This window comes from Alcaligenes sp. GW821-FHT11D07 (genome assembly GCF_058808495.1).
On record NZ_JBXART010000003.1, the window covers coordinates 1 to 56,270 of the forward strand.

General features: G+C 55.9%; 54 protein-coding genes and 1 other RNA gene (1 of these 55 running past the window's edge). 26 read left to right on the forward strand and 29 right to left on the reverse strand.

The annotated features are described in order from the left end of the window. From AC1RSM_RS13060 to AC1RSM_RS13080, 5 genes are all read left to right on the forward strand, one after another. Positions 1-181 (forward strand): hypothetical protein (locus AC1RSM_RS13060; protein WP_492932985.1); only part of this gene is annotated, 181 nt, incomplete at its 5' end. 1,314 nt (positions 182-1,495) lie between these two features. Beyond that, positions 1,496-2,461: a sulfurtransferase gene (locus tag AC1RSM_RS13065; protein WP_492932986.1), complete on the forward strand. Its 966-nt coding sequence runs from the start codon at positions 1,496-1,498 to the stop codon at positions 2,459-2,461. A gap of 17 nt (positions 2,462-2,478) precedes the next feature. After that, positions 2,479-3,585, forward strand: a complete 1,107-nt coding sequence (locus AC1RSM_RS13070) for a YeeE/YedE family protein (protein WP_492932987.1) — start codon at positions 2,479-2,481, stop codon at positions 3,583-3,585. A gap of 11 nt (positions 3,586-3,596) precedes the next feature. After that, positions 3,597-3,761, forward strand: coding sequence for a hypothetical protein (locus AC1RSM_RS13075; RefSeq protein ID WP_492932988.1), 165 nt, complete (start codon positions 3,597-3,599; stop codon positions 3,759-3,761). A gap of 236 nt (positions 3,762-3,997) precedes the next feature. Then, positions 3,998-4,969, forward strand: a complete 972-nt coding sequence (locus AC1RSM_RS13080; protein ID WP_492932989.1) for a hypothetical protein — start codon at positions 3,998-4,000, stop codon at positions 4,967-4,969. A 6-nt stretch (positions 4,970-4,975) separates the two neighbouring features. On the opposite strand, the gene msrA is transcribed toward AC1RSM_RS13080, so the two are convergent. Then, entirely contained in the window at positions 4,976-5,509 is a 534-nt protein-coding gene (msrA, locus tag AC1RSM_RS13085; protein WP_492932990.1) for a peptide-methionine (S)-S-oxide reductase MsrA, read from the reverse strand. Beyond that, a complete protein-coding gene (locus AC1RSM_RS13090; RefSeq protein WP_492932991.1) occupies positions 5,506-5,874 on the reverse strand; it encodes a c-type cytochrome in 369 nt (122 codons plus the stop codon). Before AC1RSM_RS13090 ends, msrA begins: the two co-directional genes overlap by 4 nt. Positions 5,875-5,958: 84 nt before the next feature. Between AC1RSM_RS13090 and lgt the strand changes: the two genes are divergently transcribed. Next, positions 5,959-6,753: a prolipoprotein diacylglyceryl transferase gene (gene lgt / locus AC1RSM_RS13095; protein ID WP_492932992.1), complete on the forward strand. Its 795-nt coding sequence runs from the start codon at positions 5,959-5,961 to the stop codon at positions 6,751-6,753. 45 nt (positions 6,754-6,798) lie between these two features. Here the strand turns inward: lgt and ssrS are convergent. From ssrS to AC1RSM_RS13110, 3 genes are all read right to left on the reverse strand, one after another. Continuing rightward, positions 6,799-6,982: non-coding RNA, 6S RNA (gene ssrS, locus AC1RSM_RS13100), on the reverse strand. 52 nt (positions 6,983-7,034) lie between these two features. After that, complete coding sequence (locus AC1RSM_RS13105; RefSeq protein ID WP_492932993.1) at positions 7,035-7,346, reverse strand: cell division protein ZapA; 312 nt, start codon at positions 7,344-7,346, stop codon at positions 7,035-7,037. Positions 7,347-7,349: 3 nt separating this feature from the next. Beyond that, positions 7,350-7,754: a hypothetical protein gene (locus AC1RSM_RS13110; RefSeq protein WP_492932994.1), complete on the reverse strand. Its 405-nt coding sequence runs from the start codon at positions 7,752-7,754 to the stop codon at positions 7,350-7,352. 343 nt (positions 7,755-8,097) lie between these two features. Between AC1RSM_RS13110 and AC1RSM_RS13115 the strand changes: the two genes are divergently transcribed. Both AC1RSM_RS13115 and AC1RSM_RS13120 read left to right on the forward strand, forming a co-directional pair. After that, entirely contained in the window at positions 8,098-8,556 is a 459-nt protein-coding gene (locus AC1RSM_RS13115) for a tripartite tricarboxylate transporter TctB family protein (RefSeq protein WP_492933687.1), read from the forward strand. Between the two features lie 16 nt (positions 8,557-8,572). Then, positions 8,573-10,078 carry a tripartite tricarboxylate transporter permease gene (locus AC1RSM_RS13120; protein ID WP_492932995.1) on the forward strand — a complete coding sequence of 502 codons (1,506 nt, stop codon included), beginning with the start codon at positions 8,573-8,575 and terminating at the stop codon, positions 10,076-10,078. A gap of 227 nt (positions 10,079-10,305) precedes the next feature. Here the strand turns inward: AC1RSM_RS13120 and AC1RSM_RS13125 are convergent, their stop codons facing one another. The 4 genes from AC1RSM_RS13125 to AC1RSM_RS13140 all read right to left on the reverse strand — a co-directional run bounded on the left by AC1RSM_RS13125 (position 10,306) and on the right by AC1RSM_RS13140 (position 15,398). Next, positions 10,306-11,337: an NAD(P)/FAD-dependent oxidoreductase gene (locus tag AC1RSM_RS13125; protein WP_492932996.1), complete on the reverse strand. Its 1,032-nt coding sequence runs from the start codon at positions 11,335-11,337 to the stop codon at positions 10,306-10,308. A 158-nt stretch (positions 11,338-11,495) separates the two neighbouring features. Next, positions 11,496-13,181: an ABC transporter permease gene (locus tag AC1RSM_RS13130; protein WP_492932997.1), complete on the reverse strand. Its 1,686-nt coding sequence runs from the start codon at positions 13,179-13,181 to the stop codon at positions 11,496-11,498. A gap of 12 nt (positions 13,182-13,193) precedes the next feature. After that, the gene (locus tag AC1RSM_RS13135) at positions 13,194-14,279 is read right to left on the reverse strand and encodes an ABC transporter ATP-binding protein (protein WP_492932998.1); all 1,086 of its coding nucleotides are present in this window, start codon (positions 14,277-14,279) and stop codon (positions 13,194-13,196) included. Positions 14,280-14,360: 81 nt separating this feature from the next. Then, positions 14,361-15,398 carry an ABC transporter substrate-binding protein gene (locus AC1RSM_RS13140; RefSeq protein ID WP_492932999.1) on the reverse strand — a complete coding sequence of 346 codons (1,038 nt, stop codon included), beginning with the start codon at positions 15,396-15,398 and terminating at the stop codon, positions 14,361-14,363. Between the two features lie 227 nt (positions 15,399-15,625). On the opposite strand from AC1RSM_RS13140, the gene AC1RSM_RS13145 reads away from it, so the two are divergent. Continuing rightward, the gene (locus AC1RSM_RS13145; RefSeq protein WP_492933000.1) at positions 15,626-16,549 is read left to right on the forward strand and encodes an NAD(P)-dependent oxidoreductase; all 924 of its coding nucleotides are present in this window, start codon (positions 15,626-15,628) and stop codon (positions 16,547-16,549) included. Here the strand turns inward: AC1RSM_RS13145 and AC1RSM_RS13150 are convergent. The 3 genes from AC1RSM_RS13150 to AC1RSM_RS13160 are packed head-to-tail and all read right to left on the reverse strand — an operon-like array spanning position 16,546 to position 19,302. Continuing rightward, positions 16,546-18,072, reverse strand: a complete 1,527-nt coding sequence (locus AC1RSM_RS13150; protein WP_492933001.1) for a sensor histidine kinase — start codon at positions 18,070-18,072, stop codon at positions 16,546-16,548. The genes AC1RSM_RS13145 and AC1RSM_RS13150 overlap by 4 nt on opposite strands. Next, a complete protein-coding gene (locus AC1RSM_RS13155) occupies positions 18,069-18,755 on the reverse strand; it encodes a response regulator (protein ID WP_022983208.1) in 687 nt (228 codons plus the stop codon). Before AC1RSM_RS13155 ends, AC1RSM_RS13150 begins: the two co-directional genes overlap by 4 nt. Beyond that, positions 18,736-19,302 carry an RNA pyrophosphohydrolase gene (locus tag AC1RSM_RS13160; protein WP_492933002.1) on the reverse strand — a complete coding sequence of 189 codons (567 nt, stop codon included), beginning with the start codon at positions 19,300-19,302 and terminating at the stop codon, positions 18,736-18,738. The genes AC1RSM_RS13155 and AC1RSM_RS13160 overlap by 20 nt, the downstream gene beginning before the upstream one ends. 64 nt (positions 19,303-19,366) lie before the next feature. Between AC1RSM_RS13160 and AC1RSM_RS13165 the strand changes: the two genes are divergently transcribed. From AC1RSM_RS13165 to AC1RSM_RS13205, 9 genes are all read left to right on the forward strand, one after another. Continuing rightward, entirely contained in the window at positions 19,367-21,103 is a 1,737-nt protein-coding gene (locus tag AC1RSM_RS13165; RefSeq protein WP_492933003.1) for a proline--tRNA ligase, read from the forward strand. A gap of 66 nt (positions 21,104-21,169) precedes the next feature. After that, positions 21,170-21,595, forward strand: a complete 426-nt coding sequence (ybgC, locus tag AC1RSM_RS13170; protein ID WP_492933004.1) for a tol-pal system-associated acyl-CoA thioesterase — start codon at positions 21,170-21,172, stop codon at positions 21,593-21,595. Between the two features lie 2 nt (positions 21,596-21,597). Beyond that, a complete protein-coding gene (gene tolQ, locus AC1RSM_RS13175) occupies positions 21,598-22,272 on the forward strand; it encodes a protein TolQ (RefSeq protein ID WP_492933005.1) in 675 nt (224 codons plus the stop codon). After that, positions 22,272-22,718 carry a protein TolR gene (gene tolR / locus AC1RSM_RS13180; RefSeq protein WP_492933006.1) on the forward strand — a complete coding sequence of 149 codons (447 nt, stop codon included), beginning with the start codon at positions 22,272-22,274 and terminating at the stop codon, positions 22,716-22,718. Before tolQ ends, tolR begins: the two co-directional genes overlap by 1 nt. A 49-nt stretch (positions 22,719-22,767) precedes the next feature. Beyond that, positions 22,768-23,892, forward strand: coding sequence for a cell envelope integrity protein TolA (gene tolA / locus AC1RSM_RS13185; protein WP_492933007.1), 1,125 nt, complete (start codon positions 22,768-22,770; stop codon positions 23,890-23,892). A 99-nt stretch (positions 23,893-23,991) separates the two neighbouring features. Beyond that, positions 23,992-25,218, forward strand: a complete 1,227-nt coding sequence (gene tolB / locus AC1RSM_RS13190; RefSeq protein WP_492933688.1) for a Tol-Pal system beta propeller repeat protein TolB — start codon at positions 23,992-23,994, stop codon at positions 25,216-25,218. Positions 25,219-25,252: 34 nt separating this feature from the next. Continuing rightward, entirely contained in the window at positions 25,253-25,756 is a 504-nt protein-coding gene (gene pal / locus AC1RSM_RS13195; protein WP_492933008.1) for a peptidoglycan-associated lipoprotein Pal, read from the forward strand. 216 nt (positions 25,757-25,972) lie between these two features. Then, on the forward strand, positions 25,973-26,659 hold the full coding sequence (gene ybgF / locus AC1RSM_RS13200; RefSeq protein WP_492933009.1) for a tol-pal system protein YbgF: 687 nt from the start codon (positions 25,973-25,975) through the stop codon (positions 26,657-26,659). A gap of 88 nt (positions 26,660-26,747) precedes the next feature. After that, positions 26,748-27,554, forward strand: coding sequence for an alpha/beta fold hydrolase (locus AC1RSM_RS13205; protein ID WP_492933010.1), 807 nt, complete (start codon positions 26,748-26,750; stop codon positions 27,552-27,554). Positions 27,555-27,618: 64 nt separating this feature from the next. Here the strand turns inward: AC1RSM_RS13205 and AC1RSM_RS13210 are convergent, their stop codons facing one another. After that, positions 27,619-28,104, reverse strand: a complete 486-nt coding sequence (locus AC1RSM_RS13210) for a copper chaperone PCu(A)C (RefSeq protein WP_492933011.1) — start codon at positions 28,102-28,104, stop codon at positions 27,619-27,621. A gap of 145 nt (positions 28,105-28,249) precedes the next feature. On the opposite strand from AC1RSM_RS13210, the gene AC1RSM_RS13215 reads away from it, so the two are divergent. Then, the gene (locus AC1RSM_RS13215) at positions 28,250-28,687 is read left to right on the forward strand and encodes a PaaI family thioesterase (RefSeq protein WP_492933012.1); all 438 of its coding nucleotides are present in this window, start codon (positions 28,250-28,252) and stop codon (positions 28,685-28,687) included. A gap of 3 nt (positions 28,688-28,690) precedes the next feature. Then, complete coding sequence (locus AC1RSM_RS13220) at positions 28,691-30,097, forward strand: MATE family efflux transporter (protein WP_492933013.1); 1,407 nt, start codon at positions 28,691-28,693, stop codon at positions 30,095-30,097. Between the two features lie 85 nt (positions 30,098-30,182). On the opposite strand, the gene AC1RSM_RS13225 is transcribed toward AC1RSM_RS13220, so the two are convergent. The 8 genes from AC1RSM_RS13225 to scpC form a co-directional block, all read right to left on the reverse strand. Continuing rightward, positions 30,183-31,262 (reverse strand): BMP family ABC transporter substrate-binding protein, encoded by a 1,080-nt coding sequence (locus tag AC1RSM_RS13225; RefSeq protein WP_492933689.1) that lies wholly within the window; start codon positions 31,260-31,262, stop codon positions 30,183-30,185. A 24-nt stretch (positions 31,263-31,286) separates the two neighbouring features. Beyond that, positions 31,287-32,204 carry an ABC transporter permease gene (locus AC1RSM_RS13230; RefSeq protein ID WP_492933014.1) on the reverse strand — a complete coding sequence of 306 codons (918 nt, stop codon included), beginning with the start codon at positions 32,202-32,204 and terminating at the stop codon, positions 31,287-31,289. After that, a complete protein-coding gene (locus AC1RSM_RS13235; RefSeq protein ID WP_492933015.1) occupies positions 32,204-33,265 on the reverse strand; it encodes an ABC transporter permease in 1,062 nt (353 codons plus the stop codon). Before AC1RSM_RS13235 ends, AC1RSM_RS13230 begins: the two co-directional genes overlap by 1 nt. Next, complete coding sequence (locus AC1RSM_RS13240) at positions 33,252-34,838, reverse strand: ABC transporter ATP-binding protein (protein WP_492933016.1); 1,587 nt, start codon at positions 34,836-34,838, stop codon at positions 33,252-33,254. Before AC1RSM_RS13240 ends, AC1RSM_RS13235 begins: the two co-directional genes overlap by 14 nt. Positions 34,839-34,927: 89 nt before the next feature. After that, positions 34,928-35,119, reverse strand: coding sequence for a YqaE/Pmp3 family membrane protein (locus tag AC1RSM_RS13245; protein WP_153230896.1), 192 nt, complete (start codon positions 35,117-35,119; stop codon positions 34,928-34,930). A gap of 149 nt (positions 35,120-35,268) precedes the next feature. Next, positions 35,269-36,255 (reverse strand): diaminopimelate dehydrogenase, encoded by a 987-nt coding sequence (locus AC1RSM_RS13250; RefSeq protein ID WP_492933017.1) that lies wholly within the window; start codon positions 36,253-36,255, stop codon positions 35,269-35,271. A gap of 63 nt (positions 36,256-36,318) precedes the next feature. Then, positions 36,319-36,954 carry a leucine efflux protein LeuE gene (gene leuE, locus AC1RSM_RS13255; protein ID WP_492933018.1) on the reverse strand — a complete coding sequence of 212 codons (636 nt, stop codon included), beginning with the start codon at positions 36,952-36,954 and terminating at the stop codon, positions 36,319-36,321. Between the two features lie 146 nt (positions 36,955-37,100). Then, positions 37,101-38,624: a succinyl-CoA:acetate CoA-transferase ScpC gene (scpC, locus tag AC1RSM_RS13260; RefSeq protein ID WP_492933019.1), complete on the reverse strand. Its 1,524-nt coding sequence runs from the start codon at positions 38,622-38,624 to the stop codon at positions 37,101-37,103. A gap of 261 nt (positions 38,625-38,885) precedes the next feature. Here scpC and AC1RSM_RS13265 point away from each other — a divergent pair, with 261 nt between their 5' ends. Beyond that, on the forward strand, positions 38,886-39,794 hold the full coding sequence (locus tag AC1RSM_RS13265) for a LysR family transcriptional regulator (RefSeq protein WP_492933020.1): 909 nt from the start codon (positions 38,886-38,888) through the stop codon (positions 39,792-39,794). 368 nt (positions 39,795-40,162) lie between these two features. Here AC1RSM_RS13265 and ahpF read toward each other — a convergent pair whose 3' ends face one another. From ahpF to AC1RSM_RS13280, 3 genes are all read right to left on the reverse strand, one after another. Next, positions 40,163-41,755, reverse strand: a complete 1,593-nt coding sequence (gene ahpF, locus AC1RSM_RS13270) for an alkyl hydroperoxide reductase subunit F (RefSeq protein WP_492933021.1) — start codon at positions 41,753-41,755, stop codon at positions 40,163-40,165. Positions 41,756-41,871: 116 nt separating this feature from the next. Next, positions 41,872-42,435, reverse strand: a complete 564-nt coding sequence (gene ahpC, locus AC1RSM_RS13275; protein WP_492933022.1) for an alkyl hydroperoxide reductase subunit C — start codon at positions 42,433-42,435, stop codon at positions 41,872-41,874. 189 nt (positions 42,436-42,624) lie between these two features. Further along, the gene (locus AC1RSM_RS13280; RefSeq protein WP_492933023.1) at positions 42,625-44,061 is read right to left on the reverse strand and encodes an aminotransferase-like domain-containing protein; all 1,437 of its coding nucleotides are present in this window, start codon (positions 44,059-44,061) and stop codon (positions 42,625-42,627) included. Positions 44,062-44,212: 151 nt separating this feature from the next. On the opposite strand from AC1RSM_RS13280, the gene AC1RSM_RS13285 reads away from it, so the two are divergent. The 4 genes from AC1RSM_RS13285 (at position 44,213) to AC1RSM_RS13300 (ending at position 48,248) form a co-directional block, all read left to right on the forward strand. Then, entirely contained in the window at positions 44,213-45,103 is an 891-nt protein-coding gene (locus tag AC1RSM_RS13285; protein WP_492933024.1) for a DMT family transporter, read from the forward strand. 185 nt (positions 45,104-45,288) lie between these two features. Continuing rightward, the gene (locus tag AC1RSM_RS13290; RefSeq protein WP_492933025.1) at positions 45,289-46,026 is read left to right on the forward strand and encodes a phosphoadenylyl-sulfate reductase; all 738 of its coding nucleotides are present in this window, start codon (positions 45,289-45,291) and stop codon (positions 46,024-46,026) included. Positions 46,027-46,035: 9 nt separating this feature from the next. Further along, complete coding sequence (gene cysD, locus AC1RSM_RS13295) at positions 46,036-46,947, forward strand: sulfate adenylyltransferase subunit CysD (RefSeq protein ID WP_492933026.1); 912 nt, start codon at positions 46,036-46,038, stop codon at positions 46,945-46,947. Then, positions 46,947-48,248: a sulfate adenylyltransferase subunit 1 gene (locus AC1RSM_RS13300; protein WP_492933027.1), complete on the forward strand. Its 1,302-nt coding sequence runs from the start codon at positions 46,947-46,949 to the stop codon at positions 48,246-48,248. Before cysD ends, AC1RSM_RS13300 begins: the two co-directional genes overlap by 1 nt. Positions 48,249-48,296: 48 nt before the next feature. Here the strand turns inward: AC1RSM_RS13300 and AC1RSM_RS13305 are convergent, their stop codons facing one another. From AC1RSM_RS13305 to hglS, 4 genes are all read right to left on the reverse strand, one after another. Beyond that, entirely contained in the window at positions 48,297-49,700 is a 1,404-nt protein-coding gene (locus AC1RSM_RS13305) for an amino acid permease (RefSeq protein ID WP_492933028.1), read from the reverse strand. 167 nt (positions 49,701-49,867) lie between these two features. Continuing rightward, positions 49,868-51,382 (reverse strand): L-piperidine-6-carboxylate dehydrogenase, encoded by a 1,515-nt coding sequence (amaB, locus tag AC1RSM_RS13310; RefSeq protein WP_492933029.1) that lies wholly within the window; start codon positions 51,380-51,382, stop codon positions 49,868-49,870. A 106-nt stretch (positions 51,383-51,488) separates the two neighbouring features. Continuing rightward, positions 51,489-52,772: an NAD(P)/FAD-dependent oxidoreductase gene (locus AC1RSM_RS13315; RefSeq protein WP_492933030.1), complete on the reverse strand. Its 1,284-nt coding sequence runs from the start codon at positions 52,770-52,772 to the stop codon at positions 51,489-51,491. Beyond that, a complete protein-coding gene (gene hglS / locus AC1RSM_RS13320; protein WP_492933031.1) occupies positions 52,769-54,157 on the reverse strand; it encodes a 2-oxoadipate dioxygenase/decarboxylase HglS in 1,389 nt (462 codons plus the stop codon). The genes AC1RSM_RS13315 and hglS overlap by 4 nt, the downstream gene beginning before the upstream one ends. A gap of 243 nt (positions 54,158-54,400) precedes the next feature. Here hglS and AC1RSM_RS13325 point away from each other — a divergent pair, with 243 nt between their 5' ends. Beyond that, positions 54,401-55,306: a LysR family transcriptional regulator gene (locus AC1RSM_RS13325; RefSeq protein ID WP_492933032.1), complete on the forward strand. Its 906-nt coding sequence runs from the start codon at positions 54,401-54,403 to the stop codon at positions 55,304-55,306. A 30-nt stretch (positions 55,307-55,336) separates the two neighbouring features. Here AC1RSM_RS13325 and AC1RSM_RS13330 read toward each other — a convergent pair whose 3' ends face one another. Continuing rightward, on the reverse strand, positions 55,337-56,270 hold the 3' portion of the coding sequence (locus AC1RSM_RS13330; RefSeq protein WP_492933033.1) for an acetate/propionate family kinase. Its footprint extends 254 nt past the window's final position; the window shows 934 of its 1,188 coding nt (coding positions 255-1,188); its start codon lies beyond the right edge, outside the window; it ends in the stop codon at positions 55,337-55,339.

Here is a 56,270-nt window from a genome sequence, read left to right on the forward strand (position 1 = left end):
ACTGCTTGCTGTAGCGCTTAGAGGGAAAACCCTGTGTGTGCTGCAGCGAGAAAAGAACTATAGCACGATGAAATTCGGATGTGCAAGCATTCTCTGTCATATTTCTCACTATTTGATGAGTGCAGACCTGGAAAAAGAACGTAGCATATTGATAGATATAAGAAATAGCCCGAAAAAATAATTTTAACTATTTTCCTAGCTACAAGAGTCTGCATCCTGAAGCATCGCTATGAAAGCGTAATGCCTTGCTCCAATCGCCGCTAACTACGTATTTGCATGCAAAGCCAGATCACTATCTCCTCTCTATATAGAGTAGCTACCGGCAAGGCTTAGACGCCGCCCTAAAAATTTCGTCGTTCAGTCCCTTGCTTGCTTGCTTGCTTGCTTGCTTGCTTGCTTGCTTGCTTGCTTGCTTGCTTGCTTGCTTGAACTCAAACTCCCCCTCCACTGAATAGAGCTTGGCCCCTTTGCTCACAAATGAACCAGTCCACTTAACCATGAATAATTTGTTATTCCGCCAAAAGCATCTCCCCCAACTGATCTAATTAAGCGAAGAAGAATAATCGCAGGTAGGTAGGTAGGTAGGTAGGTAGGTAGGTAGGTAGGTAGGTAGGTAGGTAGTCAGACGAAACCCGCTCTGGGTCCGGGTACTGAAGGCTTGGGCGAGTCAGGCTGATTGCCGCAGGCGGAGTTGCAGTCGGGGAGGCAAGCAGTCTGCTGTTTGAGCCCAACGCTTGTGCTTGGTCCGGGGGACCGAGCACTGGGCGAGTTCAGACTGCGCCCCGAATGTGACTCCGACCAGGGTACCGGCGCTTAGCGCCGGCAAGCAGTCCGCCCGAAGCCTTCGGTACCCGGGCCCAGAGTGGCGGCTTACCGAGAGAGCCTACGGCTCCCCTCCTCTTCTTATCCCCTATATAGAGAGCGCCTTCGTTCTCCTCCTATATATAGAGCGCGAACACTCTCGCCCCTATGAAGCCACCGGCTTTTACAGGAGAGCAAAAAAAATCTTATAAATATGGACCGATGCAAAACACCTTCTATATAGAGAAGCATCGCCTTTTCCAGGATCAGAACCCTGCTTATGAAGCTAACCTGAGCAAAAGCACGCTCATCGCCACCTTCCTCTATATATATAGAGAAGCCCGCCCTTTCCAGAACAAGTCCTCTGTTATATGAGTGACATGAGCCAAGGCATCCTCTGCCACTATCTATATAGAAAGCAGCTCCCCCCATACCCATACCCATACCCATACCCATACTCAGACTCAGACTCAGACTCATCCCCCCAAGCACAACAAACTCCAACTCCCCACACTCCCCCATCTAAACAACAGCACATCCTCTCCCCTTCATCGTCAGCCCCGTTTTACGCCTCTTACGCCCCCAAGAAATAAGCTAATCCCCAATTCATCGTTATTTTCTATAGCTGCGTTCATTACCATTCCTTATGCACTTAATCCTCTAAGCAGGCCACTGCTTACTACAGAGAGCAATAATGATTAAACCTATCGTCATCTCCTTGGCATTTGCATTCAGCACGGTACTGGCCCCTTCTGCCTCCGCAGAGCCAGCAAACAGCGAATCAGCAGCCAAAGCGCCCGCCTTGATCTCGGCCTCCGATCTGGCTACTAAGCTGGATCAGGCGAATCTGCGTATTCTGGATATACGCACGGATAAAGAATATGCAGCGGGCCATGTGCCGGGCGCCGTTCATACCCCTTACGGCGCCTATCGTGGCCCTGCCGAAAATGCCGGTGCGCTGCGCTCCGAAGCAGACCTGTCTGCCCTGTTCAGCAAAGCAGGCATATCCAAAGACAGCTACGTTGTAGTGACTTACGCCGGTGCTAACCCAACCGACTTTGGTGCCGCAGCACGCGTGTACTGGACATTGAAAGCCGGCGGCCTGACACAGCTGTCGATTCTGGACGGTGGTTTGCAAGCCTGGGAAGCTGAAGACAAGCCCCTCAGCAAAGACACCCCAACGGTGACGCCAAGCGAATTTACCTACCAATACCGTCAAGACATGGTCGTCAGCACCCAAGAGGTCGCGGATTACATCAAGTCTGGTCAAGCTCCAGTCCTGCTGGACGCCCGCCCACCTGCCTTTTTCAAAGGGGAGCAGCGTGTTGATGCCGCAGCCCGCTACGGCACCTTGCCCGGTGCGCGCGAACTGGACTTCAACAGCTTTTTCCGCAGCGACAAACCCGTCCTGAAAGATACGGATGAACTGGTCAAGATCGTCAAAGAGCAAGGCCTGGATGACAAACCTACCGTCTCTTTCTGCAATACCGGACACTGGGCTGCTACCAACTGGTTTGTACTCTCTGAACTGGCTGGCAACCCGAATGTGAAGCTTTACCCCGAGTCCGTTGTGGAATGGAGCCGTAGCAATCTGCCCATGGACAATCAGCCCTCCCGCTTCGAGGTCTTGAAACTCGATGCCAAGCGCGCCCTTAATTAAATCGTTGGTATCCGAACATGCTTCTTCTAACTAGACTGGGCTTTATCCTAGCCAGCGTAGCCCTGATTGTCGGGGTCGCGCTGGTAGGCGGACTGCGCCAAGGATTGCTGGCCTTGCTGGGGATTGGCTTTGGTGCTGTGCTGCAGGGCGCGCGCTTTGGTTTTACCACCGGCTGGCGTAACTATATTGAACGCCGTGACCCTCAAGGGATCTGGGCGCAGATGCTCTTGCTGGTCCTGGCAGCTGCCTTCACCCTGCCCTTGATCGCCGATAGTGGTGGCGAACTGGTCGGCGCAATTGCCCCCTTGACCATTAGCCTGGTGCTGGGCGCCTTTTTGTTCGGCGCCGCCATGCAGCTGGCCGATGGTTGCGGCTCGGGAACGCTCTATAAAGCAGGCGCTGGCGCACCGATCTCCTTTGCCGTCTTGCCTACCTTTGCCATTGGCAGCTTTTTGGGCGCTTCGCATCAACCCGGCTGGATCGCTCTGGGCGGTTTGCCCGCCGTAGATCTGAATGTCTCTTTCGGTTGGCCAATTGCCTTGCTGATCACTGTCGTCGCATGTGGTGCAGTGTCCTGGTGGGTAGGCCGAGGCGCACGACGTCACCAAAAAGCACAGAACAGCAGTCCAGCAAAATGGGAAATGCGCTGGTGGATGGGTGCCTTGTTGCTGGCCGTCTTGTACGCCATTCACATGGTGGTTGCCGGACAACCTTGGGGCATCGTTTACGGCATTGGACTGTGGGGCGCGAAAGTATTCTCGGCTCTAGGCTGGTCCCCTGTGGGTGACGCCTTCTGGGGAGTTGCTCCGCATGCCCAACGTCTGGCGGAACCTGTCTTGGCTGACGTTACCTCAGTCACCAACTTTGGTTTGATTTTGGGTGCGATGGCCGCCTCTCGCTGGAACCATCCTGCCAATTTCAAGTCGCCCAACTCACGCACCTTGTGGGTAGGCGCGATTGCCGGCTTGGTCATGGGCTACAGTGCTCGTATGGCTTTCGGATGTAATGTAGGCGCATTCCTGGGGGGCATTGCCTCGGCCAGCCTGCATGGCTGGGTCTGGTTTGCACTGGCCTTTGCCGGGTCCATCATAGGCGTGCGCATTCGCCGCCGCGTTAACCCTTGAGTGGCGCAAGCATGAGTAAAACTACTTTCCGCCTTATTACCAGTACCTTCTGGCTGGTCGTCATCGCACTGGTGGTGATGGACAGCTTGCAAGACTACCCATATCGCCCTGAACCCGCCCCCATTGCCTGGGGTAGCGGACAAGCCGCCAGCGGTGGACACTGCTCGGGTCGATAGCTAGCGACTTCAGAACCAGATGGCCCCTGATCGGGAAAGCCCATGCAGCCAGATACATTGACTACATGAGCAAGCCTTCAGGGGCTTTTTCTTGGGCGATAAGAAACAGAACGCCTTACATCGCTAGCTCTGTTCCAGCTTTCTACTCGCGCCGTCCAGTTGGGCACGCGCCACAGCATGTTGATCCCCTATTGTGCCGTGCTAGCATCAGTCAGTTTTTCAACTAAGCGGCTGTCATGCTGAACTTCCTACGCTCCACTTTTATCCGCAGCCTGCGCATGTTCTATACCGTGGCACGAATCATGATTCCCATCATGATCGTGGTACGTATTGCTGCACAGTTAGGTTTGATTGAGCAGGCCGGAAAATTGATCGGTCCGGTCATGGCTTTGGTGGGCTTACCGGCGGAGGCGGGGATTGTCTGGGCAACGACCGCTCTGGCTGGAATTTACGCCGGCATCGGGTCGATGGCAGCCCTAGGCGATAGCTTGAGCTTTACCGTGGCTCAAATCAGCGTGCTGGGCACCATGATGCTGTTCGCTCACAATATGCCGATGGAACAGGCCATCGTTCGTCGAGCAGGTGCCAGTTTCTGGTTTACCGCGACTTTGCGCATTGTTTGTGCCCTGTTATATGGCGGTTTGCTGGCCTGGGGCCTGAACAGCACTGGGCTATTGCAAGAGCCCGTTTCACTAGCCTGGCTTTACGGGCAATCCAATGCGACACAAGGCGGCTGGCAAGGCTGGATTGATTGGCTGTGGGGTACCGCCAGCTCGCTGTTCATGACTTGGCTAATTATTCTGGGTTTGTTGCTGATCCTGTCCATACTGGAAAAAATCGGCTTCACCCGTTTGCTGACCAAGCTGCTACTACCCTTGCTACGTTTTTCTGGCTTGGAAGAGCGAGTCGCCCCAACAACTACGATTGGCGTCCTGCTGGGTCTGAGCTACGGCGGCGCCCTGATTATTGATGAGTCGCGCCAACAAAACTACAGCCCTAGAACCCGCTTGCTGGCTCTGTCCTGGCTGTCCTTAAGCCATTCCTTAATTGAGGATACTGTCCTTATTCTGGCTTTGGGTGCCAACATCTGGGTGGCTCTGGTGGGCCGGCTTGCGCTGACTTTACTGATTATTGGCCTGATGGCCCGTCTGACATTACCAGGTAGCGCCTTGTATAGACGCTACCTTGCTCCTACCCAACAACCTTGAAGCTGCTTAGGGGTTTTTAACCAGCAGATCCTGAAAGCGCTGATAAAACTTTTTGAGTTTGGGCGCAATCACCATCTGACAGTAAGCCTGTTCAGGATGGAGGGCGAAATAATCGCGGTGATAGTCTTCTGCAGGCCAGAAGGTGGGGCTATCGAGCACATGCGTCACGATAGGCTCGTCAAACTGCGATTTAATTTCTTCTATGACCTCAAAGGCCTGACGGCGCTGTTCGTCATTCTGGCAAAAAATAGCAGATGCATATTGAGGCCCTTGGTCGGCACCCTGACGATCCAGCGTAGTTGGATCATGGGTCAGGAAAAATACTTCCAGCAAGTCCCGATAGGAAATGGCAGATGGATCAAACTCCACCTTGACCACCTCAATATGGCCTGTCTGCTTTCCACATACCTGCTCATAGGTGGGATGATCAACGTGGCCACCGCAATATCCGGGCACCACAGACTGCACACCCTGCAAGGCTTTGAAAATCCCTTCTGTGCACCAAAAACATCCGCCACCTAATATGGCTGTTTCCTTCATGAGATCTCCTTTGTTGACGAATTGGCTAGACTCAGCAACCAGGCTGCAATAGCTTGTGCTTGCTCGGCACTGATACGATTTTGAGCAGGCATGGGAATGGCTCCCCAATTACCCCGGCTCCCCTGTTGAATTTGTCGCTGCAAATACGCTTGAGTCTCTTTGGCCGGACCTGCTGCATAGCGTTGGGCGATCTCCTTGAAAGGAGGGCCAACCCGCTTACGGTCGATCTGATGACAAGACAAGCACTGCGCCTGCACTAGCTCCATGAGAGATACCGTATCAGCCTTTGCCGCTAGATTAAAGCTCATCAGCCCACAAAGGACTACTAATGGTAAGCGGCTGGCCCAAGAGACTGAATGCAGCATGATCCTTCCCTTACAATTTACCAAGCCCTAGCCTGGGCTCGCAGTCACGCTATTATCTGATATTCATCTCTGTAATGGGCACGCATGTTAATTCACCCGCAATTTGATCCCGTCGCCATACAACTTGGCCCCCTTGCCATCCATTGGTACGGCTTGATGTATTTGGTCGGCTTTGGCCTGGTATGGCTGGTTGGCTCGGCACGTATTCGCGCAGGCAATGCCCTGCTGACTCGTAAAGACCTGGAAGACCTGATCTTTTACTGCGTCCTGGGCGTAGTAGCGGGCGGACGTCTGGGCTACACCCTTTTTTATCAGCCCTCTTACTATCTGTCGCATCCGCTGGAGATTTTATATGTCTGGCAAGGCGGCATGTCTTTTCATGGCGGCCTGATTGGCGTGCTGGTGACGATTGCTCTCTTTGCCCGGAATCGTCAGCGCCGTTTTCTGGAAGTCAGTGATTTCCTGGCACCGCTGATTCCGCTCGGATTGGCCGTTGGCCGCCTGGGCAACTTTATCAATGGTGAATTGTGGGGCCGCCCAAGCGATGTACCTTGGGCCATGGTATTTCCGCAAGTAGACGGCATTGCACGCCACCCGTCTCAACTCTACGAGATGGCGCTGGAAGGCATTGCTCTATTCATCTTGCTGTGGTGGTTTACCCGTCGCCCTCGCGCTGTGGGACAGACCAGTGCCCTGTTCCTGATCGGCTACGGCTTTTTCCGCTTCATGGTTGAGTACACACGCGAGCCGGATGGCTATCTGGGTCTGTTGAGTGCGGGCCTGTCGATGGGCCAATGGCTGTCACTGCCCATGATTATTGGCGGACTGGCACTGTTTGCCTATGCCAGCAAACAAGCTGGCACTCGCAGTCAGGGATAAAGAAAAGAAAAAAGCCCGTCCAGATTCTGGACGGGCTTTTTTTGTAGGTGCCCCACCATTGCCGTCAAGACCGGCATCCTGGAACCGAAGGTCCAAGATCGGTTGTCATCAGGCCAGCTTCGGGTTCGCCGCGAAGGACGATCGCTCCTATTGGCCAATCCAACAACCTGTATGCCAAAAGCATTGGTTCAAGGAATGTATGGTCGTGTCACGAACACGGCAGGGACTTACTGGGATGAGGCAGCCTGTGAGGAATAACAGGTGGCTGCCTTCAAATTAGTTCAACGCGAATTACCGGAAGGCTCCAGGACTTCGTCCATCATCGCGTTCATGTCTTCAATTTTACGCTTGAAATCGCCAAATGCAACATTAGCCAGTGGACCATCAGGTGCTTTAGCAGATAAAAACTCGCTGGCGATCTGAATAGCGGCCATAACAGCGATGCGTTCACTGCCCGACACACGACCAGAAGCCTTGATGGTCTGCATGCGCTGATCAACTAGTTTAACAGCATCTAGCAAGCGAGCTTTTTCAGAGGGTGGGCACGCCAGAGAATAATCGCGGCCCAACAGGGAAATATCGACTCGTTCCATGATTTACTCCTGTACCGCACCGGGTAGACGCATCAGGATCGAACCAATCTGGTCTCGAGCCTGTCCAGCCACATCGCGCAACACGCCCATTCCGGCTCGTGCACTATCCAGCTCACGTCGCAAAGCCATTACTTGCGCTTGTTCTTGCTCAAGCAGCCTTTTCAATTCAGCCTGATCGGCCTGCGCTTGCTGTTGTACCACATCCAATTGACGCTGATGCGATGCAACACCGGTGGACAAGGACTCAAACTCGTCCTGCTGGCGCCGGTTTTGCTGGCGCAAAGAGTCCAGCTCGGCATCCTGAGTTTTCAGACGAGCTAATAATTGAGCGCGTTCAGCGTGGAGCTGACGAGATTGCTCTACCAGTTGACCAATACGGTCAGCGAGAAAGTCGAGATCTTGCAACATGGGCCTTATCGTAAACCATTGCTAGCGTTACTGGGTAGAGGAATTTCATACTAATGATAACCTTTCACCCATCTTTCCATTACCTTTCAAATTTCTTTCAAAGCCCCTCATCGACCGGCCAACACGCTCCCAAAAAACCCTAAATTTCCCGAATTACCGGGAAAACCCTTAAAAACTAGGGTCATGTCAGGGTTTCCAGTCTGCAAGTGCTCCATTACCATGCGTCACCTCTGTTCAATGCAGTCGGCACAAGCAGAGAACTGGAGCCGTGCTCCTGAATAAAGAAGCTGACACAGGAAAAAAGGAAAACTTATGCGCAAGGCAGACAAGGAGAATCCACCTTATGCAAATTAAAAACAAACAGGACTTTTGGTCCGGGATTATGTTCATGGTCATCGGGGCAGGTTTTGCGCTCGGTGCTACCAGTTACTCAATGGGCACAGCCGCCCGTATGGGCCCTGGCTACTTTCCCTTTTGGTTGGGTGTTTGCCAATGCTTATTAGGAGCTGTTGTCACATTCAGTTCGATGTCTGCCAAAGCGGAAAAAACCGAAGTAGAGAAGTTTAACTGGAAAGTGGCCCTGGTTATCATCGGTGCGGTGGTAGTCTGCGGTCTGACCCTTAACTATTTAGGTGTCTACCTCTCCATTTTCTTGCTTGTTCTGATCAGCAGCTTTGCCAGCCACGAGTTCAGCTGGCCTGTTGCCCTGGCCGCAGCCTTTTTTCTGGTGCTGTTTGTCTGGGCAGCGTTCATCAAAGGCCTGGGGCTGGTGTTCCCCTTGTGGCCAAGTTTCCTGGCCTGATTGGGAGTGAACAGAAATGGAATTATTTGACAACCTGATGCTGGGCTTCTCGGTGGCGTTTACGCCCGAGAACCTGGCCTATGCTTTGCTCGGCTGCGTGCTGGGTACCTTGATTGGCGTGCTGCCGGGTATTGGCCCCGTGCCAACCATTGCCATGCTGCTGCCCATCACCTATGTGCTGCCACCCGTGGCAGGTCTGATCATGCTGGCCGGTATTTACTACGGCGCCCAGTATGGTGGGTCTACAACGGCCATTCTGGTTGCGCTGCCGGGGGAAACGTCAGCCGTGGTGACTGTGCTGGATGGACACCAGATGGCCCGTAATGGCCGTGCCGGTGCTGCCTTGGCAATTGCCGCTCTGGGTTCTTTCTTTGCTGGTTGTGTGGCCACCGTGCTGCTGGCTGCGTTTGCGCCCCCTTTGGCGGAGGTCGCCTTCAAGTTCGGACCGGCGGAGTATTTCTCCTTAATGGTCTTAGGCTTGGTCGGTGCCGTCGTGCTGGCATCAGGTTCCCTGCCTAAAGCCATCTGCATGATCTTACTGGGCCTGTTGCTGGGTATGGTCGGTACTGACGTTAACTCGGGCGTGGCTCGTTATGACTTTGGTATTCCAGAACTGCAAGACGGTATCGACTTTGCTGTCGTCGCCATGGGTGTGTTTGGTTTCTCCGAAATCATGAACAACCTGGAGCTAGGCGACCAGCGTGTCGAGATCACCGGCAAAGTGGGTTCGCTGTATCCCAACAAGCAAGAGTTCAAAGAATCCTGGCCTGCCGTTGTGCGCGGTACCGCCATGGGTTCGGTGCTGGGCATTTTGCCTGGTGGTGGCGCGGTCTTGTCTTCCTTTGCGTCCTACACCCTGGAGAAGAAAATCTCCAAGAACCCGGAACGCTTTGGTAAAGGTCACCCCGCTGGTCTGGCTGGTCCTGAGTCGGCTAATAACGCTGCCGCACAGACCTCCTTTATCCCGCTGCTGACATTGGGTATTCCTGGTAACGCTGTGACGGCGCTGATGATTGGTGCGATGACCATCCACAACATTCAGCCCGGTCCACAAGTGATGACCAGCCACCCCGAGCTGTTCTGGGGCCTGATCGCCTCCATGTGGATTGGTAACCTGATGCTGGTCATCCTGAACCTGCCTCTGGTCGGCCTGTGGGTGAAGCTGCTCAAAGTGCCTTACCGCCTGCTGTTCCCGGCCATCCTGGTGTTCTGCACGGTCGGTGTGTACTCACTGAACTACAACGTGTTTGATATTTTGGTCACGGCTGCCTTTGGTTTTGTTGGCTACGTGTGGTCCAAGCTGCGTTGTGAAGGTGCACCTTTGCTGCTGGGTCTGGTTTTAGGACCGATGATGGAAGAAAACTTCCGTCGTGCCCTGCTGCTGTCTCGCGGTGATTACACCACCTTTGTGACGCGTCCTCTGTCCTTGTCGCTGCTGGTACTGGCCGCCTTCCTGGTGGTGGTGGTTGCCCTACCCGCCGTGAAAAAGAAACGCGAAGAAACCTTCGTGGAAGAGGAATAAGCACACGCTGACATCCACTTCCCCTGCTCTGAGCTCAGGTAGCGACATCACCGCCCTCAAGCAGGATAGTTAAGTAAAAAGGCCTGATTTCGTATCTCCACGAAATCAGGCCTTTTCTTTTGTCAGCCAGCCTTGAACCATTAACAAGACAGTTTTAGTTGCTGGTCTATCAGCAAAGGTGTGCGAACTAGTTAGGACAGCTCACTTATGTATTACTGCCCACTTCATTAAGCCAACAATGCCTGCGTGCACTGCCTACCCAACATGGGAGCCAGAATAACTCCAGGGTGCGCCACCACCGCAAACAGATTTTCCATCCCCGCCACAAAATCACAGATAGGCACTTTGCCCTCTGTCATGGGGCGATGCCCCACTTCAATAGCACATATGGAAGGGGGCAGGGCCAGCTTGAACATACCCGTCAGGGTCTGACAGGTTTGCTCTGCCAAAGCCGGCAGGCCGGCCTCGCCCTGCTCCGGATAGTCAAAAGCAGATAGCAGCCCTTGGCCTCTGGCCGGACGCAACTCCAAATCCTGGGCGCACAGCAAATGGCGGACAAGGCTTTTATCCATCTCGATGCGCATCAATACTGCGGGCAGTGAATAAATTGGCAAGGACAGCCCAACACCGCTTAGCAAATCCACGGCGCCATGACCGTTAGCCAACACCACTTTGTCAGCCAAGACAGTCTGCCCCTGCACGCGCACACCTTGCACCCGCCCACCTGCATGATGCAGGGCCTCCACCTTGCCGGTCAGCACATGGGCCCCCTGCGATTGGGCTGCCAGAATCAAGGCACGAGCCAAATCAACTGGCTCCAGTGCGAAATCGTCAGGGGCCCACGCGGCCAAGGCCGGAGGGGCCAGCAAGCTGGGTTCTATTTCCCTTAACTGCTCCCTCGACAAGCTTTCAAGCGTGGAGCCCGCAGATGCATGATCCGCAATCAAATCAGCGGTTTCCTGCTCTGTCGCCCCCCATAGCAAAGCCCCACGAACTACTAAGGGCAAACTGCCCAGCTCCTGATCCAGACGTTTGAACTCCTCTATGGCGCTCAAACGCAAGGCAAAGGCTGCCGGATCATCGGAGGGGGTACTGGCGCTGGCCCCTACCCACCCAAAGGAAGCCTCTGTGGCAGTGGGGGCAGCGGTGGGTCCTTGATCAATCAAGGTGACCCGAGCCCCGGCTTTACTCAAATGCCAGGCAACCGACGCTCCCATCACACCACCACCGACCACCAAGACTTTGCATGTATGCGTCATACGTTTTTTTGAATCAATTAAAGAGAGATGGCCTGCTGGCTGCCTTACATCCCAGCCGCGGCCCTACACAGCTGCGCCAAGATAAAGCCTGAAAGCACAAACAACAAGGGCCTGAATCCCTTTCGGTAATCAGGCCCTTGTACTAGCGACATCCTGTTTTACATCGTGCCTTGGCGGCGCTTGTAAAAGTTACCGACATACATGGCCAACAAGACCAGGACCGTAGAGATCAAAATCATGATGATCCCCAAGGCAGAGAGCTTGCCCCACAAACCGTCTTCGGCATAACCCAGCACCTGCACGGCCAAGACCTCTGTGCCCGGCCTGGACAGCACTACCGAGACAGTCAGTTCGCGGATGAACATGGTGGCCATCAAAATCCAGGCCGACACCACGCCGGGAATCAGCAAAGGAATAATGATGCGCCGCATGGTGGTCCAAGAACTTGCACCGGCCACGGAAGAAGATTCCTCCAAGTGCGCATGTACTTGCACAAATGCTGCAGACAAAGGCCGAATGCCATAAGGCAGATAGGCGGCAATATAAGCCAGCAACAAGGCCGTGAGCGTGGCGTAGAGCGGTGTTTGCACAAAGAACCACATAAAGCCGATACCAATCACAATGCCTGGGAAGGAAAAGGACAGGAAACTCAAGGTGTCCAGCAATGCCGCCGCCCGCGTTCGCAGCTTGACCACGACGTAAGCGACAAACAGCGATAGCAGCACCCCCAGACTGGCCCCGACTACTGCCAGGAACAGACTGTTTTTCATGGCCACTTTGGAGATCGGATCTTCCAGCACATCAATCCAGTTTGCCCAGCTCATCAGAGAGAATGCGCGAGCACTAGGCACCATGGAGTACGGGATCATGGAGGTGTAGAGCAACACGGCCACCGGCAAGATCACCATCAGCAAGCTGATAAGACCCACGATGATGAACAAAGGCACTTTGGCACGGCGCAGTTCCAGCTGAGTAGGTTTGAAACCCCGGCTGGAAATGGTCACGTACTTGCTGCTTTCCGCTGTCATGTAGCGGTACAGCACGATCAAGGCAATAGAGGCGGACAGCACACTCATCCCCAGCGCCGCCGCTTTTCCATAATCCGGCGCAAAACCGGTGGAGATCATCTCAAAGAGATAGGTTGCCAGAACATCTACCCGGCCCGGCGTACCCAGTACTCGGGGCACGGCATAGGAGGCCAGTGCACGCACAATCGCCAAAATGAACGCTGCCATGATGGCAGGACGCAAAATAGGCAAAGTGACCCGTGTCAGCGTGCGCCACAAACCGCCCCCGAACACGCGCGAAGACTCTTCCATCGACACGTCAAACGAAGCCATGGCAGGCGCAATGATCAGATAGGCAACGGGCATGTTCAGCAAGCCCTCCACCAAAATCATGCCCCACAAGGAATAGATGTTCAGCGGTGCTTCCTGCAAGCCCAAGGTGTCCTGCAAGAACATATTGATCAAACCGTTGGACGGATTGAGCAATAAGGCCCAGCTGACCGAGAACAGCAAGTGCGGAATCATCATGGGCACAATGGACAGGACCGTGAACACACCCTTCATGGGCATATTCGTGCGGGTGTTCAAGTAGGCCAGGAAAACAGCCAGTGCCGTGGAAAACAAGGATGAACCCAAGACGAAAACCACCGTATTAAAGGTGACTTCCAGCAAGAAGGGATCGGTATAGGCGGCCACATACTTGGCCGTGGTGAAGGAACCAAACGCTGTCAGGCCCTGAGAGAAACTTCCCAGCAGCAACATCAAGACCGGACACAGGGTCAGGAAACCGACAATAAGAATGAGCGACCAGCTAAGTGGTCTGCGAGTGTTATTCATGATGCCTCGCCCTTATGCCGACAGCAGCATGCAGTGTTCAGGGTGCAGGTTAAAGCGCACGGTGTCGCCTTCCTTGACCTTCACATCGGGATCGATACACACCAGCAATTTTTCCTTGCCGACCTGAACCTCGGCCTCGTAGGACTCGCCCACAAACTCCAAGGCCAACACTTGTCCATGAAACAGGTTCTGGCCGGTTTCGCCCGACTGGCTGCTGACACGGATAAATTCCGGACGAATGCACAGGGTCACTTCGGTACCCACTGCCAGATCGCGCTTCTTGCTGTGCAATTGGCCCAGTTCGCATTCCACGATGGTGGAGTCCACGCGCTGTTCGCGCACGGTGGCACTGATCTGGTTTGCGCGGCCAATAAAGTCCGCTACAAAGCGGTGGTCTGCATCAAAGTAAATTTTCTCTGGCGATCCGATCTCCAGAACCTTGCCTCCACGCATCACGGCAATGGAATTGGACAAAGCCAGAGCTTCCACCCGGTCGTGCGTTACGTATACGGCCGTAATGTCCAGACGGCTCAAGAACTCGCGCAGCTCTTTGCGGGTTTCTTCACGCAGTTTGGCATCCAGGTTACTGAGCGGCTCATCAAACAAGATGACTTTAGGCTCGGCCACCAAGGCTCGTGCCAATGCCACACGCTGCTGTTGGCCACCGGACAGACGGGTCGCCGAACGCTGATCCACCCCTTCCAGCTGCACAAACTTCAGAATGTTGGCGACCTTTTCACGGATCACCTCTTTGCGCTCACCACGCACTTGCAGGGGGTAAGCAATATTGTCGAACACCGTCATATGCGGCCAGATGGCGTAAGTCTGGAACACCATGCCCAGACCGCGCTTTTCCACTGGCACAGCAATATTTTTCTCTTTGGACCAGACGATTTCGTCCCCAATGCGGATTTCACCTTCGTCTGGTGTTTCCAGGCCCACAATGCAACGCAGCAAGGTAGTTTTGCCGCAGCCGCTGGGCCCTAAAAGTGTGAAAAACTCATTAGCGGGAATCGTCAGGTTGATATTGTCCAAAGCTTTGAAGGTTTTGCCCTCTGAGACGTAGGTCTTGCTTAGGCCGGTAATTTCAATTTGCATAATGAGTAGAAATCTTCAGTAAAAAAGAGGCGAGGCGCCGAGGCGCCCCGTTCTTGGCGAACCAATAAATGTAATGACCGATCAGCGTACAGCGAAAATACGGCTGAATTCACGGCCCCAGCGGACCAGTTCCTCATCGCTCAAATCGCGAATTGGCTCAACCTTAGCTTGCTCAATACCAGCGACAGGTGGATGCACGCCGGGGGCCAGCACATATTCACCTACCTTGTTAGCCAAAATGCCCATGGCTTCGTTGCCCAGCCAGTAATCCAGGAACACACGAGCCGCATCGGGGTGTGGAGCGTTCTTGGTCAAGGCGATCGCACGGGGCGAACCCAGCAAAGGCTGATCCGACATAGGCCCCCAAGCCAATGGAGCCGGCGATTTGGTCACAATGTACTTGGGCATGGAAATAGCGATCAGCTTCTCGCCACTTTCAATGGGCGCAGGAGTGGGGCCGAATGAGGCCACAAACATGGGCTTGTTGGCCGCCAGACCTTTCAGAAACTGCATCCACTGCTCTTCGTCCGTGAATACTTTTTCCTTCAGACCAATCAACCAGCCAATAGTGGATGGGTGGTTGGACGGGTTGGCCATGACAATCTTGTCTTTCCATTTAGGATCAGCCAGATCTTCGTAGCGCTGAGGAGCGTCCTCGGGCTTGAGGTGGTCCGTATTATAGATATAAGACACATATTCAATGCCAAACTGAATAATGGAATCATCTTGCGTGGCCCACTCGGGGTAGCCCTGCACCGCTTCGGACTGATGCGGAATCAGAACGCCCTGCTCTTTGAGCAATTGCAGCATGGGCAGTGGTGCCTGAACCACGTCAGCCATCAATTTACCGGCGTTAAATTCGGTCAGGATGGTGGGGATAAATTTGGAGCTGGAAATACGGGTGTATTTGCCGTCTATGCCTTGAGCTTGCTTCAAGGCCTTCATGATGGGTTCAACCGCTGTAATGTTGGCGTAGAAAACAGCCTGGCCTTGAGCCTTCGCTTTTTCCAGTACTGCTGCATCTGCAGCCCATGCCGCCCATGGCAAAGAGGTACCCATAGACACCAGTCCAGTGGCACCTGCCATCTTCAAAAACCGACGACGGTCAAAAGTAGTCATAAGGTTCAAGTTCCAGTTAATTAGCTAGGAAATTATGTAGGCCCATCATAATCCAGACAGGCACACCCAATTTATTACAAATCTATGACAGGTTTAGAACATGAGGGGCCTGACGCCGTCAAGCATCAAACGCTGTGCCGCTTATTAGCCGCAGCGACAATCCAGCCAGACAAGCTGCGATAAGCTGTACATCCAGACCAATAATTACCTTTAAGGAGAACACCGCCATGAGTCCTTCCATTCAACCAAAATCCTATGATTCGGTCACCCCGCAAAAGGTGGCATTCATTGGACTAGGTGTAATGGGCTACCCCATGGCCGGGCATCTGGCAAAAGCGAGACATCAAGTGACAGTCTATAACCGCAACCAGGCCAAAGCCCAGCAATGGAGCGCAGAATTCAAACAGGAATGGGCGGCAACACCCGCGCGCGCTGCTGAGCAGGCCGATGTCGTCATGGCCTGTGTGGGTAACGATGATGATTTGCGTGCCATTTTCCTGGGACCGGAGGGCGCTCTGGCGGGAATGAAGACAGGCAGCTTGTTTATTGACCACACCACCGCTTCGGCTGATGTGGCAAGAGAGCTGGGTATCGAGGCTGCCAACAATGGTGTGTCCTTTTTGGATGCCCCCATTTCCGGCGGACAGGCTGGTGCACAAAAAGGCATGCTCGGCATTATGTGTGGTGGTCAGCAACACGATATGGACCGCGCACTGCCACTGATGATGAGCTACGCCCAGACCTGTACCCTGATGGGTCCCTTGGGTTCGGGCCAACTATGCAAGATGGTGAACCAGATCGCGGTGGTCGGCCTGTTGCAAGGACTGGCTGAGGCGATGGCCTTTGGGGAGCGAGCAGGTCTGGATATGGAGAAGGCGCTGTCGGTGCTGACCAAGGGCGCAGCGCGCAGCTGGCAGATGGAGGCAAAGGGCCCGACCATGCTGGCAAGAGACTTCCAGCCGGGTTTTACTGTGAACTGGATGTTGAAAGATCTGGATCTGGTGCAGCAAGAAGCCCAGCGTAATGGCGCCCAGTTGCCGGGCACCCATCTAATTCAGGAGCAATTTGCCAAGATTGCGGCCCAAGGCAATAGAGATCTGGATATCTCCACCCTGTTCAGCCTGCTGGCCCGCAATCCCGACGAGGCTTAAGCCGTCGGCCCGGGCTTGGGGGGTTCGGATACGAGCAGCGGTAAGCGCAAAGTTGCCTTCAAACCGTAGCCCCCCATATCGTTAGGCTCGCCATCTGTCAGGACAATCGTGCCGCCGTTGCGCTCCGCGTAGGCTAATGCAATGGCCAGGCCCAAACCGGAACCCGAGCCACGCCCCCCTTTACGAGCAGGGCCTCCACGGTCAAAGCGAACAAACACACTTTCACGCAAACTGGCTGCCAAGCCCATACCGTTGTCGGTCACGCTGATCCAGGCGCGTTTGTCATCCTGTCCGGCCGAGACCGTAATGGCACTGCCACTACCGGCATGGTTAATGGCGTTATGGATCAGGTTGGACACGGACTCATGAATCTCGGCATCACTGGCGTAGACCCACAAGGGGGCTTGCTCCCCCTCTTCTCCAGGTCCGATCCAGCCCAGGTCCTGGCGATGCTCGCGCGCCAGAGGAAGGTATTGCAGAACGACTTCTCGCCCCAAGCTGGCCAGATCAACTTGCCCCTGACTCATGGTGGTTGTATGACTGGCATGAGCCAAAGCCAGCAACTGTTCCGTCAAGCGAGTTGCCTGACCCAGTTGCTTGATAATCGCCCCTAAAGATTCCCGCACCCGTTCAATGTCCGGCTCACGGCGAGCATATTGAGCCTGGGTATGGATAATCGCCAGCGGGGTACGCAACTGATGAGAAGCATCGGCCAAGAACTGGGCCTGCCTGTCTAGTACGGAACGATACAGTTCAATATGGTGGTTGACAGAGCGCACCAAAGGCACGACCTCGCGGGGCACGTCGCGCTCATCCAAGGGCTGAAGATCGTCTACGCTGCGGCTGCGCACTTCCTGGCGCAACACCTGCAAGGGGCGCAATGCCCAAGCAACGGCGAACCACACCAGCAGCACGGCCACCACCAGCATGCGCAAATTGCGAAAGATGCCTTCACGCCAGGCTTCCTGCTGGGTGCGCAGGCGCAAGTCCATGCTTTCGCCCACCATCACCAGCACCTGACGGTGCTCGCCTTTGTAGTGCAAGTCCCGCCACAGGGCGACCATGCGCACGGTGTCATTGCGAAAATAGGAGTCGTAGAAAACAGGTACGCCTTCGTGGTCGGCCAGATTGGATGGTCTAGGCAGACCCTCCATACCTAATAAGGTACGCCCTTTTAGCTGCTTGGCATCTGCACCACCCAGATTACGCACCAAGGGAGTGACTTCTTCGACCCGAAAATATTTGCGATTGCCCGGTCTGGATTCCAGCATGACCTGGGCATAGAAGGGAGGATCAATACGCAAACTGCCGTCGGTATTGAACTCCACGCTGGTCTCCAGCACCTTGGCCGGTTCCAGCAAGGCGCTATCATAGACATTTTCCGTGACGGAATTCATGGCCAGGTAATCTTCCCAGCTGTCATACAAGAGCAGCGCCACCACCCCCGGGATCAGCAGTACCAGCAGCCAGAAGCGCAGACTGCCTTGCCAGGCATTGGCGGGGGGTGGAGAGGGCGTGCTCATGAAACGCCGGATTCCGCCTCAAGGACTTCCAACATATAGCCCAGGCCACGCACCGTCACGATATGCACATCGCTATTGGCCAGTTTCTTGCGCAAACGGTGCAAGACGACTTCAATGGCATCCGGGCTGGCATCGCTGTCGTGCTCAAAAACACGGGCGAACAGCTGGGATTTTTCTACCGGCATCCCTGAACGGCTGATCAAGACCAGCAGTGCCGCGTGTTCGCGCGGCGTCAGATGCACAATGGCGTTGTCCAATAAGAAAGCCCGGCTTTCCGGGTTGTATTCCAGCGAACCGCAGCTGACTACAGGGGCGACGCGCCCACGGCTGCGACGCACCAATGCCGCCAGACGAGCTTCGAGCTCTTCCAGGGCAAAGGGCTTGGTCAGGAAATCATCGGCACCCAGATTCAAACCGCGAACCCTATCCTGCAAGGCACCTTGAGCGGTAAGAATCAGCACTGGCGTGTGATCACCGCGTTCGCGCATCTCGCGCAGCAGCACCAGCCCGTGTTTATCGGGCAGGCGCAAATCCATGACGACCGCATCATACTCATGAGCCGCCAACAACACTTCTGCCGAGCGAGCATCGTGAGCGGGATCGGGCAAAAAACCACTTTGCGCCAAAGCCCGCTCCAGCCATGCGGCCATTTCCCGCTCGTCTTCAACCAATAATATGCGCATGATCCCTGCTATCCAGACTGTCTGCGTCAACTGCGCTTTGGAGACGCTGACGTAAGTAACGATTTTCCTGACGACGCCGGAACAAAATATCCGAGAGCTCGTTCAGCGCTTGCTGATAGACTTCCCGCTTGAACTCAATAACTGAATCAAGTGGCACCCAATATTGACTCCAACGCCATGCATCAAACTCCGGCGTCGTGGACGAGCGCAGGCAAACATCGCTGTCTCGCCCTACCAGCCGCAACAAGAACCAGATTTGTTTCTGACCCTTGTAGTGGCCGCGCGCCTCCCGACGTACAAAATGATTGGGCACGTTGTAGCGAAGCCAATCTCGCGTCCGGCCTAATATACGGATATGCTCAGGAAGCAAGCCCACTTCTTCGTGCAGTTCGCGGTACATCGCCTGTACGGGTGTTTCGCCGTATTTAATACCGCCTTGCGGGAACTGCCAGGCATGTTCCCGAATACGCTTGCCCCAAAAAACCTCGTTCTTGCGATTAACGAGGATAATTCCGACATTAGGACGGTAGCCTTCACGATCTAACATAGGCCACCTCTAACGAATTCAATACAATTAGATCTGATTATACGTACCTGACGAGTTCCCTACCATGCATGCAAGCCAGTATCACATTAATACCCTGAAAGAAGCACCTACCGAAGCCGAAGTTGCCAGCCATCAGCTGATGACACGGGCCGGTATGATCCGTAAAGCGGCCGGTGGTATCTATACCTATATGCCGATGGGTCTGCGCGTGCTGCGCAAGATTGAAAACATCATCCGTCAGGAAATGGACCGCTCCGGCGCCATTGAACTGCTGATGCCTGTGGTCCAGCCTGCCGAACTCTGGGTAGAGTCGGGCCGTTGGGAAAAATATGGTGATGAACTGCTCCGAATCAAGGACCGCCACCAACGCGACTTCGTTCTGCAGCCTACCTCTGAAGAAGTGATCACGGACATCGCCCGCAACGAGATTCACAGCTGGCGCCAACTGCCCATTAACTTCTATCACATTCAGACCAAATTCCGTGACGAACGCCGTCCACGTTTTGGCTTGATGCGCGGCCGTGAATTCACGATGAAGGATGCGTACTCCTTTGACCGTAACGCTGGAGACGCCCAGGCAAGCTACGACACCATGTTCGATGCCTACATGCGCATCTTCGGCCGTTTAGGTCTGAATTTCCGTGCCGTGGCCGCGGACACCGGCTCGATTGGCGGTTCGCGCAGCCATGAGTTCCAGGTCATTGCCGACACGGGCGAAGACTTGCTGGTTTACAACCCCGACACCGACTACGCCGCCAATATCGAACTGGCTCCGGCCCCCTGCCTGCTGGCCGAACGTGCCGCAGCCAGCGAAGCGCTGGTCAAGACCGCAACGCCAGACGCTCCAAAATGCGAACTGGTTGCTCAGTTCCTGGGCTGTGACCTGACGCAAACGGTCAAATCCGTCGTCCTGGCAACAGACCGCGAAGAAGACGGACAGAACAAGGCCACTGTATATCTGCTGTTGGTTCGCGGTGATCACGACGTCAACGACATCAAGGTTTCCAAGCTGGCTGGCTTTGAACAAGGCCACCGACTGGCAAGCGAAGAAGAAATTGTGGCCACCTTTGGCTGCAAGCCTGGATACCTGGGCCCCATCGGAACGCGTCAGCCCGTCCAAGTGATTGCCGACCTGACCGTTGCCAATATGAGCGACTTTGTATGTGGCGCCAACGAAGAAGGCTTTCATTACACCGGTGTTAACTGGGGTCGTGACCTGCCCGAGCCCATCAAGGCTGATCTTCGCAACGTCGTGCATGGCGATCCTGCCCCCGAAGGCGGTCAACTGGCCATCCAGCGCGGCATCGAAGTGGGCCACGTCTTCTTCCTGGGCGATACCTACTCCAAGAAGCTGAATGCCACCTTTTTGGAAACTGATGGTAAACCTGCCGTCATGCAAATGGGTTGTTATGGCATTGGCGTCAGCCGTATTGCCGCCGCTGCCATCGAGCAAAATCACGACGAACGTGGCATTATCTGGCCCCGTGCCATCGCTCCGTTTGAAGTGGTGATCTGCCCTATTGGTTTCAACAAGAGTGATGCCGTACGCCAGACAGCCACCGATCTGTACACCCACTTGAAAGATCAAGGCGTGGATGTGATCCTTGATGATCGCGACGCACGTCCCGGCATCATGTTTGCCGACTGGGAACTGATTGGTGTGCCATTGCGCATCACCATTGGTGAGCGCGGCCTGAAAGAGGGCAAGGTTGAACTGCAAGCCCGCCGCGATGCTGAAAGCACTTCCGTGCCGGTCGAGCAGATTGCTCAGGCCAGCCTGGAGCGTTTGGCAACGCTGTAAGGCTCTCAAGCAGGGTGTGGCCGCTGGCCCGCCCTGCCCGTCAACACAAACTCTTTTACGAACGACATGCTTAATGACAAGTGGGACACCCAAGCCAAGCTGGATATTCGCGTATATTACGAGGACACTGATGCCGGCGGGATCGTGTATTACGCCAACTACCTGAAATTCTTTGAGCGTGCGCGCACAGAGTGGCTCAGAAACCTTGGTGTGAACCAATCGGATGTGGCGGAGCAGAATCAACGCCTGTTCGTAGTCAAGAAGGTTGAAATACAATATCTCAAACCTGCCCGGCTCGATGATTTGATCTCGGTGCGCAGCCGCATTACCCAACTGGGTTCGGCTACCATCCATTTTGAACAAGGTGCCCTGCGTGGCGGGGAACTGTTATGCCAAAGTACCATCCAAATTGTTTGCGTTGACGCCATCACGCTTCGTCCAAGCAAGCTGGACTCTGATTTACGTACCCTCTTGGAAAAGGTTCAGGACTGACCATGCAAGCTACTAGCGACCTGTCGCTGATTTCGCTACTTCTCGATGCCAGTATTCCCGTTCAGCTCGTCATGCTGATTCTGTTGGGAATATCGATTCTTTCGTGGGCCTATATATTCAGTAAGCGGTCTGCACTTAAACGCACGATTGAACAGACCCGCCGCTTTGAGGACGACTTTTGGGCAGGTGGCGATCTGGCCGTGCTGCAACAATCCATTTCCACACGCCGTGCCGAACACGGTGCTCTGGCACGAATTTTTGAAGCCGGCATGACCGAATTCATCAAGGCGCGTCGTGGCCAAAATTCCGGCCCCGCCTTGCTGGACGGCCCACGCCGTGCCATGCGTGCCAGCTACCAGCGCGAGATGGATACGCTGGAAACTCACCTGAACTTTCTGGCCTCGGCCGGTTCGGTCAGCCCTTACATCGGGCTGCTGGGAACTGTGTGGGGGATCATGCACGCCTTCATTGGTTTGTCGGGCATGCAGCAAGCCACCTTGGCTTCAGTCGCTCCCGGTATTGCCGAAGCGCTGATTGCAACCGCTATTGGCCTGTTTGCCGCCATCCCTGCTGTGGTTGCCTACAACCGCTTTACCAACGAGCTCGATCGTATCTCGATCCGCTTTGACAGCTTTATCGACGAATTCCTGAACATCTTGCAGCGGCAGGTGAACTGATGCCATCGATGCGTGGAAGCACCGGCCGTCACGGCCGGCGCATGAAAAACGAGATCAACGTCGTCCCCTACATCGACGTGATGCTGGTGCTGCTGGTGATCTTCATGGTTACCGCACCCATGATTACTCCTGGTCTGGTGGAGTTGCCTTCGGTTGGCCAAGCCTCCGAAGTGCCCGCCAAGCCAGTGGAAATCCAGGTTGACAAGGACGGCAAGCTGGCCATTCGCTTGCGCGATGCGGGCTCCGAGTTCATGAACATCGAAAAGTCCACCTTGCTCAATGAAGTGCGTTCCCGCATGCAGGCCGACAGTCCCGTTGTGATTGCTGCCGACGGCAAAGTTCCCTACGAGACCGTCATGGGCTTGATGGACGAGCTGCGCTCCAACGGCATCACCCGATTGGGTTTGATCGTCGATCGCAACAGCGAACCCGCTGCTCGCAAATAACCTGTGGCCGGAGGCTCTATGGGCCATCCGGCGCGAAAACCTGAACTGAATGAAGCACAGAACACGCAATACCCGCAATCAGGCGCTGCGCTCGCCTGAGCAAAAGGAAGATCGGCGCGGCTTGCTCATCGCCCTGGGTCTGCACGGGCTGCTGCTGCTCGCCATTTTGGCGGGCGCTCTTTTTTCTGCGCCCAAAACACCCAATGCGGTGCAGGTCGAACTGTGGATGGACGGTGTAGCACCGGATGCCGCCGTCAATGCGGACCCCGAAGCCCCCGAGGCCGAACCGGAACCGCAGCCTGAGCCTGAACCCGTCGTCGAGCCAGAGCCCACTCCCGAGCCTGAACCCAAACCTGAGCCACCGCCTGCTCCTACGCCGCCGCCTGAGCCCGCCAAAGTCACGCCACCTGCTGAGCCTGAAGTTGATCCCGAGATCGCTTTGGAGCAGGCTCGCAAAGAGCGCGAGAAAAAAGAGCGTGAAGAAAAGCTGGAACAAGAGCGGCAAGAAAAGCAGCGCCAGGACAAGCTGGCTGCTGAAAAGCGCGAGCGCGAACTGAAAGAAAAGCAGGAACAAGAACGCAAGGCCAAGGCTGAAGCCGACGCAAAAGCCAAGGCCGATGCGGAGCGCAAGGCCAAAGAAGAGGCCGATGCCAAAGCCAAGGCAGATGCAGAGCGTAAAGCGAAAGCCGACGCTGAAGCTAAAGCCAAGGCAGATGCGGAAGCCAAGGCCAAAGCAGACGCTGAGCGTAAAGCCCGTGCAGATGCCGCTGCCAAAGCCAAAGCTGATGCAGAACGTAAAGCCAAGGAAGAAGCCTTCCGCCGTGCCATGCGTGAAGGTGCACCAGGTCGCCCTGGTGGTACCGCCGACCGCAACCAGGCCGGGGGCGGTGGTGGTGATGGTGGCTATGCCGCCAAAGTGCGCGCTTGCGTGCAACCTGGCGTGGTCTACAGCACACCACCCCGTTCTGAAGTCCGTGGCAACCCTGCGCTGCAGTACCGCGTGGACCTGAATGCCGATGGCACACCGAATCGGGTTCAAATCAAACGATCGTCCGGCATCGCCCAGTTCGATGATGCCGTATCCAAGGGCCTTGCCCGTTGCAGCCCTTTCCCCAAACCGCCTAGCGGGCAGTATCCATCGTATATTGATGGCGAATACCGCATGTTCGATTAATCAGGAGATTGCATAATGACCGCCGCTACCTCTGCCCTGGCGACCTTTAGTCGTCATTGGCGCGCCACGGCCACCGGAGCGTTTGCCCTGGCCGCCGGCATGTTCGCCAGCCAACCGGCCCAGGCCCAACTGCGGGTCGATATATCAGGTGTGGGTGCTACCCAGTACCCCATCGCGATCGCCGATTTTGCTGACAATCCAGCCAGCCAGTCTCTGGCTGAAGTCATCCGCGCTGACTTGACCCGTTCGGGACAATTCCAATTGATCAATGCCACCGGTGCTGGTCTGAATGCGGAAAGCACAATTGCGTACGATGAGTGGCGCAATCGCGGTGCTGATTACCTGGCTTACGGCTCTGTCGCTCAAACCGGCGGGCAGTATTCCATCAGCTATCGCCTGGTGGACTCAGTACGTCAAACCCAGCTGGATGGTGTGGCATTTGCGGGCAGCGAAAAAGAACTGCGCCGTATTTCTCACCAGATTGCTGACCGGATTTATGAAAAAATTACCGGCGTACGAGGTGTTTTCTCCACTCGCCTGGCCTATGTGTTGCAGACAGGCAACAATTACGAGTTACAAATTGCTGACTCCGACGGGCAAAATCCGCAAGTAATGTTGCGTTCTAGACACTCTATCATCTCCCCAGCCTGGTCTCCTGACGGTAAAAAGCTGGCTTATGTGAGCTTTGAAAACGACAAACCTGTTGTATATGTGCAAACACTGGCCACCGGTAACCGCGAGCCCTTGGCCAATTTCAAGGGTAACAACAGTAGCCCTGCCTGGGCTCCAAACGGCAATCAGCTTGCTGTTGTGCTCTCCAGGGACGGTATTTCGCAGATTTACACGTTAAATGCAGACGGTTCCGGACTGCGTCGCGTGATGCGTTCGCCACTGATCGATACTGAACCTAGTTTTATGCCCGATGGCAACTCCCTTGTATTTGTGAGCGACCGTGGTGGCGCTCCCAACATTTACAAAGTGAGCCTGGGTGGAGATGATGCTCAACGCATTACCTTCAACGGGAGTTACAATATTTCACCGGAGGTCTCTGCGGACGGTACTAGGCTTGTATACGTCACACGCAGAAACGGTGCTTTCCGAATTGCCACTCAAGATATGGCATCAGGAGCTGAGCAACTGCTGACGACAGGTCCCGACGATCAGTCTCCGAGTTTCGCCCCTAATGGGATGCAGATCTTATATAGTTCTGTTCAGGGGGGCCGCAGTGTCCTAGCTGTGACATCGGTGGACGGTCGCGTTCGTCAGACCCTCTCGTCTTTGAATGGCAAAGTACGCGAACCCACCTGGGGACCATTTACCAACTGACATCCTGTGTGACTCTTTTTCAAAAGGAATTCAAATGAGCTCGCGCATTCTTAAAAGTCTTACCCTTGCCGTTATGGCTGCTGCCCTTGCTGCTTGCAGCTCGGTTCCTCTGGATCAATCAGGCTCCGGTTCAACCGGCGGTACTGGATCGGACTCTGCTAGCGCAGGCCAGATCATGGACCCTTTCAACCCTCAAAGCCCACTGGCACAACAACGCTCGGTGTACTTTGACTACGACAGCTACGTGGTTAATGACCAGTACCGTAGCGTGGTGGAAATGCACGCTTCGTACCTGAGCAGCCATCCTCAGCAAAACGTCCGCGTCGAAGGTAATACCGACGAGCGTGGCGGTGCCGAGTACAACTTGGCTCTGGGTCAGCGTCGTTCCGACGCCGTTGCACGCATGCTGGGTCTGCTGGGCGTGAGCAACAGCCAGATCGAAGCTGTGAGCTTGGGTAAAGAGCGTCCAAAAGCAACGGGTAACACCGAAGCTGATTACGCTGAAAACCGTCGCGCAGACATCGTTTACCAACGATAATTTCTGCATCGACCAAGTGGTTCCGACGCCGTGGCGGTTGTTAACGCCGCGGCGTTTTTTATCGGCGGCATGCCAGATCCACTGAAAATTCGTTATGCTGGACAGCGGGCTCGCCAGGCCGGCGCAAAGCCCCTAGATAACAGCCCCCGCCAGAGGGGAACCCGGCAGGTGAGGAGCCTGCGCACTGCGGATGCACAATTTTTAACGGACTTCACTATGCACGTTTACAAAAAGCCTTTTCGTCTCACGACGGTTGCTCTCCTAGCAACTGCCGCCCTGTTCGCCAGCCTGCCGGCCAAGGCCTTTGCCGATGACGAGGCCCGACGCGCCATTTTGGAGCTGCGGCAACAGATTCGTCAGATGAACGAGCAAAACGCCCAGGCTCGTCTGCATTTGGCTGACCAGATTGATACTCTGCGCTCTGAAGTTGTGACGCTGCGCGGCCAAGTTGAAAAACTGAGCTGGCAAGCCAGTGGCCAAGGTCAGGGCAATGCCCCCGCCGGGCAAGAAAGCCCGCACGCGGCAGACCCACAAGAACAAGCTGTCTTCGATAGCGCCATGGACGCCTATCGTGCCGGTCAATACAAACCCGCTGCTGATGCGTTCGCCAGCTTCCTGGCCGCCTACCCTTCCAGCGTACTGGCTGATGAAGTGCGCTTTTACGAAGGCAGCAGCCTGTATGCCATCAAGAGCTTCAAGACTTCCATCCAGAAACTGCAGGCTTTTGTAAAAGCTTCGCCACAGAGCCCACGCGCAGCCGACGCTTTGATGGTGACTGCCTCCAGCCAGATCGAACTGAACGATCTGAGCGGTGCTAAAACCACCTTGCAGCGTATTGTTAAGGACTACCCTCAGGCTGAAGCGGCCGAAACCGCACGCAGCCGCCTGAAACTGTTGGAATAAGCGTCCAGCATCCAAGGCCATACGGACCGGGTTCAAGCCCGGTCTGTTTTTTTCAGGCCACTGATCTGCCTGACTTTATATGCTTGCCATGACAAACCCTTTTGCAGATTTCTCCACTATCGAGCTGAACGCGCAAGGCTATCGCCATACTTTGGTCGATCAAGGCCAGGGCGAGCCTGTTTTACTGATTCACGGCTCTTTATGCGACTGGCGTTACTGGCGCTGGCAAATCCCCGCCTTTGCCGCCACCCATCGGGTTCTGGCCCCTAGCCTGCGCTCCTATTGGCCCGGCGCGCCCAGCCCGAATCACGTCAACCCTGCTTTGCACGCCGAGGACCTGCAGGCTTTGCTGGACATGCTGATCACACAGGAGAAGGTGCACATAGTGGGCCACTCCCGAGGCGGTCATGTGGCTCTGCTGCTGGCTCAGCGCATGCCAGAACGTGTTGCCAGCCTGACTTTGGCAGACCCTGGCTTCCCCACCCCTGGCGCGTATTCCTACGCCTCTTTATTCCAGCAAGTAGCCCAGCGTCTGGAACAGGGTGACCGTGATGCTGCCATGTCCCTGTTTGTGGACACCGTCAACGGCTCAGGCACCTGGAAACAAATGACGCGCTGGTTCCGCGAGATGATTCAGGACAACGCCCATACCATGCTGGACCAACAGCAAGAACCCGACCAAAGCCCGGTTTTGGACTGGCTCACACAGATGGATGCTCCTTTGACCTTCATCACCGGCGAGAACAGCCCTACGCGTTACCAGCACTGCATGAATATCATCCGTCAGCATCGGCGTGAGGACCAATTGCACCGCATTCCCCTGGCCTCCCACGGGATGAATCTGGCCAACCCGAAAGCCTTTAACCAGGCTGTTCTTGACGTATTGACGGCCTGACTCCCTACGCAAAGCTGGCCGCAAAAAGCGGCCAGCCCTATTTATCCATACAGACCGGATGTCATCAATACGCCTGAGTTTTCGCTGGGCGCAATTCGCACTCGGCCTGAACCTGGGTGTCGTCGGAAAGATGAAGGCTAAGGATAATGCGCTCCCCCAAAGCCAGGTCTTGTTTCGCCTGCCCCAGCATCACATGGTAGGCACCGGGTTTCAGACTCAACGTGCTACCAGCCGGAATCTCCAATTCCGATGCGTGGGACATGCGCGCCATACCGTCGCTTTCTGTCGTCTGATGCAGCATCGCGTGCCCAAAGGCTAAGGAGCTGGCCCCCGTCACAGCCACAGACTGTTCCCCTTGATTCTCCAGCTCCAGATACGCTGCTGACGGTGTCGGGTCTGGCATCATGCGCACCCAACATTGTTTGGCATGAACCAGGGTGCTCAGGGCGCGTACGGGTTCAGGCTTGCTATGGCTAGCATGCCCGTGCGCCATCACTGTGCTGGTCGATGCCAGCAAGCCCAAGGCAATAAGAATTGCGCTGCGTTTCATGATGCTCCTCGCTGTGTTCTGATCGATTGGAGTCGCCCGGCCCAAGAAGGCTCAGGTGCCAAACTATCCCGATACGCGGGACGATCTGATACAGTACCAGCCAGTATGCCTTTCTTACAACGGCCTTCTTTTCTGTGGCGATGTCATGACCAGCACACACACTGCACCCGAACCTAAAATCGATATTGTTCAGTTTCGTGACCTACTAGAGCGTCTGCATCCCTTTGCCGCTGTACTGGGGATTGATGTGGTGCACATTGGACATGACAACGCCTGTTTGCGCTTGCCGGAGCGCAATGCTCACCAGCGCATGGGTGGCATGGTCGCTGGCCCCATGTTGATGGGACTGGCCGATCTGGCGCTGTACGCTGCCGTTGTCGGTGCAACGGGCAATCCCGATGCCGTGACCTCCAGCCTGACCATCAACTTCCTGCGCAAAGCGCCTCCTGGCGACATTCTGGCCCATGCGCGGATTCACAAGACAGGCCGAACCTGCGCTGGGGATGTTTTGCTGGAACCCGCTAACGGCGGCCCGGCAGTCGCTCAAGTTATCAGTACCTGGTCCCTGCCACGCTCTAAATAAACCATGTTTGCGACGTCCAAATTGACCGGCCCGAGCCAACTCTGGCTGGCGGAGCTGCAATCCTCCTTGCGCCTGGGTGGGCCCTTAATTCTGACCAATCTGGCTCAGGTCAGTTTATTGGCTACCAATCTGATTTATATGGGCCGCCTGGGCCCCGATGAGCTGGCCGCGGGCTCCCTCTCGGCAAGTCTCTATCAAGCCTTCATGATCTTCAGCATGGGGCTGGTCTCCGCTGTAGTTCCCATGCTGGCCACCACGTTGGGGCGACGACTGCGCAATGTACGCGAGTCGCAACAAATCATTCGTCATGGATTTTTGACAGCCCTGCTGATCACCCTGCCCGCATGGATTGTGCTCTGGAATGCCGAAGACATTCTGCTGCTAATGGGCCAGGACCCAGCGGTGGCCGCACGTTCCGTGACCTATATGCATACCTTGCAGTGGGCCTTGCTGCCCTATCTGGGCTACATCGTGCTGCGCTCCTTTCTGGCGGCGATGGAAAAGCCAGGATGGACCTTGATCATTGCCCTGACCGCTATTGGCATCAATGCCCTGCTGGGGTGGCTGCTGGTGTTTGGCAATCTGGGCATGCCGGCACTGGGCTTGGCGGGGGCCGGTCTGGCGACCACCTTATCCAGTATCTTCATGTTTGCCGGACTGATCTGGGTCGTGTTGCGCGATCCACGTTTCAGACGCTATTACCTGTTTAACGATGCCTGGCAATGGAGCTTGAAGCGTTTATGGAAGATGTGGTCCTTGGGTATTCCCATTGCCATCACATTCACACTGGAAACGCTGGTCTTTTATGCCGCAGTCATGATGATGGGCGTGCTGGGCCAATCTGACTTGGCGGCACATGCCATTGCCATGCAGATCTGCTCAGTGTCCTACATGATTCCTTTGGGCTTTAGCCAGGTCGCCACCATACGTGTGGGACTGGCTGCGGGCCGCGTCGATCCTTTGGGTGCACGTCGTGCTGGCTGGATTTCCTACGTGCTGGGGGTCGGCTTTATGGGGCTGGCCGCTTTGGTGTTCTGGTTCGCCCCATTGACCCTGATTGGTCTATTCCTGGATCTGGACCTGACTGAAAACCAGCCCGTTATTGAACTAGCCATTACCTTCCTGGCCCTGGCCGCTCTGTTCCAGATCAGTGATGGAGCCCAAGCGGTGGCTGCAGGGATGCTGCGCGGCCTGCATGACACACGCATCCCCATGTTGCTGGCCTTGCTAGGCTATTGGGTTTTAGGCGTGCCTACGGGCTCTTTGTTGGCCTTCCAGTTCAATATGGGCGGTACGGGGATCTGGATTGGGCTGGTCACCGGTCTGTCTGTGGTGGCTGTGCTGATGACCTTGCGCTGGATGCGAGCCGCAACCCGCCTTGGCCGCAAGCGCCCCGCTCAGAGTAGCTAAGCCCCAAAAAACGGCCACGCATAACAAAGCCCCTTGTCGGAGACTCCGACAAGGGGCTTTGCTTATCTACAGACTGCCAGGCAGATTACTGCTTGGGCAGTTTGCTGGCCACGCCTTCCACGTAGTAATCCATGCGGTTCAAGGCGTCGTCATCCAGGAAACCGGATTCCAGACGAACCTTGCCGTCGTTGTCCTTGATAGGAGCCGCAAACGGTTGCAGGGTACCTGCTACGATTTCAGCCTGTTTGGCCAACACAAACTCTTTAACGTCAGCGGGCACTTCAGGGCCAAAGCCCTCCAAAGCAGCCATGCCGGACTTCAGGCCACCCCAGGTGCTGTCATTCTGCCATTTGCCATCCAGCACTTCAGTAGCTTTACGGGTGAAGTAATCACCCCAGTGGTGCGTTACCGCAGCCAACTGAGCCTTGGGGCCGAACTTGCTCATGTCGGAGTGGTAAGCGATGGCATATTTGCCGGCTTCCTCTGCCGCTTGAACGGTTGCCGTGGAGTCGGTGTGGTGAGTCACTACGTCAGCGCCTTGGCCCAGCAGGGTCACGGCTGCATCACGCTCTTTACCTGGGTCGTACCAGCTGTTGGCCCAGACCACGCGCACCTGAGCTTCAGGGTTCACGCTCTTCAAACCGATCGCAAACGCGTTAATGCCTTGCAGCACTTCAGGAATCGGGTGAGCACCCACGTAACCGACCACATTGGATTTGGTCATTTTGCCAGCCAGTACGCCAGCCAAGTAACGGGACTCGTAGAAACGGGCGTTGGTGGTCGCCACGTTAGGAGCAGTTTTGTAGCCGGTGGAGTGAACGAACTTCACGTCCGGAAATTGCTTGGCCACTTTCTGCGTCTGGTTCATGTAGCCAAACGAGGTCGTGAAGATCAACTTGTTGCCTTGCTGGGCCAGATCGCGGATCACGCGTTCGGCGTCAGCACCTTCAGGTACGTTTTCCACGTACTGAGACACCACACGGCCTTTCAGAGCCTCTTCCATTTCCAGACGGCCGATATCCTGCTGCCAGGTCCAACCGGCTTCACCGATAGGGCTGACATATACAAAGCCGATTTTAAGGGGTTCTTGCTCGGCCGTTTGAGCGGACACCGGCAAGGCAGCCAGGGGGGAAGCGATGGCAGCGGCCAAAAGGGCCTTGCGCATAAAGTTTCCAGTCATGTCAGTCCTCTAGTTGTTGGGATTGAAGTTTTTGCCAAGCGATGCAGGCATATTCAACCTGATCCAGTTAGCGTTTCGGGAAATTAAAACCAGCACAATAATGGTGGCCAGATACGGCATCATGGCCAGCAACTGCGAGGCTACCGGAACGCCCAGAGCCTGCGCATGGTAGGTCAGGATAGTGACCCCGCCAAACAAATAAGCACCCAGCATCACGCGCCAAGGACGCCAGGTTGCAAAGGTCGTCAGCGCCAAGGCAATCCAGCCTCGTCCAGCGACCATATTTTCAACCCACATTGGTGTGTAGACCAGGCAGATAAAAGCGCCGGCCAGACCACAGCACGCGCCCCCGAACATCAGGGCACCCAGACGGATATAGCGTACGTTGTACCCCAAAGAGTGCGCCGAGGCGGGCGATTCACCCACCGCACGCAGCACCAAGCCAGAGCGCGTCCGTGCCAGGAACAAGGCCACGGCGATACACAGGACCCAAGACACATAGACCATGTAATGCTGCTGAAACAGAGCAGGCCCGATCAGGGGGATATCTTTGAGCACAGGGATGGACAGCTTGGTCACCGTCAGGGAGTTGCCGGTAAAGGGCAAGCCAATATAGGCCGAGGCCCCTACCCCAAAAAGTGATAAAGCCAGCCCGCAGGCAATCTGATTCGCGCCCAACCACACCGTCAACCAGGCAAAGGCGGCGGCCATCACAGCACCCACTACCGCACCCAGCAAAAAACCCAAAGCGGGGCTGCCGGTCTGAACGGCAACAATAAAGCCCACGATGGCGGCCATGAGCATCATGCCTTCTGAGCCCAGATTGATGACGCCTGACTTTTCATTAATCAGCAGCCCCAAGGCTGCCAAAAGCAAAGGGGTACCTGCGTTGATGGCTGCGGCCAGCAAAGGTGCAATCGCGTCCATTACTTTCTCCAGACCAAACGCTTGGTGATGAGCACGTCACAAGCCAACAAGGAAAATAGCAAAATGCCCTGAAAAATACCGGTGATCGCATTGGGCAGGCCCAAACGACTTTGGGCCAATTCCCCACCGATATACAACAAGGACATCACAAAAGAGGAAAAAATCAGCCCCAGCGGATGGAGTCGCCCCACAAAGGCAACAATAATCGCGGCAAAGCCATAACCAGGGGAAATCGACGGAGTCAGTTGCCCAACAGGGCCCATCACCTCTGCTGCACCGGCCAGCCCGGCCAGGGCCCCGGAAATCAACAGGGAACTCCACAAGGCTTTACGGGAGGAAAAACCGGCATAACGCGCAGCCAGCGGTGCCATGCCGCCCACACGCAAACGGAAGCCAGCCATGCTGCGTGTCAGGAACAACCACGCGGCTACCGACGCAATCAGCGCCAACACAATGGCGCTATGCAAACGGGTACCGGGGATCACAGCAGGCAACAAAAACCCGTCTGAAAACAGGCTGGACTGAGGGAAACCAAAACCATCAGGATCACGCAAAGCGCCGTGCACCAGATAGCTGAGCAAATGCTGGGCGACGTAAACAAGCATCAGGGAGACCAGAATCTCGTTGGCATTGAAGCGGTCTTTCAAAAAGGCCACGATGGCAGCCCAAGCCATGCCCCCGAGCATGCCGCAAATCAGCGCCAGCGTAATCAGGAAAAAGCCGCCGTTGTCACCATCATCGACTTGCAGGATGAAAGCACCAGTTGCCAAAGCGCCAATTACTAACTGCCCTTCTGCCCCAATATTGAAAATATTGGCTCGGAAACAGATGGCCAGCCCCACGGAGATCAACAATAGCGGGATCAGTTTGACGCCGACCTCGGCCCAGCCGTTCAGGTCACGCAGGGGTTCCAGAAAAAAGACGTTCAGCCCAGCCAGCGGATTTTTCCCCAAGGACCAGAACAAAGTCCCGGCCACCGCCATGGTCAGCACAACCGCCAGGATGGGAGAACACCAGGCCATCAAGGTAGAGGGCGTGGCGCGAGTCTCAAGCCTGAACATGCTCTTCCTCCTCCCACAAACCGCTCATCCATTGTCCAATCTGATCAACACTGGCTTGCGCCACGGGAATAGAGGGAGACATACGACCTTTGGAGATAACAATCAGACGATCAGCAATCGCAAACAACTCGTCCAGCTCTTCAGAAATAACCAGCAGCGCACAGCCCGCGTCGCGCAAGGCCAGCAGTTCAGCATGAATCTGAGCAGCAGCGCCTACGTCCACCCCCCAGGTGGGTTGCGCAATCACCAGAATGCGCGGCTGACGGGTGACTTCACGCCCAATAATGTATTTTTGCAGGTTGCCACCGGACAAACTATTGGCCGCCGCCTGCTCACTGGCCGTTTTGACACGAAAGCGCTTGATGATCCCGCCCGCCAGACGACGTATGCTGGGAAAGCGCAAAAAGCCCCGTTTCACCGTTTCCGAATTCTGGTGCGAGAGCAATAAGTTCTGTGCCAGGGACAGCTCGGGGACAGCACCCCGCCCTAAACGCTCCTCGGGCACAAAACCCATGCCTTGATCGCGTCGCCAAGAAGCGTCACGCTGAGCAATAGGCTGACCATCCAGCAAGATGGCTTGGGCTTGTGCGCGAGTATCTTCACCGGACAAGGCCGCCAACAATTCTTGCTGACCGTTGCCGGATATACCGGCTACGCCCAGGATCTCGCCCTGGTGCAAATCAAAACTGATGCCCTGCAATTCACAGGCAAAGGGATGGGACTTGGGCAATTGCAGATTACGCACCTGCAATAGCGATCCCCCTTGCTGGGCATTGCGCTCACCCAAAGTCTGCGGCTCAGCGCCAATCATCAAACGAGACAGGCTGGCCGTGGTTTCCTGGCGTGGATCACAATAGCCCGTGACCTTGCCCATGCGCATTACCGTACAGGCGTTGCACAGTTCCCGGATTTCATCCAGCTTGTGACTGATATAGACAATACTGCAGCCCTCGGCAGCCAACTGGCGCAGCGTCCCGAACAAGCGGCGCACCGCTTGCGGCGTCAAGACCGAGGTGGGCTCATCCAGAATTAAGAGCTTGGGCTTGCCCAGCAAGGCGCGCACAATTTCCACCCGCTGGCACTCGCCCACGGACAAGGTATGAATATGACGCTGCGGGTCCAGGTCCAGCCCGTACTGACTGGCTGTTTCGCTGATACGCCCGGCCAGCTCCCGCATATTGGTTGACGCAGGCAGGCCCAGGGCAATATTTTCGGTAACCGTTAAGGTGTCGAACAAAGAGAAATGCTGGAACACCATGCCAATCCCTAACTGCCGGGCGGCGGCTGGGCTGCTGATTTGCACGGGCTGACCATTCCAGAGAATCTGGCCTTGATCGGGTTTGACCACACCGTAGATGATTTTCATCAGGGTGGATTTACCCGCACCATTCTCGCCCAGCACAGCATGGATCTGCCCAGGCAAGATAGACAAAGAAATATTGTCGTTCGCCACCACAGCCGGATAGGCCTTGGTAATGTTGCGAAGTTCCAGGCGTGGCACAGCCTTGGGGTCTACGGATACCGTTTGCTCACCGGACTCAGAAGAATGGCCCACGGGAGACGATAGGGTCATGGCTGTATCAGCAAAAAAATATAAAACGCCTGAGCAAACGTATCATCGCCTGCTCAGACGTACTAAAAAGGAAGAGGAAACTGCCGGGCTTAACGCTTGCCCAGAGCTTGCTCGATTTTCTTATCTGTTTTGTATTGGCTCAGGGAATATACCGCCCAGATTGCAGCAGGAATCCATCCAATGACGGTTAACTGCAAAATCAGACAAATAATGCCTGCGACGGGCCGCCCAATCGTGAAAAACCCTAGCCAGGGCAGCAGCAGTGCGATCAGTAAGCGCATGAGAACACTCTAAAAGAGAAGAAACGAGCGCTATTTTACCCTTTATTGACCCACTGAATCATTTGCATCCTAACAAGAGCAAAAAGCAGCCCCGGGCCCTAGTGCGGGAGACGGGGCTGCTTGGTCTGCTTGCCGTGAGCGAATGCGATTTACAGCAGCTCTTTGCGCAGTTGCGCAGCCGACTTGGGCGAGAGCAGGCCGGGAGGCACATCCAGCACGGTTTGCGCACCGACCTGGCCTTGCTGATTCATGCGGTAAGCCGCACGAGCGTAAGCCACCAACACGCTGGAAGTGAACTCGGGGTTGCTGCCCAGGTTCAGGGCGTATTCCACTACTTGCTGTGAACCGGCACCGGACTGACCGCTGCGAATCACAAAACCGCCGTGAGGCATGGCAGCGTGGTCACGAGCCAAGGTTTCAGCGTCGATAAAATTAACTTCCGTGTCGTAATCGGCGAAGTAGTCAGGCATGGTCACAATGGCGTCCCGCACAGTGTCAGCATTGGCGCCCTGCTCCAGCACCACAAAGCACTGACGCTTGTGTTTTTCGCGGGTGCTGAGCTCTGGCTGTTCGCCATCACGGACACGCTGTACCGCCGCTTCGATAGGCAAGGTGTACTGAACACCACCGGCCACACCGGCCACACGACGGATCGCATCCGAGTGCCCCTGGCTCAAGCCCTTGCCCCAGAAGGTGTAGGTCTGGCCCACTGGCAACACACATTCCCCGTACAAACGGTTCAGGGAGAACAGGCCCGGGTCCCAACCCACGGCGATCAGGGCCGTTGTGCCCGCGCCTTTAGCTGCCGCATCCACCGCCTCGTAGTACTCAGGGATACGGGCGTGGGTATCAAAGCTGTCAACAGTGGTGAACCAGCGGGCCAAGGCCGGGCCTTGCTCGGGCAGATCATTTTTAGAGCCACCACAGAGAATCAGCACATCAATATCCTTGCGGTACTGTTCGATCTGATCCAGAGCGCGCACAGGCACGTCTGCATTTTGCAGGCGCAGTGAAGCGGGGTCACGACGAGTAAAAACGCTGACCAGCTCCATGTCCGGGTTTTGTGCCAGGGCCAGCTCTACGCCTCGCCCTAAATTGCCGTAACCTGCAATACCGACACGGATTTTGCTACTCATGGTGTTTTCCTTAAAACTGATAAATAAGTGCTGTCAGAACTGCTGCGCTCTGAAGCGGCTCGCCTAGTCGCTGATCATGCGGGCCGCAAAGCCCATGAACAGCAAACCGACCGAACCATTGCCCATACGGGACAGACGCTGATGACGCCGGAAAATGCCTGCCAAACGGTCGCCCCCGAAAATCAGCAAGGACAGATAACAAATGCTGATTATTTCCACCACCAGCCCCAGCAACATGAAGGCCAGCCCGGTGTGCCCTTTGGAGGGGTCCACAAACTGTACGAAAAAGGACAGGAAGAACAAGATAGCCTTGGGGTTCAACAAGCTCAGGAACAAAGCTTTGCGAAAGCGGGTTTCGTGACGCAAACGCGTGTCCACGTTCTGAACCGGTCCCCCTTGGCGGAAAGCCGACTGTAGCAGTCGCAGGCCTAAATACAGCAGGTACGCCGCACCTAGCCAACGTATGCCCATATACAACATGGGCAAGGTCTTGAGCAGGGACGCTGCCCCCAGGGCCGTCAGCGTCATCAGGATGCCATCGCCCACCACCACGCCCAAAGCGGCTTTATAACCCTCGCGCACGCCATGCCCTGCACCGCTGGCCAGGACATACAAAGAATTAGGCCCGGGTAAAAGCACAATAAATACGGTGCCCACCACAAAGGCCCAGAAATTAAGAATACCGATTTGTTCGAGCACCCTGGCCTCGCTAAACGCAGCAGAATCCGCAATTTTAACGCCAAAAAAATGCCCCTGGCACGGGTGGGATGCCAGGGGCGATCAGGTCAAGTTGTAAGGTCTACGCGACCGGACTGACTCGGCCACGCATTACCAGACCTGATGGACTACGCAGTAACAAGTTCCTGGGTCTGGAACTGCTCCTGTTTCATGCTGCCTTCTTGCTGGTAACGAACATGCCAGGACAAGGCTTCTTCCAGGATGTGCGGCGTGTGGCCACCGCGCTCGCTGGCGCGTCCTACGTAGTCAAGCAAAGCGGGACGGTAATCGGGGTGAGCACAATTTTCGATAATGACGCGTGCGCGTTCGCGCGGTGCCAGACCACGCAAATCAGCCAGCCCCCACTCGGACACCAGCACAGCCACATCATGTTCAGAGTGGTCTACATGCGACACCATAGGCACCACACTGGAGATATCGCCGTCTTTAGCGACAGACTTGCTGACGAAAATCGACAAATGGGCATTACGGGCGAAGTCACCGGAGCCTCCGATGCCGTTCATCATGTGAGTGCCACAGACGTGCGTGGAGTTCACGTTGCCGTAGATATCAAATTCCAGCGCGGTGTTGATGGCAATAATGCCCAAACGGCGCACCAGTTCCGGGTGATTGCTGATTTCCTGCGGGCGCAGTACCAGCTTGTCGCGGTAGTTTTCCAGACCTTCCAGAAACTGCGACATTTTCGGGGCCGACAAAGTCAACGAAGAAGCCGAGGCAAAGCTCAACTGACCGGAATCCAGCAAAGCAATCGCGCTGTCCTGCAGGACTTCGGAATACATGCTCATGTCGTGGAAAGGCGAGTCCAGCAGGCCATACGTCACGGCATTGGCGATGGTGCCGATACCAACTTGCAAAGGCAGCAAAGACTGGCTCATACGGCCCGCGTCCACTTCGCCTTTCAAAAATTCAATAATGTGGCCGGCAATAGCCTGCGTTTCCTCATCAGGTGGCAGCACGCTGGAGGGGCTATCCAAAGCATCGGTAAGAACAATGCCCACGATGCGGGAGGGATCAACCTGGATAGCGGTGCTACCAATGCGCTGGGCCACATCGGTCAGTTCAATAGGCTGACGATTGGGGCGCGCTTGTGGAACATAGATATCGTGCAAACCTTCCATCGCCACGGGCATGCTCAGGTTTAGCTCAACAATGATTTGCTTGGCTTGCTGAGCGAAGCTGGCAGAGTTGCCCACCGATGTCGTGGGCACAATCGCCCCGGTTTCGGTAATGGCGACAGCTTCAATCACGGCGATGTCGATAGCAGGCAGATTGCCCGAGCGCATATGCTCGACGGTCAAAGACAGGTGCTGATCAGTAAACATGACCTTACCCTGATTGATATGACGGCGCAGCACCGAGTCCACCTGAAAGGGCGAGCGGCGGGCCAACACACCAGCTTCGGCCATCATGCCATCACTGTCATTACCCAGCGAAGCTCCTGTCACCACATTCAGTTTCAGTTGCTCAGTCTGGGCGCGTTCAGCCAAGGCACGCGGCATGACCTTACAGTCGCCTGCGCGGGTAAAACCACTCATCCCAACATTCATCCCGTCTTTGAAGAAGGCGACTGCCTCCTGAGCGGTCATGACTTTGCCTTCCAATTCGGGGGAACGAATGCGATCCTTGAACATCGTGTGCTCCTGTCTCTGTGTCATTGATCTACCTGTTGTTGCTTTCGGAAGGAGCCGGAGCCGAAAGCGCCAGGCGGGATCTTCACGCTACAGAACGATGTCACGCTTCAAAATACAGGCCGTATGAGCCACGCTTAAAAGCAGAAATCGCCCTGACAACAGGCGTTTATGTTTTTTGAACAAAGCCAGCATAGCATCGCCATAATGAATAAAATAACTACACAGAAGTCGTAAAAGTCATAGATAAAAAGGAACTTCCCCATGGACATCCGGTCCTTGCGATACTTCATTGAAACCGTTAAACATCAAAGCTTTACGCAGGCTGCGCAGAGTTTGAATGTGACGCAATCGACCATCAGCAAGATGGTGAAACAGCTGGAGGATGAGCTGGGAGAGCCGCTGCTGATCCGCGACCATCGGCAACTACAACTGACCGACTGCGGCAAAGTCGTGCTGGAGCGCGGTCAAGAAGTTCTGCAAAGCATGCAAGGCTTGCTGCGAGAAGTTCGTGAAGTACAAGCTCTGCAACGAGGCCGCCTGGAGCTGGGGATTCCGCCCATGATCAATGTGCTGTTTACGGAAGTGCTCAAGAGCTTCAAAAACCGCCATCCACAAATCGAACTGATCCTGCACGAAGAGACCGGCATGGGGATAGAACGCATGGTGGCTGCGGGCACGGTGGAAATGGGGCTAAGTATTCTGCCGCTAGGGCCGGAATTGAATGTATCGGCGACTCCTGTAGCCAAACATGCGGTTTGGGCGATTGGGCACAAGGACGCGCTGCTTGGCACGCAGAAGAAAATCAAGCTGCGGGAACTGGAAAAACACCCACTGATTTTTCTAGGCGAAGACTATGCCCTGACCCGTATGTTGCGGCGAGCCTTCGCCCACGCAGGCTTGCGGGCGACTGTTGCTGCACAAAGCAACCAGTGGGATTGGGTTGCTTCCATGGCACAAGCGGGAATGGGCGTCGCCCTGTTACCCCAGCCATTTCTGTCTCGGCTGGAACCTGGGGATTGGGTTGCCAAAGAAGTCGTGGACCCGGCCTTGAATTGGGAAGTCGCTTTGCTGTGGAATGGGCGGTATCTGTCACAGGCGGCCAGAGCATGGCTACAAGTCTGTGCGGATGTACTAGGCGGGAACTGGCCGGAGCTTGAAGGGGATCTGTAGCAGGGCTTGGATTAATGCATAGGCAATCTCCATAAAGCGCCACTGCTGCGGCCTGCGGGGGCGCCGGGCTTGACCACTTGCCGCGGGCTAGTCTGGAATCCGGGATGCAAGCCCCGTGCTGTTTGAGCGGGGCGCTTGTACTTGGTCCGGGGGGCCAAGTACCCCGGGAGTTCACAGGGCGCCCGGATTCCAGAACAGACAAGGGCACCGGTGCGCAGCACCGGCAAGTAGCCAAGCCCCGAGGCCGGGGCAGACGGCTTGAGTGGCGTCTTTCCTGAGACGACTTTTCGCCTAGTAATACAAACAAAAAAGAGCCACCCCAAACAGGGTGGCCCTCTTTAACAGCTAGGTCTAAAAATCAGAAAGACTTAAGCAGTCTCTTTCTCCGCTACAGGCTCTTCAACCTCAGTCGAGCTACGGATCAGGTAGTCAAAAGCGCTCAAAGCAGCCTTGGCACCTTCACCAGCAGCAATGACGATCTGCTTGAATGGCACCGTCGTCACGTCACCAGCCGCAAAAACACCGGTCAGCGAAGTAGCACCGCGAGCATCAACCTCGATCTCGCCGTGGCGCGACAAAGCAACATCGCTACCCTTCAGCCATTCCGTGTTCGGCACCAGACCGATCTGAACAAACACACCATCCAGCTTCAGGTTCTTGGCTTCCTGAGTTGCACGGTCCAGGTAATTCAGACCCACAACCTTGGTGCCATCACCCAGAACCTCAGTCGTCTGAGCCTGCATGATGATCGATACATTCGGCAAGCTGCGCAGCTTGGTCTGCAAGACCTGGTCAGCCCGCAAAGTATCGCCAAACTCAATCAGAGTGACATGCTTGACCAAACCAGCCAGGTCAATGGCTGCTTCCACGCCGGAGTTACCGCCGCCAACCACAGCCACATCCTTGCCCTTGAACAAAGGACCATCACAGTGCGGGCAGTAAGCCACGCCACGGTTACGGTAATCCTGCTCGCCAGGCACATTCAGTTCGCGCCAACGGGCACCGGTAGCCAAAATGACAGACTTGGCTTTCAGCTGAGCGCCACCATCCACATCCACCACAAGCTTCTTGCCTTCACGGCGAATGCCACTGGCACGGTGCAGATTCATGATGTCCACATCGTAGGTCTTGACGTGTTGCTCCAAGGCCGTCGCAAAGGCGGGACCATTGGTTTCAACCACCGAGATATAGTTCTCGATCGACATGGTATCCAGCACCTGACCACCAAAGCGCTCGGCCAATACACCGGTACGAATGCCCTTGCGAGCAGCGTACACAGCAGCAGCGGCACCAGCAGGACCACCACCGACGATCAGCACATCGAACTCGTCCTTGGCATTCAAGGCTTCAGCCCGAGCCGAGTTGTCGCCTGTGTCCAGCTTGGCCAGCAATTCTTCAGCACTGGCGCGGCCTTGATGGAACATTTCGCCATTCATGAACACAGCCGGTACGGACATGATGTTGCGCTGCTGAACTTCGTCCTGGAACAGCGCACCGTCAATGGCCACGTGCTTGATACGTGGATTGATGACAGACATCGCGTTCAGGGCCTGCACCACGTCAGGACAGTTCTGGCAGGACAGCGAAAAATAGGTTTCAAAAACATAGTCGCCGGGCAGATTGCGGATCTGCTCAATCACGGCGGCATCCAGCTTGATTTCATGGCCGCCCACTTGCAACAAGGCCAAAATCAAGGAGGTAAATTCGTGCCCCATAGGGATACCCGCAAAGCTCACGCTAATGTCGGTACCGGGACGGTTAATTTGGAAGGAAGGCTTGCGCTCTTGCGCATCCGCATCTTCGCGATAGCTGGTCTTGTCGGACAGACCATCAATTTCCTGCAGCAGTTCGCGCAGCTCAACGGACTTGGCGCCAGTATCCAGCGACGCAACGATCTCGATCGGCTGCGTGATCTTTTCGAGGTAAGCCTTCAATTGAGTTTTGATGTTTGCATCTAACATGTGAAACGCCCTTTATCCTGTACTGAACGAAACAACTTAAGGGTGCCTGAACCGGTCAGGCACCGGGTGGCGGCGCACCGCGCCGACCACCGCAATAGACCCGTGTTTAAAAGGTCTTAGATCTTGCCAACCAGATCCAGGGAAGGAGTCAGCGTCTTGGCGCCTTCTTCCCATTTGGCTGGGCAAACTTCACCGGGGTGAGCGGCGATGTACTGAGCAGCCTTAACTTTGCGCAACAGCTCGGAAGCCACACGGCCGATACCGTTGTCGTGGATTTCCAGAACCTTGATTTCGCCTTCTGGGTTGACCACGAACGTACCGCGCAAAGCGATACCTTCTTCTTCGATCAGCACGTCAAAGTTGCGCGACAGCTGATGAGTTGGGTCACCGATCATGGGGTAGTTAACCTTGCCGATGGCTTCCGACGTGTCGTGCCATGCTTTGTGAGCAAAGTGAGTGTCGGTGGACACGGAGTAAACTTCTACGCCCATTTTTTGGAATTCAGCGTAATGGTCGGCCAAGTCTTCCAGTTCGGTTGGGCAAACAAACGTAAAGTCGGCTGGGTAGAAAACAAAAACAGCCCACTTACCGGCAACGGTCTCGTTGCTGACTTCGATAAATTTGCCGTTGTGAAAAGCTTGTGCTTTAAAAGGTTTAATGACGGTGTTGATCAAAGACATACGTGCTCCGGTGAGTGATTAATCATTGATAGTGAGTTCATTATAGGAACCCCCTTCCAATTAGTAAAATTGATTAATGCAATAGTGTTCATTGCTATTAGCTATCGCGCTTTGCATAGAAATTCAATCCATGCGCAGCACAGGCTTATGCTAACAGAGCTAGATGACAGTGCAAAATCAGCGTTCAAGCTATAAGGCTATTTCGCTGGGCACCGTAGGGGAAGTCTGCCGGGCGGCCTCTAAACAGCGGGCAAAGTCACACCAAAACTGCGCATCGTCGCCTAAAGAGACGTTGATGCGTATATAAGTAGATGGTTGCTGTTGCGGGGAAAACAAGGCCCCGGGCACCAGCAAATGCCCCGGACGACCCAAATCACGCACGAGGCGCTCCGTATCCAAACCGGTATTCACCCATACAAACATGCCTGCTTGCGGGGGTGCATCGGGCGCCAGGCCCAATTGAGCCAGTTGATCCAGCGTGCGCTGCCTGTCACTATCCGCGTGACGCCGCAGCCGCTCCAAATGCTTGCGATAAGGCCCGTCTACCAAGACGCGGTGGATCACCCGCTCGCTTAGTTCAGGCGAGGTCAGGCCCGCCAGCATTTTCAAATTGACCAGGGCCTGCAATAAGTCGGGCGCAGCCGCCATATAAGACACTCGCAGGCCAGCCGCCATCACCTTGGAATAGCCGCCCACCAGAGTGACGCGATTGAGTTGATCCAACTGTGCCAGACGACACGCAGGATGAGCATGCAGCTCGCTGTAAGTGTCGTCTTCAATAATGTGGAAATCCCAAGTCTGAGCCAGAGTCAGAATGCCGTGAGCCACCGCAGGACTCAAGCTAAAACCTGTCGGGTTATGCACGACGGTATTCAAGATCACCAGACGTGGGCGATGCTCGCGTGCCAACTGTTCCAGTACCGCCAAATCCGGCCCATCAGCCCGACGCGGGACACTAAACACGCGGACGTCCACCACCGCCAGGCGAGCAAAGAGCAGATACCAGGCAGGATCTTCCACAACCACGGCATCACCAGGACGCAACCAGTGGCGCAAGAGCAAATCCAGCGCCTGGGTGACCCCACCGCATAACATCAGCTGGGTATCAGGATCGACCTGTATGCCACTGTCCTCCAATTGCCCCGCAATGTGCTGACGCAAAGGACGGTAACCATGCGAATGTCCGTAGCCCAGCAGGTTCGAGCCCGCACTGCGACTGACCTGCCGCAGTGCCGACAAAATCATGTCATTGTCCAGCCACTGTCTGGGAATGCCGGCGCTGTCGCTATGTCCCATGAAACTGTTCAACATCCAGTTCACATCGATCTTGCGCGGCTCGTTCTTTTCCACATGCAAGGACTCGGAACGCAAACGCCGGGGGCTGCGAACCCGCACGAAAAAGCCCGCGCCGGGCCGGGACTCCACCAGCCCCTGAGCCATCAATTTGTCGTAAGCCGCTACCACTGTATGAGTACTGACACCTGCAGACCGGGCCAGGCCTCGCACCGAGGGCAAACGGCTGCCGCCCCGATAGCGCAAATGCAGGGCTTGCTGCACCCAGGCGACCAGTTGATCGCTCAAGGTGACGTCCGAACTCCTGACGGGCTGCCAATCCAACCATTCCATGATGCGGGCCTTTCAAAGAAAAACTGACTGTAGCGGAGATTTGACCGATACAGCCTGAGCAAGTGATTGCCCAACTGTACAGCAACTGTATCGCTTATTTATTTTAAGCTCAAAGCTGTCCTGAACTTATTTTTCATTCGTGGTGATTTTCATGAGCCGCAGCGCCAGCCTTCCCCTTCCCAGTTCTGCCCCCGCCTTACTGATTTATCTGTACGCCTTTATCGGGGTCATGGTCTTTGCCTTTACCCTGCCCATGACACGGCTGGCGGTTCAAAGCTTTGATCCCTGGCTGATCGGGATGGCCCGTGCCAGTATCGCCGGCGTGTTTGCGGCAGTGATTCTATTGGCTACTCGCAGTCGTCGCCCTAACGCCGCAGAGTGGCGGGGAATTGGCTTGTCCTGTACTGGCGTGATCGTAGGCTGGCCCGTGTTCTCATCCATTGCCATGCAGACCGTACCGTCCTCCCACGGCGCCGTTCTGAGCGGCCTGATCCCCCTGGCGACCGCCATCGTCAGCGCCGCCCGTAGTGGCGAATCCCTAAGCCGTCGATTCTGGTTGCTGAGCTTGCTGGGGGCTTTGCTGGTGCTGCTCTACGCCATCTATATTGGCGAAGGCGCACTGCAAACCGGCGACCTTTGGCTGGCCTTGGCCGTGTTCATGTCTGGCGTAGGCTATGCAGAAGGGGGCCGCGTTGCCCGCACGCTGGGTGGTTGGCGCACGATTTGCTGGAGCCTGACCGCCAGCCTGCCCCTGACCATTCCAGCGACACTGTGGCTGGCTTTGCCCATGACCGAAGCGCCTTCCTCGCAATCGTTGATGGCGCTGCTCTACCTGGCCCTGTTCTCATCCTTGCTGGGCTTTTTCCCCTGGTACAAGGCGATGGCCATGGGCGGTGTGGCCCGTATTGGTCAGGTTCAACTGGCCCAGCCCTTTCTGACCGTACTGATTTCTGCCCTGTGGCTTAGCGAGCAAGTAGACCTGCTGACCTGGCTGTCTTGCGTACTGATTATTGCCATTATTGCGGCCAGCCGACGTGCCTGAAATAAAACTGGCAAGGCGGCTAAATACAGCAAGGGCATATTCACCTAACTAATACTTCGTTCCCTGCGAGGGCTCGCGCAAGCACACTGGCTCATCATCCCGTGAACCATGTAAGGCGATAAGGCGGCCCCGCAACGCTATTTCAAGCTGGGCCGGCACTGGTATTGCCGCAAGGACATCTGATCATGCCCGCCCAAGCCCCTGCTGCGCTTGCACTGAGCGCCCGGCCCCTGATGCTGTGGAAGCGACTGCGCGACGATTTACAGCAAATCGCGCACGAATACCCCGATGCCGTTCTGGCCAGTTCCTTGGCTGCAGAAGACATGGTGCTGTTTCACGCCATGTCCATCTACACCCCCGAATTGCAAACCGTCACTTTGGATACTGGCCGCCTGCACGATGAAACCTTGCAGCTGGGCAAAGATATTCAGCAGCACTACGAACGTCCCATTCTGTTTTTTCATCCTGATCCGGACCGCGTTCAGGAGCACGTTCAAACACATGGCACGCACGCCTTTTATGAAAGCGTGGAACTGCGTAAAGAGTGCTGTCAGATCCGCAAAGTCGAGCCCTTGCGCCGTGCCTTGCAGGGCCGGTCGGCCTGGATTACCGGCCAGCGCCGGGAACAAACAGCCAGCCGTACAGAACTGGCCAGCCAGGAATACGACAAGGTCTTTGGCCTGCACAAATTCAACCCCCTGATCGAATGGCACCAGGACGATGTCTGGACGGTGATCCGCGGGCTGGACATTCCCTACAACCCCTTGCATGACCAAGGCTACCCCTCCATAGGCTGCGAACCCTGTACGCGCGCCATCCGCCCTGGCGAAGACGTGCGCGCCGGGCGCTGGTGGTGGGAACAGCGTGACAGTCTGGAATGCGGCTTGCATGCCAGCAACCTGAACAGCAGCGTCAACACCTGAAGGAAACTCATGGGCGAACCACTCTCCACCCGTACTCACCTGGACTGGCTCGAAGCCGAGGCCATTTTTATTCTGCGCGAAATCGCCGCCGAAGCTGAAAAACCTGTGCTGCTGTTCTCGGGCGGCAAGGATTCTGCCGTTCTACTGCAACTGGCCCAAAAAGCCTTTGCGCCCGGCCCCCTGCCTTTCCCTTTGCTGCACGTAGACACCGGCCACAACTACCCGGAAGTGATCGAGTTTCGGGATCGGCGCGCCGCTGAATTGAATGCCGACTTGATCGTGCGCAGCGTGGAAGACTCCATCGCGCGCGGCACAGTCGTGCTGCGTCACGAAACCTCCAGCCGCAACGGGGCCCAGGCAGTCACTCTGCTGGAAGCCATTTCTGAATTTGGCTTTGATGCCTGTTTTGGCGGAGCACGCCGGGACGAAGAAAAAGCCCGCGCCAAAGAGCGCATCGTGTCCTTTCGCGATGAGTTTGGCCAGTGGGACCCCAAGGCTCAGCGCCCGGAGCTGTGGCACTTATTCAATACCCGCATTCACAAAGGCGAAAACCTGCGTGTGTTCCCCATCTCCAACTGGACTGAGCTGGATGTGTGGCAATACATACAACGTGAAGCCATTGATCTGCCGTCCATTTACTACACCCACTCGCGCGAAGTGGTGGAGCGACAAGGCTTGATCGTTCCCATCACCCCGCTGACCCCTTTGCAAGAAGGCGAAGCGTCCGAATGGCGTGATGTGCGCTTTCGTACGGTGGGCGATATTTCCTGCACCTGCCCGGTGCTCTCTACCGCCGCCTCTGTGCAAGACATTATTGCTGAAACAGCCTTGGCCACCATTACCGAGCGCGGCGCAACGCGCATGGATGACCAGACCTCCGAAGCTTCGATGGAACACCGCAAGAAACAAGGATATTTCTAATGAACACAGTCAATGATGCTTGGCTTCAAGCAGCCGATCAGGGCGTGCTGCGCCTGATTACCGCTGGCTCCGTGGACGATGGAAAATCCACCTTGATAGGCCGTTTGCTGGTGGACAGCCAAGGGGTGTTTGCCGACCAGATCGCCGCCATTCAGCGTTCCAAATACAAGCGTGGCGAAGACGCCGAGCCCGATCTGGCCTTGCTGACCGATGGGCTGGAAGCCGAACGCGAACAAGGCATCACCATTGATGTCGCCTACCGCTACTTTGCAACGCCCAAACGCAAGTTCATTATGGCCGACACCCCCGGTCATGAGCAGTACACCCGCAATATGATTACGGGTGCGTCCACTGCTCAGGCTGCCATTATTCTGATTGACGCTCACCGCGCCAAAGACGGCCAGCTGCTGACACAAACCAAACGCCACAGCACAGTCGCCAAACTGTTGGGGCTGCGCCATATTGTGGTGGCGGTCAACAAAATGGATCTGGTGGATTGGGATCAGGCCGTGTTCGACCGTATTCACCAAGCCTATCGCCAACTGGCAGAACAACTGGGCATTGAGCACTTTCACATCATTCCGCTCTCGGCCCTGAAAGGCGAGAACATCACCAAGGCCTCGCCGCACACATCCTGGTATACCGGGCTGCCACTGCTGCCTTTGCTGGAGTCGCTGGATTTGCGCGAGGACATTCAACGCCCTGCCCGTCTGTTTGTGCAGTGGGTGGCGCGCCACGGCGGTAGCAGTGCGGACGGTTTCCGTGGCTATGCCGGACAACTGAATGGCGGCCGCATTCAGGTGGGAGATAGTGTGCAGGTCTGGCCCAGCGCTAAAACAGCCGTTGTGACGCAACTGTTCCGCGCAGGCCAGGAGCAAACCCACGTCAGCGACGGGGATGCCGTCACACTGGTTCTGGACCGTGAGCTGGATATTTCCCGTGGAGACCTGTTGACGCTGGCACACGACGAAGTCAGCACCAGCAAGAACTTTGACGCTCAGCTTTGCTGGCTGGACGAGCAGGCTTTGAACACCACCCGCTCCTACTGGTTGAAGCAAGGCACACGCCTGACTCAAGCCAAAGTGCAGGCCGTCCATGCCCTGCGCGATGTACAGAGCCTGCAAGAACAAGAGGCGGCAGGCACGCTGGCCTTAAATGATATTGGCCGCGTTAGCCTGGTCACCCGCGACCCGCTGGTGCTGGATGACTACCAAGACCACTCCAGCACAGGATCGTTCATCTTGATCGATCCCAGCACCAACCAGACCGTCGCTGCCGGTCTGGTCCAACAGCGCGCTTAACGAAAAACTTGCGGCAGGCACCAGCCCTGCCGCAAGCGCTGCTTCAAGTTATAGAGGCGATTGCTTGCGGATCAACCGCAGCGGTTTTGCGCTGCGTCTGAGTTTGATAAAAGCCGCCAACACAATGCACGCACTGACACCCAAAGTCATCGCCAACTGGTAGCGGTATTCCTCCACCATGGCCATATAGACCAGCACCGCCAGAATCAGCACAATCGACAAATACGTCAGCCAGGGAAACAGCCACATTTTGAACGGCAAGTCGATGCCATTCTTTTCTGCAGCGCGCCGCGACAATAGTTGGGACACGGCAATGACCAAGTAGACCAGCAAGGCAATCGCCCCTGTCGTGGACAGCAAGAACGAAAACACCTGACCAGGCAACAGGTAGTTCACCAAACACCCTACAAAACCAGCCAGTGTGGACACGATGACGGCGTAATACGGAACTCCCTTGGACGATACTTTTGCGATGCAAGAGGGAGCGTCGCCACGGACGGACAAGGAATAAATCATGCGAGAGGCCGTATACAGACCGGAGTTCATGCAGGAAGTGACGGCAACCAGGACCACCACATCCACAATCAGCTTGGCCTCCGGTAATTTAAGTACCTCCAACGTGCGCTGAAATGAACCGACCTCCAACAATCGGGGGTCGTCATAGCCCACAATCAGCACGATCAAGGAAATCGACAGCACATAGAACAGGGAGATACGATAGACCACCAGATTGGTCGCTTTGCGTATTCTTTCTTGGGGTCTGTCTGTTTCGGCGGCAGCAATCGTCACGATTTCCGCCCCAAAAAATGAAAACATCGTGATCAATATCCCAGCCAACACCGCCCCCATGCCATGCGGCGCGAAATTGCTGAACACCGGAACCACTGGCACCTTACCGCCCTCTACCCAAGGCCAGAATCCGGTCAAGGCACAAATACACGCCACAATAAAAGCGATGATGGCCAGCACCTTGATCAAGGCAAACCAGAACTCAAACTCACCAAAGTTTTTGACGCTGAACAAATTCGTGGCCGACAAGGCAACCATGATGACAATGGTAAATGCCCAAGACGGTATGTCCGGCATCCATTGGTGCAAGATATTGGCGCCTGCAATGGCCTCTACAGGAATGATCAGACCCCAAAACCACCAGTACAACCAGCCGATGGAAAAGCCGGCCCACGGTCCGATTGCCCGCGCTGCGTAGGTGGAAAACGAGCCACTATCAGGGTTGGCGACGGCCATCTCACCCAGCATGCGCATGACCAGTAATACCAGCGCACCCGTCAAGATATAGGACAGCACCGCCGCGGGCCCGGTTTTGGAGATGGCATTGGCTGATCCAATGAAAAGCCCGGCACCAATGATCCCCGCGATGGAGATCATGGACATCTGTCTTGAGTTCAGGCCGTGCGCGAGCGCACCCTGGCCTACCTGTTTCGGTATGGTCATTGTTGTCTCCCCGCTTTTATTGAATTGGCAGGAGAATCTTTCCCGCCTTGACCACCACCCACTGTTTTTTGCGTGGTGTGGGACCACGTCCGGCTGCGATACCCTTTATGGGTTTAAGCCCCTGCCGGTGGCAGACAAGGGCTTCTCCCCTTACCGTAGGATCTGCATCAAAGATCGAACTTCACGCCCTGCGCCAAAGGCAATTCACGTGAATAGTTGATGGTATTGGTGGCGCGGCGCATATAAGCACGCCAGGCATCGGAACCGGACTCCCGCCCCCCGCCAGTTTCCTTGTCCCCGCCGAAAGCACCGCCAATTTCCGCCCCGGAAGTACCAATATTGACGTTGGCAATGCCGCAGTCAGAACCGATTACCGACAGGAACGCTTCTGTTTCACGCAGGTCATTGCTGAAAATGGCGGACGACAAACCTTGCGGAACGTCATTTTGAATAGCCAGTGCCTCGGACAGATCGTCGTAGCTCATCACATACAAAATAGGCGCAAAGGTCTCGTGCCGTACCGTGTCGGTCTGCTGATCCATTTCCACAATGGCTGGCCTGACGTAATACGCTGAAGAAAACTCATCCTCCAGCACTCGTTCACCGCCAGTCACACGCCCGCCTTCAGAGCGCGCCGCATCCAGTGAAGATTGCATCGCCTCGAAAGCAGCCTGATCCACCAAGGGCCCCAGCAGCGTGCCTTCCTCCAAGGGATTGCCGATCTTGAGCTTGGCATACCCCTGCTTGAGTCGTTCCACCAGTTGCTCTTTGATGCTGTGATGCACGATCAAGCGCCGTGTGGTGGTGCAACGCTGCCCCGCTGTGCCCACTGCCGCAAAGACAATGCCTTGCACCGCCAGATCCAAATCTGCACTAGGCGTCACAATGACCGCGTTATTTCCCCCCAGCTCCAGCAGAACGCGACCAAAACGGCGCGCCACCCGGGGGCCGACCTCTCGTCCCATACGCGTGCTACCGGTGGCCGACACCAGGGCCACCCGCGCATCGTCCACCATGGCCTCACCCAGTTCACGGCCGCCAATAAGCACCTGACTCAGATGGGATGGCCCGGCTTCAAAACGGGCCAATGCCCGCTCGAATACGGCTTGGCAGGCCAGAGCAGACAGAGGCGCTTTTTCTGATGGTTTCCAAATGACGGTATCACCGCACACCAAGGCCAATGTGGTGTTCCAGGCCCAAACTGCCATGGGAAAGTTAAATGCCGTAATCACCCCCACCACCCCCAGCGGATGCCAGGTTTCCAACATGCGATGGCCTGGCCGCTCAGAAGCAATCGTCAGGCCATAAAGCTGGCGGGACAGACCCACGGCAAAATCGCAGATATCAATCATTTCCTGAACTTCGCCCAAGCCTTCACTGGTCACTTTCCCCGCTTCCAGCGAAATGATCTGTCCCAAGGCTTGCTTCTCGGCGCGCAGTTCCTGCCCCAGCAGGCGAACCAGTTCACCTCTACGGGGAGCGGGAACAGTACGCCACGACTGCCAAGCATGATGAGCACGGGCAATCGTCTCGTTGACTTCTTCATTGCTATGGGGCTTCAAGCTAGCCAGGATGCCGCCATCAATGGGCGACGTTACTGACATGCCGCCCTGAGCATCAAGAGCAGTTGTCACGCCCAATCGGGCCAAGGTGGAACGCGCGAGTTCGGCTGTGTGAGTCATGCATGTACCCCATAAAAAAGTGTGGAATATCGGCCTCCCAATGAGCTGCCATTCCTAAAGAAAAAAACTCTGTTGTCAGGGAAATCAGATCTGCCGCTGACAGTGATTAGCATCGGGCACCGACAAGGTGCGTCAACTGCGCGCCATACTCGTATGCCGCTTCCTTAAGGTATTTGCCAGAGGCTGGCTTGAGCGGAGTCACCGGCAAGGGCAGGTCCTCCAAAGCGCTGCGCCCCAAAATCAGATGCGCCAGCTCACGCCCAAAGATCGTGCCCGGAGCAATGCCGCGCCCGTTATAGCCACTGAATGACAAGACTTGCCGCTCCAGCTGGTGAAACCGGGGCAAAGCATCGGAGGTCGTACCTATCCATCCGTACCATTCATAGTCAAACTGCACGTCCCGCAAAGCTGGAAACAATTGCGTCAAAGCACGTTTAGCCCAGGCCTTATGCACGGACAGGCCGCTTTTACGTAATGCGCCCACGCTGCCGAACACCAGGCGTCCGGCCTGATCAAAGCGGTATGAGGACAAGACAGAACGCGTGTCCCAGGCTCCCTGCCCGCCCGGCAGGATTTGGGCGCGTAGCTCTGGGGCCAGTGGCTGAGTGGCCAAGTTGAAATAAGGCAGGCGTACTAGCTCGGCTGGCAGGGCTGGCCACACATCGCTGGTATACGCATTGGTCGCCACCACGACCCAGGGGGCCAGAACTTCACCCTCGTCGGTCTGCAGCACCCAGTGCGTCTTGCCATCCTCAACCCGCTTGACTGCGCTGCGCTCATGAAGTCGGGCGCCCGCATTCAGCGCGGCCTGCGCCAAACCACGAACATAGGCCAACGGTTGCAGCGTTCCTGCCCGCCGATCCAGCAAGCCGCCCGCATACGCCGTGGTTCCCGTCGCTGCAGCAATTTCCTGTTGATCTAGCAACTCCACCGGCGCGCCGATGTCACTCCACTGGCGCCAGCGCTCCTGAATATTGCGCAAACCGCGCTGTCCCACCGCGCAATGCAAAGTACCGGCACGCACAGCCTGGCATTCAATCTGATGCTGAGCGATCAAGTCATAAACGGCACCCGGTGCGCCACCCAGCAACTGCAACAAGCGATCTCCGTAATGCGAGCCCAGCGTCTTGATCAATACCTCGGGCATAACCCACAGACCAGCGTTGACCAGACCCACGTTTCGGCCCGACCCCCCAAAACCAATCTGCGCTCCTTCCAAGACCACCACACGAGCCCCCGCCTGGGCTAAATGCAAGGCGGCAGACAAGCCGGTGAATCCTGCGCCTATAACGGCCACATCCGCCTTGACCTGGCCTTGCAAGCGCTCGCACGCCGGAGCGGGTGGCGCAGAAGCCTGCCACAAGCCATGACTGCGCTCGTCCGCCCTCATGTTGCAGACTCCGTCAAAAAACGCTGATGCAAGGCGTGTTCTGAGCGTGCCTGAGCGACGCGGTACAGCTCAATTTCATCCAGCACGGGCCTGCCCAGACTGGCCTCAAACTCAGAGCGCGCTGCCTGCGACGCATAGGACTTCTGCTCTGCATCCCCCAGGTTCGACTGAAAGATGCCCGCCGCGCTAACAGGCAAAAAGTCTTCGTAAGTGATAGGCACCAGAGCCACGGCTCCTCGCTTGACCCACTCAGGAAGATTCCAAGGCCGCCCAGAAGCCAACAGCTGCTGCCAAGCCTTGTCGTCCTGTATCTGAAAGCGGAAGAAAGCCAATCCGCCTTCGTACATGGCGTACAAGTCATCAGGAAATTGCCTAAAGGCGTGTTGCAGGCGCTCGGTGTATGAACAGGTGTCCGCCCCTTGCTGCTCGGCGTCCCGAACCTGCGCCAACAAGCTGTCGTAAAGCGCTCTGCCCTCCTGAGTCAAGGCCACGCCGCGCTGCTCGATCTCGCCAAAACGGGCGGTATGAGAGCCTGCCTGGCCCTGTCCGGTAAATTCAATCTCCTCTTCCAGGGCCTTGAAGCTGGTCTGACGCAAGAGAATAGGATGCTGCCGACGTGGTGGCCCCTCGATAAGCTCTTTAGCGGGAATGCCCCGTTGCGGCATGGCTGCTTGTGCCGCGTCTATATCTAAAGTCCTGGGGGTCAGGTGATTGATGTGTGGCCCTTTGAAACAGACAACGTCCGCCACCAGCCGGTGCGCATCATGCAATTTGCGATACGTTTCATGATCCACCGTCGCCTCACGATGCCAGCAAAAAATCTCTGTGGCTGCGGCCACAAACTCGTCAAGCTGCGACTCGGTCAGACCACCCACAGCTTGTGCATGTGCCGCCAGTTCCAACAGACCCGGCGGGAAAATATTTCGCTTGGACAAAATAGCGGCGGCCTGCTCGCGCAACGGCTCATCCTCAACCAGCTCTAATCGAAGCAAAGAGGTAAACACCCGAAAGGGATTGATTTGCAGCGCTGCGTCATCAACAGGACGAAAGGCAGTGGAATGAACCGGGACGCCCGCAACAGACAAGTCGTAATAACCCACCGGATACATGCCCATCACGGCAAAGATTTGAGCAATGCCTTTCAATTCAGCCGGGCTGCCTACCCGGATGGCGCCATGCCGCTCCACATCCAGACGATTAAGCTCCGACTGCTGCTGCAGCGCTTTTTTCAAGGCCGGATCTGCATCAAGCACCTCTGCATTGATATCGTGCACCAGGCTCAGCAAGGCACCGTACTGCGGCACCTCTTGTTGATACATCACGGACATGGCGCGTGAGAACCGGGAACGGATTTCGTCCTTGGAAACAAAAAGAGGAGTATGCATAGATCCGCCAGCAAATTACTGGACCCGGCTGCCAAGCAAGGTCAGTCCATTAGTGAATCACTTCCACGCTGCCCCTGGCATCCAACAAGACCTGGGCAGAGAAAGGCCAAAACCTTAGAACCCTGAAATATTCAACTATCTTGCATACCATTCTGTGAGCGGGGGCGGGAGGGGTCAAACGATGATTCCAACTCAAGTCATTCCCAACTAGAATGATTCATCGTTTTCCCTTAGCAAATCCGCATGTCGATTCCCAAGCGTTTTCTTCCACCCATGCACGTTCTCATTGCCTTTGAAGCCGCTGCGCGGCTGGGCAGTTTCACGGCGGCTGCAGGCGAACTGAACCTGACGCAAAGCGCCGTCAGCCGTCAGATCCGGCTGCTGGAAGGGATACTCGGTGCGGATCTTTTCATCAGGGAACGCCAGACCGTCCGTCTGACTCAGGCAGGCAGCACCTACGCGCAGGAACTGAGTGATGCACTCAGGCGCATTGCTAGCGCAACCTTGGGATTCAAGGCCAATCCGCACGGCGGAACGCTTAATCTGGCCATCTTGCCAACCTTTGGGACTCGCTGGCTTGCGCCACGGCTACCGGAGTTTGTTGCCGCTCACCCAGGCATCACCATCAACCTGCTGACGCGTCTGCAACCTTTTGACTTCCAGATGGAGAATGTTGATGCGGCCATCCACTATGGTCTGCCCGACTGGCCGGGAGCCAATCTGGATTTTCTGATGTCGGAGACGGTAGTGCCCGCCTGTAGCGTTGCCATGCGCGAACAATATCAATTTCAGACAGCAGCGGATTTGCTCAAGGCACCCTTGCTGCATCTGGTCTCCCGGCCTGATGCGTGGGAGCGCTGGTTCAGCGTCAACGGCGTAGAAAGCGTGCGGATTCACGGCATGCTGCTCGACCAGTTTGCGCTCATTACGCAAGCTGCTATCTCTAGCCTGGGGATTGCCTTACTGCCTACTTTTTTGTTCAAGCAGGAGTTGGAACGGGGGGATCTTGTTGTCGCCCTGGACTCCCCCTGTCCGAATGCCGAAGCCTATTACTTGGCATGTCCTGCCGGGCGCGGCGACTATCCGCCATTGCTGGCTTTCCGGCAGTGGCTGCAAAGCGAAATTGCACGCGAGCAAAAACCCGCTTAGCAAGACCGGCCCGGCAGCCACACTGGGGCTTTAAGACTGGGCGCGCACCAAAGCCAGGGACTGCTCAGCAATGATCAGTTCCTCGTTCGTCGGAATGACCAGAACTCGCACCGGGCTGTCATCGGTAGAAATCACGGTTTCCCCTGCCTGATTGCGAGCCGGATCAATCTGCACACCCAACCACTCCAGATGCGCAGCAATACCAGCACGAATGGATGGGCTATGTTCACCAATACCGGCGGTGAATACCAAGGTATCCAATCCCTTCAACGCCACGCACAGGCCGGCCAGATTTTCTGCCGTGTAATAGCAGAAGTAGTCCACGGCCAACTTGGCGCGTGGATCATCCGAGGCCTCCAGCGCACGCATATCTGCTTGATCCCCGGACAAGCCTTTCAAGCCGGATTGGGTATACAGCACGGACTGAATCTCGTCGTGCTCCATGCCCTGCTCCAACATCCACAGCACGACGCCCGCATCCAGACGGCCGGGACGCGTACCCATAGGCAGACCATCCAAGGCCGTAAAGCCCATCGTGGTGTGAATGCTGCGCCCTTCTTTCAAGGCGCACGCAGAGGCTCCCGAACCCAAGTGCGCCACGACGACGCGGCCATCGGCCAACTCGGGCATCTGGCGCTGCAAATGCTGGGAAATATAGTGGTAGGACAGGCCATGGAAGCCATAGCGTCTTACGCCCTGCTCGTAGAAGCGGCCTGGCAAGGCAAAGTGCTGCAAATGCGGTGCATGCCCTTGGTGAAAAGCCGTGTCCAGGCAAGCCACCTGGAAGATTTCCGGGTAGTGCTCAAAAATAACGCGCACGGGGGCCAGATTATTTTGCTGATGCAAAGGAGCCAGCGGCGACAAGCTATCCAGATAGTCCAGCACCTGCGGGGTCAAGCGCACACTGCTGTCGTAGCGAGCGCCCCCGTGCACAATCCGGTGACCCACAGCAATGGGCCGACCC

What these genes read in the sequence shown, in the direction of transcription:
- AC1RSM_RS13065 (WP_492932986.1), top strand. Translation starts at nt 1,496, where the DNA reads ATGATTAAACCTATCGTCATCTCCTTGGCATTTGCATTCAGCACGGTA.
- AC1RSM_RS13070 (WP_492932987.1), top strand. Translation starts at nt 2,479, where the DNA reads ATGCTTCTTCTAACTAGACTGGGCTTTATCCTAGCCAGCGTAGCCCTG.
- AC1RSM_RS13075 (WP_492932988.1), top strand. Translation starts at nt 3,597, where the DNA reads ATGAGTAAAACTACTTTCCGCCTTATTACCAGTACCTTCTGGCTGGTC.
- AC1RSM_RS13080 (WP_492932989.1), top strand. Translation starts at nt 3,998, where the DNA reads ATGCTGAACTTCCTACGCTCCACTTTTATCCGCAGCCTGCGCATGTTC.
- msrA (WP_492932990.1), bottom strand. Translation starts at nt 5,509, where the DNA reads ATGAAGGAAACAGCCATATTAGGTGGCGGATGTTTTTGGTGCACAGAA.
- AC1RSM_RS13090 (WP_492932991.1), bottom strand. Translation starts at nt 5,874, where the DNA reads ATGCTGCATTCAGTCTCTTGGGCCAGCCGCTTACCATTAGTAGTCCTT.
- lgt (WP_492932992.1), top strand. Translation starts at nt 5,959, where the DNA reads ATGTTAATTCACCCGCAATTTGATCCCGTCGCCATACAACTTGGCCCC.
- AC1RSM_RS13105 (WP_492932993.1), bottom strand. Translation starts at nt 7,346, where the DNA reads ATGGAACGAGTCGATATTTCCCTGTTGGGCCGCGATTATTCTCTGGCG.
- AC1RSM_RS13110 (WP_492932994.1), bottom strand. Translation starts at nt 7,754, where the DNA reads ATGTTGCAAGATCTCGACTTTCTCGCTGACCGTATTGGTCAACTGGTA.
- AC1RSM_RS13115 (WP_492933687.1), top strand. Translation starts at nt 8,098, where the DNA reads ATGCAAATTAAAAACAAACAGGACTTTTGGTCCGGGATTATGTTCATG.
- AC1RSM_RS13120 (WP_492932995.1), top strand. Translation starts at nt 8,573, where the DNA reads ATGGAATTATTTGACAACCTGATGCTGGGCTTCTCGGTGGCGTTTACG.
- AC1RSM_RS13125 (WP_492932996.1), bottom strand. Translation starts at nt 11,337, where the DNA reads ATGACGCATACATGCAAAGTCTTGGTGGTCGGTGGTGGTGTGATGGGA.
- AC1RSM_RS13130 (WP_492932997.1), bottom strand. Translation starts at nt 13,181, where the DNA reads ATGAATAACACTCGCAGACCACTTAGCTGGTCGCTCATTCTTATTGTC.
- AC1RSM_RS13135 (WP_492932998.1), bottom strand. Translation starts at nt 14,279, where the DNA reads ATGCAAATTGAAATTACCGGCCTAAGCAAGACCTACGTCTCAGAGGGC.
- AC1RSM_RS13140 (WP_492932999.1), bottom strand. Translation starts at nt 15,398, where the DNA reads ATGACTACTTTTGACCGTCGTCGGTTTTTGAAGATGGCAGGTGCCACT.
- AC1RSM_RS13145 (WP_492933000.1), top strand. Translation starts at nt 15,626, where the DNA reads ATGAGTCCTTCCATTCAACCAAAATCCTATGATTCGGTCACCCCGCAA.
- AC1RSM_RS13150 (WP_492933001.1), bottom strand. Translation starts at nt 18,072, where the DNA reads ATGAGCACGCCCTCTCCACCCCCCGCCAATGCCTGGCAAGGCAGTCTG.
- AC1RSM_RS13155 (WP_022983208.1), bottom strand. Translation starts at nt 18,755, where the DNA reads ATGCGCATATTATTGGTTGAAGACGAGCGGGAAATGGCCGCATGGCTG.
- AC1RSM_RS13160 (WP_492933002.1), bottom strand. Translation starts at nt 19,302, where the DNA reads ATGTTAGATCGTGAAGGCTACCGTCCTAATGTCGGAATTATCCTCGTT.
- AC1RSM_RS13165 (WP_492933003.1), top strand. Translation starts at nt 19,367, where the DNA reads ATGCATGCAAGCCAGTATCACATTAATACCCTGAAAGAAGCACCTACC.
- ybgC (WP_492933004.1), top strand. Translation starts at nt 21,170, where the DNA reads ATGCTTAATGACAAGTGGGACACCCAAGCCAAGCTGGATATTCGCGTA.
- tolQ (WP_492933005.1), top strand. Translation starts at nt 21,598, where the DNA reads ATGCAAGCTACTAGCGACCTGTCGCTGATTTCGCTACTTCTCGATGCC.
- tolR (WP_492933006.1), top strand. Translation starts at nt 22,272, where the DNA reads ATGCCATCGATGCGTGGAAGCACCGGCCGTCACGGCCGGCGCATGAAA.
- tolA (WP_492933007.1), top strand. Translation starts at nt 22,768, where the DNA reads ATGAAGCACAGAACACGCAATACCCGCAATCAGGCGCTGCGCTCGCCT.
- tolB (WP_492933688.1), top strand. Translation starts at nt 23,992, where the DNA reads ATGTTCGCCAGCCAACCGGCCCAGGCCCAACTGCGGGTCGATATATCA.
- pal (WP_492933008.1), top strand. Translation starts at nt 25,253, where the DNA reads ATGAGCTCGCGCATTCTTAAAAGTCTTACCCTTGCCGTTATGGCTGCT.
- ybgF (WP_492933009.1), top strand. Translation starts at nt 25,973, where the DNA reads ATGCACGTTTACAAAAAGCCTTTTCGTCTCACGACGGTTGCTCTCCTA.
- AC1RSM_RS13205 (WP_492933010.1), top strand. Translation starts at nt 26,748, where the DNA reads ATGACAAACCCTTTTGCAGATTTCTCCACTATCGAGCTGAACGCGCAA.
- AC1RSM_RS13210 (WP_492933011.1), bottom strand. Translation starts at nt 28,104, where the DNA reads ATGAAACGCAGCGCAATTCTTATTGCCTTGGGCTTGCTGGCATCGACC.
- AC1RSM_RS13215 (WP_492933012.1), top strand. Translation starts at nt 28,250, where the DNA reads ATGACCAGCACACACACTGCACCCGAACCTAAAATCGATATTGTTCAG.
- AC1RSM_RS13220 (WP_492933013.1), top strand. Translation starts at nt 28,691, where the DNA reads ATGTTTGCGACGTCCAAATTGACCGGCCCGAGCCAACTCTGGCTGGCG.
- AC1RSM_RS13225 (WP_492933689.1), bottom strand. Translation starts at nt 31,262, where the DNA reads ATGCGCAAGGCCCTTTTGGCCGCTGCCATCGCTTCCCCCCTGGCTGCC.
- AC1RSM_RS13230 (WP_492933014.1), bottom strand. Translation starts at nt 32,204, where the DNA reads ATGGACGCGATTGCACCTTTGCTGGCCGCAGCCATCAACGCAGGTACC.
- AC1RSM_RS13235 (WP_492933015.1), bottom strand. Translation starts at nt 33,265, where the DNA reads ATGTTCAGGCTTGAGACTCGCGCCACGCCCTCTACCTTGATGGCCTGG.
- AC1RSM_RS13240 (WP_492933016.1), bottom strand. Translation starts at nt 34,838, where the DNA reads ATGACCCTATCGTCTCCCGTGGGCCATTCTTCTGAGTCCGGTGAGCAA.
- AC1RSM_RS13245 (WP_153230896.1), bottom strand. Translation starts at nt 35,119, where the DNA reads ATGCGCTTACTGATCGCACTGCTGCTGCCCTGGCTAGGGTTTTTCACG.
- AC1RSM_RS13250 (WP_492933017.1), bottom strand. Translation starts at nt 36,255, where the DNA reads ATGAGTAGCAAAATCCGTGTCGGTATTGCAGGTTACGGCAATTTAGGG.
- scpC (WP_492933019.1), bottom strand. Translation starts at nt 38,624, where the DNA reads ATGTTCAAGGATCGCATTCGTTCCCCCGAATTGGAAGGCAAAGTCATG.
- AC1RSM_RS13265 (WP_492933020.1), top strand. Translation starts at nt 38,886, where the DNA reads ATGGACATCCGGTCCTTGCGATACTTCATTGAAACCGTTAAACATCAA.
- ahpF (WP_492933021.1), bottom strand. Translation starts at nt 41,755, where the DNA reads ATGTTAGATGCAAACATCAAAACTCAATTGAAGGCTTACCTCGAAAAG.
- ahpC (WP_492933022.1), bottom strand. Translation starts at nt 42,435, where the DNA reads ATGTCTTTGATCAACACCGTCATTAAACCTTTTAAAGCACAAGCTTTT.
- AC1RSM_RS13280 (WP_492933023.1), bottom strand. Translation starts at nt 44,061, where the DNA reads ATGGAATGGTTGGATTGGCAGCCCGTCAGGAGTTCGGACGTCACCTTG.
- AC1RSM_RS13285 (WP_492933024.1), top strand. Translation starts at nt 44,213, where the DNA reads ATGAGCCGCAGCGCCAGCCTTCCCCTTCCCAGTTCTGCCCCCGCCTTA.
- AC1RSM_RS13290 (WP_492933025.1), top strand. Translation starts at nt 45,289, where the DNA reads ATGCCCGCCCAAGCCCCTGCTGCGCTTGCACTGAGCGCCCGGCCCCTG.
- cysD (WP_492933026.1), top strand. Translation starts at nt 46,036, where the DNA reads ATGGGCGAACCACTCTCCACCCGTACTCACCTGGACTGGCTCGAAGCC.
- AC1RSM_RS13300 (WP_492933027.1), top strand. Translation starts at nt 46,947, where the DNA reads ATGAACACAGTCAATGATGCTTGGCTTCAAGCAGCCGATCAGGGCGTG.
- AC1RSM_RS13305 (WP_492933028.1), bottom strand. Translation starts at nt 49,700, where the DNA reads ATGACCATACCGAAACAGGTAGGCCAGGGTGCGCTCGCGCACGGCCTG.
- amaB (WP_492933029.1), bottom strand. Translation starts at nt 51,382, where the DNA reads ATGACTCACACAGCCGAACTCGCGCGTTCCACCTTGGCCCGATTGGGC.
- AC1RSM_RS13315 (WP_492933030.1), bottom strand. Translation starts at nt 52,772, where the DNA reads ATGAGGGCGGACGAGCGCAGTCATGGCTTGTGGCAGGCTTCTGCGCCA.
- hglS (WP_492933031.1), bottom strand. Translation starts at nt 54,157, where the DNA reads ATGCATACTCCTCTTTTTGTTTCCAAGGACGAAATCCGTTCCCGGTTC.
- AC1RSM_RS13325 (WP_492933032.1), top strand. Translation starts at nt 54,401, where the DNA reads ATGTCGATTCCCAAGCGTTTTCTTCCACCCATGCACGTTCTCATTGCC.